This is a genomic window from Lentzea alba (assembly GCF_047445655.1).
In the GTDB taxonomy this organism is placed as follows: domain Bacteria; phylum Actinomycetota; class Actinomycetes; order Mycobacteriales; family Pseudonocardiaceae; genus Lentzea; species Lentzea alba_A.
In genome coordinates, this window is the sequence record NZ_JAJAEG010000001.1 from 345,684 (window position 1) to 402,396 (window position 56,713).

The following is a 56,713-nucleotide window of genomic DNA, read 5'->3' on the forward strand; positions in this document are numbered from 1 at the left end:
CCGCGAGGAAGGCGCCCGCGCACAGCAGGAACATCTGGAGAAAGAACCCGAGCAACGAACGCTCCTAGTCCGAAGTGAAGTCCTCGTCGACGCGCAGATCAGGAACCGCGGCGCGCAGGGCGTCGCTCAGCACGCCCGCGCGTTCCGGGTCCGCGACGCGGGCCGACGCGGTCAGGCGTCCTTTGTGGACGACGCCGGTGAAGTCGGTGACGCCGTGGTCCAGCACGACGCCCAGCAGCGAGGCGGCGTCCGCAGCGGTGACGGGCATCCGTTCGCCGGCGTACGGGGTGATCATGTCGGTGATGCGGTGGGCGGCGGTCACCACGCGCACGGCGTCGACGACCTCCTGGCGCTCATGAGCAGACCCCGCGGTACCGGCCAGCACGATCTCGGACGAGCGCACGGCGAACACCAGGTGCCCGGGCTCAATCTCGCCTGAAGGCCGGAACGCGGTGCCCACCGAGGCGAGCAGCATCGGCACGACAAGAGCGCCGACGAAGACGCGCTGCGGTAACTGCACGCGCCTGGCCTATCCCATTCGGACGCTGCGATTCCACCACCCGCACCCAAACACCCAGGACAACACGCCCGAATTCACCCGTTAGTGGTCACCATGACCGGCACCCCGCCGGACACCAGACGCCAGTCCGAACGGACGAAAGCAGCGGGGTCCAAAACCCCGGCGGACCGAACCCACTCGATCAGCAGCTGGCGGATCTCCTGCTGCTGGTTGTGCAGCACCGGCGCGGAGGCGATGTGCGGGAAGTCGCCGCCACCCGCCTGCCGGTAGTTGTTCACGGCCACCGCGAACTCGAACGAGTCCGGAACCGGCTCGCCGTCGTAGGCCAGCCCCACGATCCGCGACCCGACCGGCTTGGAGATGTCGATGTCGTAGGTCAACGGCGCGGAAAGGCCGTAGGCGATGTCGAAGTTGTAGTCCGGCACGTCCGCCGAGACCTCGGCAGCGGTGAACGGACCCGGACCCGACACCTGCCGGAAGTAGGAAGCCGACTCCTCCAGGAAGTCGCGCAGCTCCGCCCCGGTCATCCGCACGCCCATCAGCGTGTTGTCGAAGATGTAAAGGCCGGCAACGTCCCGAATGGACACTTCGCCGGCCGGAATCGCCGCCGCGCGGTTGAAGGGCGCGCACAACGACACCACCGGCAGCGACGTGGACTTGGACACCTCCAGCGCCTGCACGTGGTTGATGAACCCCAGCGCCGGCGTGTCCTCGAACCGCGACCGCGCGGCCGACATCGCCCCGAGACACGTGCCGATCCGCCCGTTGACGTACGACACGACCTTCGAGTGATCATGCGTCAAAAGCCGCACGATCCGCGGATCCTCCGAAACCGAAGCCGACGACAGCACGGAAGACCGCGAGGAAACCAGCTCCCAGCGCTCCGAGAACCGCAGGTCGAACTCCATCAAAGACAACCGCTTGCCCCAGTACAACGGCTCGGTCAGCAGCACCGGCCGCCCGGTCACCTTGTTCGTCACGATCCGCTGCGGGATCTCCACGTGCGCGTGCCCGACCAGCACGGCGTCGATCCCCGGCACGGTCTCGGCGAGCAGTTCGGCGCAGTTCTCCGGGAACGGCACCTGATCACCCAGCGACGACGACAGATCGGCGCCGGAGTGAGCCGCCACGATCACCAGATCGGACTTCGACCGCACCTCCGGAACCCAGTGCAGCGCGTGCTCCACCAGACCCGGGAACGTCAGCACACCCTCGACGACCGCCCTGTCCCACACCGCGATCCCGGGGTTGGTCAGCCCGAGGATCCCGACGCGCAACGGCGGCCCGCCCGTCCGCCACACCGTCTTGATCACGTACGGCGCGAACGCGGGTAACCCGGTGGCGACGTCCAAAGCGTTCGCGGCCAGCAGCGGGAAGTCCAGCTGCCGCTCGAACGTCCGCAGCACTTCCAGCCCGTAGTTGAACTCGTGGTTGCCCAGCGCCGCCGCCGTGTACCCGATGGCGTTCATCGCTGCCGCCATCGGGTGCACGTGCGTACGCGTCGTGATCGGTTCGACCTTCGCGTAGTAGTAGGCGAGCGGTGTGCCCTGGATCGTGTCGCCCGCGTCGAGCAACAACGTCCGATGCCGCCCCACTTCGTCACGCACCCCGTGGACCAACGTGGAGATCTTCGCGAGCCCGACGTCGTTGTGCGCGAAGTCGTCGAACTCGCGGTCCAGGTAGTAGTCCCAGTTGAAGAGGTTGCCGTGCAGGTCGGTTGTGCCCATCACCGTCAGTGTGAACGTGCGCAGACCGCTCACCTCCGGTTGTGGTCGGGCCTTGAACCCGACCATAACCACTCACACTTGACCAAGCAGCCAGCTACCGGGTCGGAGGTGCTTGGCCCTGTTGGCCGCGCTGACCAGGCTCGACCACGCTGGAAGCCACTGTCTTGCCGTCCTCTGTGGTGGCGATCACGGTCACGGTGTCACCCTGTTCGACACCTTCGGCCACGGTGTCGGCGTCGATCACGTACGTCTTGGTGTAGCCGTCGGTCGACTTCACCTCCAGTGACGTGTCGCTGATCGACGTCACCTCGCCGGTCTGGAACTCGCCGTGCGTCGCCGTGCCGGAGCCGAGGCCCATGCCAGGTCCACGCATGCCGCCACCGTCCTGCGGCCTACCGCCCATCCCGCCAGGGCCGCCCATGGCGCCGGTCTCGGAGTTCGTGCCGCTAGCCGCGTAGATCGCGACTCCACCGGCCGCGGCGATGCCCACGGCGATGGCCACGGCCGCCACTGTCTTCTTCGCGGTCCACGCCGGGCGCGCCGCGGGTTCAGGTGCGCCCCACTCCGGGGGCTGTTGTTCGGTCATGTCAGTCACCGTGGCCGCGCCACCTGTGCCGAACCTGTGCTCCGAGTAGGCCTGAGCTGTGCGGAGCGCTCACAGCTGGTACACAGGATCCGCGTTCACGATGGGAGCCATGCGCGCGATGAAGACCGAACTCCGCAGGCCGGACGGGCAGCCGGTGCGGGTGCTCGTGGTGGACGACGAGTCCAGCCTGGCCGAGCTGATGTCGATGGCGCTGCGGATGGAGAAGTGGGAAGTCCGCACGGCGCTCGACGGTCAGACGGCGGTGCGGACCGCGCGCGAGTTCCGGCCGGACGTGGTGGTGCTCGACGTGATGCTGCCGGACTTCGACGGTTTCGAGGTGCTGCGCCGGATGCGCGCCGACTCCCCCGCGTTGCCGGTGCTGTTCCTGACCGCGAAGGACGCCGTGGAGGACCGCATCGCCGGGCTCACCGCAGGTGGCGACGACTACGTGACCAAGCCGTTCTCGCTGGAAGAGGTCGTGCTGCGGCTGCGCGCACTGCTGCGGCGCACCGGCGTGACCGACGCGGACGCGGGCGCCAGGCTGGTCGTCGGCGACCTGTCGTTGAACGAGGAGACGCGCGAGGTCGAACGCGCCGGCAAGTCGATCGACCTGACGGCGACGGAGTTCGAACTGCTGCGCTATCTCATGAGCAACCCGCGGCGGGTGCTGAGCAAGGCGCAGATCCTCGACCGGGTCTGGAGCTACGACTTCGGCGGCCAGGCGAACATCGTCGAGCTCTACATCTCCTACCTGCGCAAGAAGATCGACGCCGGACGCGCTCCGATGATCCACACGATGCGAGGCGCCGGGTATGTCCTCAAGCCTGCGACCTAGAACCCTGCGGCCCCGGACTCTGCGGGCGAAGCTGGTCTCCGGTCAGATCGCCCTGGTCACCGCGCTGTGCCTGGTGATCGGCGGAGTGGCGGTCCTCGCGCTGCACGCGTTCATGATGGGCAACCTCGACAGCCAGGTCATGAACCTCAAGCCACCGCCGCCCGGTTCGCCCTACAGCTCCCCCGGCATCAACGCGATCATCCAGCGCGACGGCACCATCGACGGCACGATCGAGCTGCCCGGCTGGGACCAGCCGCGTCCGCTCACCGACGAGGAGATCACGGCGCTCGAAGCCGTGCCCGCAGGCCTGCACACCGTCGACCTGGGTGAGACGGGCGAGTTCCGCGTGGTGACCGACCGGATGCGGGTCAAGGGCCTGCCGCTGTCCCTCGTCACGGGCGTGGTGTGGCAGATGGTCTGGATCCTCGCCGGGCTCATCCTCGCTGGTGCGGCGGCCGTCGCACTGGCGGGCCGGGTGATCGTGCGGCGCGCGCTCGTGCCGCTCGACCGGGTCGCCGAGACCGCGACCAGAGTCTCCGAACTGCCGTTGCACGAAGGAGAGGTCGCGCTCGCCGAACGCGTGCCGGACGAGGACACCGACCCGCACACCGAGGTCGGCAAGGTCGGGCTCGCGCTGAACAAGATGCTCGGGCACATCGGCGACGCGCTGAAAGCCAGGCACGACAGCGAAACGCGCGTGCGGCAGTTCGTCGCCGACGCCTCGCACGAGCTGCGCACCCCGCTCGCCGCCATTCGCGGTTACGCCGAACTGACGCGCAGATCGGCCGAGGACGTACCTCCGCAGATCGCGCACGCGATGGGCCGGGTGGAGTCCGAGGCGGTGCGGATGACGTCACTGGTCGAGGACCTGCTCCTGCTCGCCCGCCTCGACGCCGGCAGGCCGTTGGAGCGCAAGGACGTCGACCTCTCCCGGCTGGTGCTGGACGTCGTCGGCGATGCCAGGATCGCGGGCCCCGACCACAGCTGGAAGCTCAGCCTGCCCAGCGATCCCGTGCACGTCACCGGTGACGTGCAACGGCTGCACCAGGTCATCGGCAACCTGCTGTCCAACGCCCGCACGCACACCCCGCCGGGCACCACCGTCACCACCGGCCTGTCCGTCCACAACGGACAGATCGACCTGACCGTCACCGACGACGGACCGGGCATCCCGCAGGGCCTGGAAGTGTTCGAACGGTTCGCGCGCGGAGACTCCTCACGCTCGCGCGCCGCGGGCAGCACCGGCCTGGGCCTGTCGATCGTCGCCGCGGTGGTCGGCGCGCACGACGGCGAGGTGTCCGTCGCAAGCGTGCCCGGCCGCACGACGTTCAAGGTTTCCCTGCACACAGGTCGTTCACAGCGAGAGCACACGGCCGACCCAGGCTAGGCCGCGAGTCTCGTCCGCATGAGACGAGAACGCCTGGCGCTGGCGGTCCTGCTGATCGCGACCGGCGCGCTGTACCTGTGGCGGCTGGGGGACTCGGGCTGGGCCAACGCCTACTACTCCGCCGCCGCCCAGGCCGGCGCGACGAGCTGGAAGGCGTGGTTCTTCGGCTCGTCCGACGCCTCCAACGCGATCACCGTCGACAAGACGCCCGCCTCCCTGTGGGTGATGGGCCTGTCCGCCAGGCTGTTCGGCGTCAACGCCTGGAGCATCCTGGTGCCGCAGGCGTTGATGGGCGTCGGCAGCGTGTGGCTGCTGTACGCGACGGTCCGCCGCTGGTTCTCCCCCGCCGCGGCGCTGATCTCCGGCGCGGTGCTCGCACTGACCCCGGTAGCGGTCCTGATGTTCCGCTTCAACAACCCGGACGCGCTCCTGGTGCTGCTGCTGATCGCGGGCGCCTACTGCGTCACCCGCGCGGTCGAGAACGCCAGTCCGTACTGGCTCGCGCTCGCCGGTGTCGCGGTCGGGTTCGGCTTCCTCACCAAGATGCTGCAGGCCTTCCTGGTGCTGCCCGCGTTCGCGCTGGCCTACCTGATCGCCGCCCCGACGACGATCGGCAAGCGGGTCCTGCACCTGTCCGGCGCGCTGGGAGCCATGATCGTCGCGGGCGGCTGGTGGATCGTCGCCGTCGAACTCACGCCGGACCGGCCGTACATCGGCGGCTCGCAGACGAACAGCGTGCTGGAACTGGCGTTGGGCTACAACGGTCTCGGCCGGCTCACCGGTGACGAGGTCGGCAGCGTCGGCGGCGGCCGCGGCTGGGGCACGCCGGGCTGGAGCCGCCTGCTGAGCTCGGAGATGGGCAGTCAGATCGCCTGGCTGCTGCCCGCCGCGCTGGTGCTCCTGATCGCCGGGTTGTGGCTGACCAAGGGCCGCGCCCGCACCGCGCTCGCGTTGTGGGGCGGCTGGCTCGTCGTGACCGCCGCGGTGTTCAGCTTCATGAACGGGATCATCCACTCCTACTACACCGTGGCGCTGGCACCCGCGATCGCCGCGATCATCGGCATCGCCGCGGCGGAGCTGTGGGAGCGTCGACACGAACCCGCTGCCGCAGCAGTGCTTTCCGGTTCCGTCGCGTTGAGCGCGCTGCAGTGCTACCTGCTGATCAACGCCTTCTCCACGCCCGTCGCGGTGATCGTGCTGATGGCCGGCCTGATCGCGGCCGTCGGCCTGGTCCTGTCGATGCGCTGGGCCATCCCGGTCGCACTTGTCGCCGCGCTGCTCGGCCCCACCACCTACTCCTTCGCCACCGCCGCCACCCCGCACACCGGCGCGATCCCCTCCGCGGGCCCGTCGAGCGGACGGATGGGCATGGGCGGCGGTGGCGGGCTTCTGGGCGCCTCAACTCCGGATGCCGAAGTCGTGACCCTCTTGCAGGACAACGCGAGCGACTACAAGTGGGTCGCCGCGACGATCGGCTCCAACAACGCGGCGGGCCTGCAGCTCGCGAGCGAGCAGCCGGTGATGGCGCTCGGCGGCTTCAACGGCACCGATCCCGCGCCGACCCTGGAGCAGTTCCAGGAGATGGTCCGAAATGGACAGATCCACTACTACGTCGCGGCCGGCCGGATGATGCAGGGGGACACCGGCAGTGACGCCGCCCACGAGATCGCCGAGTGGGTCGCCGAGAACTACACCGCGACCACCGTCGCCGGTACCACCCTCTACCAACTGGACGCGTCATGACCACTCTCGACGTGGTGATCCCGGTCTACAACGAGGAACACGACCTGCCGAGGTGCGTCGACCGGCTGCTCACCGAACTGCCGAAGCTGTTCCCGCACGACTTCCGGATCACCATCGCGGACAACGCGAGCACCGACCACACGTTGCAGATCGCCGAGAACCTGACGCGTGCCCACGAGCTGGTGCGCTGCATCCACCTGCCGCGCAAGGGCCGTGGCGGTGCGTTGAAAGAGGTCTGGTCGGTCTCGGACGCGGAAGTGCTGGCGTACACGGACGTCGACCTCTCGACAGATCTCAGGGCGCTCGCACCGCTGGTCGCGCCGCTGCTGTCCGGGCACTCCGACCTCGCCATCGGCAGCAGACTCGCGCACGGCGCCCGCGTCACCCGCGGCGTCAAGCGCGAGGTGATCTCCCGCTGCTACAACGTGTTGCTGCGCGCCACGCTCCCCACGCACGTCACCGACGCGCAGTGCGGGTTCAAGGCGATCCACACCCGCGCCGCGCACGCGCTGCTGCCTCACGTCGAGGACACCGGCTGGTTCTTCGACACCGAACTGCTGGTGCTCGCCGAACGCGCGGGCCTGCGCATCCACGAGGTCCCCGTCGACTGGGTGGACGACCCGGAATCCAGCGTCGACATCCTCGCCACCGCCCTGGCCGACCTGCGCGGCATCGCGCGGTTGCGCCGCACTCTGCCGACCCTGCCGGTGATCGAACTCGCGAGGGCCGCCGCATGACCGCCACCAACTCCCGCCCGGCCACGCCGGTCATCCAACTCGGAAAGGCCCCGGCATGACCGCCACCCTCGCTCCCGCACCCGCCGCACCGGCGCCGGCCGCAACCCGGAGCACGAAACCGTTCCACCGCATAGCTTTCCTCAGCCTCCTCACTGGGACCGCCGTGCTGTACCTGTGGAACCTCACCGCGACCGGCTACGGCAACGACTTCTACGCGGCCGCGACGCAGGCGGCGTCGCAGAGCTGGAAGGCGTTGCTGTTCGGCTCGCTCGACCCCGGCAACACGATCACGGTCGACAAGCCGCCCGCGTTCCTGTGGGTGAGCGGCCTGTTCGCCAAGGTGTTCGGCTTCTCCAGCTGGACCGTGCTCGCCCCGCAGGCGCTGGAAGGCGTTGCGGCGGTGGCACTTCTGTACGCGACGGTCAAACGCACGTCCGGTCCGGGCGCGGCGCTGTTCGCCGGTGCCGCATTCGCTCTGACGCCGGTGGCGACGCTGATGTTCCGGTTCAACCTGCCGGATGCGTTGCTGGTGCTGCTGATGGTCGCGGCCGCGTACTGCACGGTACGAGCGCTGGAGAAGGCGAGCCCGTGGTGGCTGATGCTCGCGGGAACGGCCATCGGTCTCGCGTTCCTCACCAAGATGTTGCAGGGATTCCTGGTGCTCCCCGCGCTCGCGCTGGCCTACCTGGTCGCCGCGCCGACAGCACCGCTCAAGAGGCTCTTGCACCTGCTCGCGGCCGGGCTCGCCGTGGTCGTCTCGGCCGGGTGGTTCATCGCGCTGGTCGAGCTGTGGCCGGCGGCCAGCCGCCCGTACATCGGCGGTTCCACCAACAACTCGTTGTGGGAGCTGGCGATCGGCTACAACGGCCTGGGCCGCATCTTCGGCAACTCAGGCGGCGGACCCGGTGGCGGCGGCATGAGCGGCAACGGGAACATCGGATTCGGCGGCTCCACCGGCATCGGCCGGTTGTTCGGCGCCAGCATGGGCCCCGAGATCTCCTGGCTGCTTCCGGCCGCGTTGATCGGTCTCGCCGCCGGACTGTGGTTCATGCGGCGGGCGCCGAGAACTGACCGCACCCGTGCGGCGCTGATCCTGTGGGGTGGCTGGACTCTCGTCACCGGCGCGGTGTTCAGCTTCATGAGCGGCATCACGCACCCCTACTACACGGTCGCGCTGGCGCCCTCTATCGCTGCTCTCGTCGGCATTGCCGGACACGGGTTGTGGCGTGGCCGCGCGCACTTCCCGGTGCGGATGGCGTTGACGGCCATGGTCGCGACGACCGGTGTGTGGGGCTTCATCCTGCTCAACCGCACACCGGACTGGACGCCGTGGCTGCGCTGGGTCGTGCTGGTCGTCACCGCGATCGCCGTGCTGGCACTGGTTTTCGGGGTCAACGGCCGCAAGTGGCTGGTGGGTGTGCTCATCGCGGCGGCATTGCTCGGCACCTCCGGCTACGCGTTCGCGACCGCCGCCACCACGCACAGCGGCTCGATCCCGTTGTCCGGTCCGCGTTCGCAACAGGGCGGCGGAATGCGGGAAGGCGGTTCGTCCACCGAGGTCGTGCAGCTGTTGAAGGCCACGGACAACGAATGGGCCGCCGCGACGATCGGTGCGCAGAGCGCGGCGTCGTTGCAGCTGGCGTCCGGCCGGTCGGTGATCGCGATCGGTGGCTGGAACGGCAGCGATCCCGCGCCCACGCTGGAGGAGTTCAAGGCGCTCGTCGCGGACGGCAAGGTGCGCTACTTCGTCGCGGGTGGCGGACGAGGCGGACCCGGCGGCGGCAACAACGAGATCAGCGAGTGGGTCGCGGCGAACTACCAGGCCACGACCGTCGGTGGTCAGACCATCTACGACCTGGATTGATCGTCAGATGCGGCCGGTGTCGGCGGACAGCACGTCCGTCGGCACCGGTCCCGCCACCTCGGTCGGCGTCTCGTCGGCCCACAGCAACGGCAGCAGGTCGGCACCGCGCCGGAACAGCCACGGAACCCCCTTGAGCGCCAACCAGGCGACGTGGTGCCACACCGTCAACTCGCGCCCACCTGAGCACTCCAGGCTGACCTCGCCGACCTCGTGCCCGACCGAGCGCAACTCCGCGGCGAACGCCTGCGCCAGCATCCGGTGCCCGCGCTCGGACGGGTGCAGCCGATCGACCGCCCACGTCTCCAGCTCGTACGCGCCAGGCAGCGTGTGCAGGTCGACGCACCGCACGCCGTGGCGCGCGACGACGACGTCGACCACGCGGTTGTACTCGTCGATGCGGTCCTTCAACACCCGCCGCAACCGGCCCGGCAGCTTGAACACGCGGCCCTGGTCGTGGAACCGCACGGTGACCACGGAGACCCCGGCAGCGGTCAGCTCGCGGCAGATCGTGTCGAGGTCCTCGTGCATCTGCCGCACGGAGAAGTCGGACCGGAGCGTGTCGTTGACACCGGCGATGACGACGGCGGCGCTGGGCTTGTCGCGCAGGGCCTGCGGCAGCTGAAAGCGTCTGACGTCGGCCAGCCGCGCCCCGGAGACGGCGTGGTTGCGGTAGCCGTTGCCCGGGTAGGCGGACGAGAGGATCGGGCCGAAGCCGCGCCAGCCGCCGGGAACGAGGTCGCCGATACCGACCGCTGTCGAGTCACCGAGTAGCACCAGCACGCGACTCAGGATCTGCGTGCCCGGTGATCTCGGAATGACCGTGTGGGAACGGTTCAGCGAAATGCTGGGTAAAGCGGGAGTTCGAGCACCTCAGCGCCGTAGCGGTCGACCAGTGCGCCGATCACCGCGTCGGCGTGCGACGCGACGGTCTTCTCACCCAGGATCAGCGCGTCCGACCGCAGCCGCACCCACCGGCCCGCCAGCACGACGCTGCGCGGTGGTGCGTTGTCGACGCTCGGCATCGGCTTGGACAGCGCCCGCCAGGTCGCGAGCCACACCCACAGCAGCTGCGCTTCGAGCAGACGCGGTAAGAGCACCGTGTCGTCGTCCATCTCCGGCCACACCGACCCGACCTCGGCCCGCCAGGCGGCGACCATGGCCTCGGACATGCCCGGCGGCAGCCCCCACCCGCACCAGCAGGACGGGAACGGCACGCGCAGCGCCGCGGCGTCGAACACGATGTCGCGGACGCAGCCGCCCTCGAAGTCGACGAACCGGACTCCGCGCGAGGTGACCAGGTGGTTGTCCGGGCAGGACGTCGACGGGCTGAACGCACGGCGCCTCGACGTGCTGAACGCTCGTGCGGCGTCGGCGGCGAACTCGGTGGCCTGCGGGGACGTCTCGACGCCCAGCGTGGACCCGAGCAACCCCGGTAACCCGGCGATGGCCGCGTGCACGTCGACCGCGATCGGGTCCTGGCAGCACTGCGCACCGGCTCGGCGCATCAACGCGTCGAAGTCCGCGTCACGGCCGGCCGTCGTGGCGTGCAGGCGTCCCATGGCGTGAGCCCACGAGAGCAGCCCACGTTCTGCAGCGCGCGCGTCCTTGGCGTGCAGCTTCTCGGACAGACGCGGCGCACGGCCCAGGTCTTCGAGCACGACCAGACGTGACGTCACGTCGTGTGCGAACAGCTCTGGCGTAGCGCGCTCCTCGGCGGGCAACGCGGTGAGCAGCTGGTGGCTGACGGCCTCGTGCGCCCACGGGTCGCGGTCCCCGGACCCGGCCGGATAACGCTTCACGACCAGCGTGCGAGGCATCGAGAACGGCGAGGAGGCGACTCTGACCCGGATGACGACGGAACGACCGGTACCCCCGAGAGCCTCGGGGTCCGCGAGGCGCACCTGTGCGCCCAAACGCCTGGTCAGTACCCGCTCGGCCGCTTCGACAGCTTCGGCGATCTCAGGTGAAGTCGTGTCGGGAGGGCCCGCGGTGATCTCCACGCTCATCCCCTCCGACCCTACTCCCCATGTCTCCGAGCCGGACCGACGCTAATCCGGCCAGGCTGCGACTACCACCACTCGTTGATAACGGCTCGCGCTGTTCCCGGAAGTTCCGTTGATCATCCCCTGGACAGTGGACGTGTGGAAACACCATCCGTTGCCCCGCGCCTGCGGATCAACAGAACGAGCGCGGCCGCGACGACAATACCGATCAAGTTGATGCCCAACTGGGCGACAGCGGGACCCACTCTGTCCCACACTCCGAGAATCGCGGCCAGCGCAGCATAACCGGCGGCGGGCACCGTGGTGACCGAGATGAACACACCGACCAGTGCGGCCGACTTCGCGGACGTCATCGACAGCATGCCAGCCGCGCCCGCGAGCAGCGCCACGATCAGTGAGAACGGTCCGAACTGGTAGATGAACTCGGACTCGGTCCCGTGCAGCAGCGACTCGCGGTGCAGCAGACCGAACCACGCACCGAGCCAGGTCAGGGCCGAGGTGATCACGATCGCCAGCGGGAACCCGAGCGCGAGCGCCACGGCGGCGCGCCGCACGAGGTCCCAGCGCTTCGCGACGAGCCCGACGGCGATCGCGGCGAGAGGACCGAACTCGGGCCCCACGACCATCGCACCGACCAGCGTCACCGTCGAGTTCGTCGCGATGCCGACGGCCGCGAGCAGGCACGAGATCGTGAGGAACGCCTGGAAGGTGACGCTCGGCTTGGACTCCTCGCCCGTGCGGGCGATCAGCTCGTCCCAGACGATCGCGTCCGAGCCGTCGCCGGGTGCGTCCTCCTGGGCGCGGTCGGCGGCGTCGGACAGCGAGGTGTCGATCGTTTCGATCGTGATGCCACCGTCGCGGTCGATCCGCAGCCGGCACAGAGCGCCGACGATCTCGTCGACGGACTCACGCGCGACGTCCGCCGTGATGAGGTCGCCTTCGGGGTCGATCGCCGCGCCACGCAGGACCACCAGGTGGGTGGCGCCCGCGTGGTCGCGGAGGATCTCCAGTGCGGCCTCGGTCTGGTCTTCCGGACAGACCACCCGCAGCCGCAGCATTACTGCTTCGGCTCTTGGGGCTTCGCGTCGACGCCGGCTTCCTTGCGCTGCTGGGCGGTGATCGGCGCCGGAGCCGCGGTCAGCGGGTCGTAGCCGCCGCCGCTCTTCGGGAACGCGATGACCTCGCGGATCGAGTCGACGCCCGCGAGCAGCATGACGAGGCGGTCCCAGCCGAGCGCGATGCCGCCGTGGGGCGGGGCGCCGTACTTGAACGCGTCGAGCAGGAAGCCGAACTTCTCCTGCGCCTCCTCAGCCCCGATGCCCATGACGTTGAACGCGCGCTGCTGCACGTCCGCGCGGTGGATACGAATCGAGCCACCGCCGAGCTCGTTGCCGTTGAGGATCACGTCGTAGGCGTAGGCCAGCGCGTTGCCGGGGTCGGTCTCGAAGTTGTCGATCCACTCCGGCGTCGGCGAGGTGAACGCGTGGTGCAGCGCGGTCCAGTTGCCACCGCCGACCGCGACGTCTCCGGCCTCCAGCTTGTCGACCGACTCGAACATCGGGAAGTCGACGACCCACGCGAACGCCCACGCGTTCTCGTCGATCAGGCCGACCCGGTGCGCGATCTCGACGCGGGCCGCACCGAGCAGCGCCCGCGCGTCACGAGCCTCGCCCGCACCGAAGAAGATGCAGTCGCCGGGGTTGGCGTTGACGGCCTTGGCCAGCCCGTCGCGCTCGGCGTCGGTGAGGTTCTTGGCGACCGGCCCGCCCAGCGTGCCGTCCTCCTGCACGAGCACGTACGCGAGGCCCTTGTGACCGCGCTGCTTGGCGAACTCCTGCCACGCGTCGAGCGTGCGACGCGGCTGGGAGGCACCGCCCGGCATGACCACGGCACCGACGTACGGCGCCTGGAACACGCGGAACGTCGTGTCCTTGAAGTACTCGGTGAGCTCGGTGAGCTCCAGCTCGAAGCGCAGGTCCGGCTTGTCCGAGCCGTACTTCGACATCGCCTCGGCGTAGGAGATGCGACGGAACGGCAGCGGCAGCTCGACGTCCTTCGTCTCCTTCCAGATGGCGGCGAGCAGCTTCTCGGTCAGCGCGATGACGTCGTCCTGCTCGACGAAGCTCATCTCGATGTCGAGCTGGGTGAACTCCGGCTGCCGGTCGGCGCGGAAGTCCTCGTCCCGGTAGCAGCGCGCGATCTGGTAGTAGCGCTCCAGGCCACCGACCATCAGCAGCTGCTTGAACAGCTGCGGCGACTGCGGCAACGCATACCAGGAGCCCGGCCTGAGTCGCGCCGGCACCAGGAAGTCACGCGCGCCCTCGGGCGTGGAACGGGTCAGGGTCGGCGTCTCGATCTCGACGAACTTCTCGCCGTGGAGCACCTCTCGCGCGATCCGGCTGACCTCGCTGCGCAGCCGGATGGCCTTGGCCGGGCCTTCCCGGCGAAGGTCGAGGTAGCGGTGCTTGAGGCGAGCCTCCTCGCCCGGCTCGGTGTCGCTCTCGACCTGGAACGGCAGCGGCGCGGCCTCGTTGAGGACCTCGAGGTCGCTCACGTAGACCTCGATCGCACCGGTGGCCAGCTCGGGGTTCTCACTGCCGTCGGGCCGCTTGCTCACGTCGCCGGTGACCTTGATGACGTACTCGCTGCGCAGCCGGTGCGCGCGCTCGGCCATCTCGCCTTCGCGGAACACGACCTGGGCAACACCGGACGCATCGCGGAGGTCGATGAAGATGACACCGCCGTGATCCCGCCGGCGAGCGACCCACCCGGTGAGGGTGACGGACTGCCCGGCGTGCTCGGCCCGGAGTGATCCGGCCTCGTGCGTGCGCAACACGGTGGTGGCTCCTTGTAGACGAAGTCAGCTTTGCCGTCAAGGCTAGCTGGAGCCGCCTCCCGATTTTCACGCAGGGCTTTTGTGAGCGGAAGTGATCACTGTTGGCTAGCGTGGTCGCGTGCGACTTCCGGTGGCCATCTTCGGCACGCTCGTGATGTTCGTCGTGGCCGTCGGCGTGCTGTTCTTCGGCGTTCTCGGCTTCACGCCCGTGCAGACGTGCTCCGGCGCGTGCTTCGCACCGTTCATGATGGCCACCGTCGGCACCATCGTGATCGGACTGTCCGCAACGTTCGCGACCTGGTTCCGCGCGCTTCGAGAGCCACGCGCCTACGTGCCGTACATCGGAGCCGGGCTCATGGTCGTCCTGTACCTGGTGGCGCTGTCAGTCGCGGAACGCGTCCTTTGACCTCGCCCACGCCTCATGCCAGCCGGCATCGACCTGCTCGGCGTCCCCGTAATAGGCGATCCGCGTGACCAGGTCCACCACCGCCGCCCGTGACGTGGGGTCCAGCGCGGGCATCACCTCGGCCAGGAACGGCAACACCGCGGTGGCCGCCGGGCACACGAACCCGCCCTCCTCGTAGATGGTCAGGTCGAGGTCGGTGATCGCCCGCGCCACGACCTCAGGATCGTTGGACAGCAAGGCCCTCAGGTGGCCCGGCGTGTCCAGCGCGGGGCCATACGCGTGGTCGACCGTGTGCCACGCGACGTCGTCCAGACCCTCCAGCACAGGCCTCACCCCAGCTCCAGCAGCACCGACGTGGCCAGTGTCGACACCCGCTGCCCCAACGAGGTCACGGCGTGGTCGTACACCGCCTCGGCGACGAGGTCCCGGTACTCCCGGGCCCGCGCGACCCCGACCAGCCACACCGCGAAGGCCCGCAGCCGGACGTCCGGGTCGGTCGCCCACACCGGCACGAACGGCACGACCAGGCCGACGTCCGTGGTGTCGCGTTCGAAGAGCCTGCGCAGGTAGTCGAGCGCCTCCGTCCGCCACGGCAGCACGTCCACCAGTGCCAGCACGAGGTCCATGCCCTCGAAGTCCTTGGGCCGCACCAGCCAGAGCACGTGCTCCAGCACCTCGTCGTAGCCCATCTCGAACGACCCCGTCGCCAGGAACAGCCCCAGGTCGCCCGTCAGGCCGCGCAGGATCACGCCGGCGTCCGGGCTGGTCGCCGCGGACACGAGCAATTGCGCCTGGGGTTCGTGGTCCGGCACCTCCAGCTCCCGCAGCCACGAGACCGCGGCCTCGTCACCCCGGCCGGCGAACTCCGTCGCGACGAGCACGAGGCACAACCGCGTGGCCGGATCGGTCTCCAGCTCCCAGCGTCGCGTCAGGACGGGCAGCACCGGCGCGCTGTCCCCGCGCCCCTGCCCGAGCACGAACAACGCACCCCTCCGCACCGTCGCCGAGCCGTGGTCGAGCAGGGCGAGCAAGGCCGGTTTCGCGGCTTCCCAGGCGGGTGGCCAGCTCGGGTGGACGCCGTCGGAGCGGCTGCCACCGGCTGCCGCGATGCTGCCGCACACCTCGTCGAGCAGCCACTCGCGGCCGGGAGTGTTGTCGTGGGCGACCAGGTCCAGCAGGAACGGCCAGGCCGCCGCGGTCGCCTCGCTGACGTCGAACTCGTTGCCGCACAGGTGACCCACCAGCTCCTGGTGCGGCTCGACAGACGTCCGAGCCTGCTTCAGCAACCTGGGGAGGTCGTCGGCGTACCCGTTGTGACTGCGCAACAGGTACCAGTCGATGCCCTTCAAACCCTCCACCATGGACCCAACAATAGAAAAGGCCGCGACCGAAGCCGCGGCCTTCCCTCAGAACATCATCACGCGGTGGGCGCGAAGTACAGCAGGCGGTTGGGCGAACCCGACCCCGGGTTGGTCACCTTCGACGGCGTCGACTGCGCGATCAGGTACGAAGCAACCTGAGCCGGCGTGGCCGCACGGTTGACCGACAGGTACCGAGCCACAGCGCCGGCAACGTGCGGAGTGGCCATCGACGTGCCCGAGATGGTGCTCGTGGCCGAGTCGGAGGTGTTCCACGCCGACGTGATGTCACGCCCAGGCGCGAAGATGTCCAGCACCGAGCCGTAGTTCGAGAACGACGAGCGGGCATCCGTGCGGTCGGTGGAGCCCACCGTGATCGCCTCGGTCACGCGCGCCGGGGAGAACCCGGACGCGTTGGCGTTGGAGTTGCCGGCCGCGACCGCGAAGGTCACGCCCTTGGCCACGGCGTTGCGGACGGCCGTGTCGAGGGTGGCGTTGGCGCCGCCGCCGAGCGACAGGTTCGCCACCGCCGGCTTGACCGCGTTGGCGGCCACCCAGTCGATGCCCGCCGCGACACCGGCGAGGGTGCCGGAGCCGTTGTTGTCGAGCACGCGGACGGCGACGATCTTCGCGGCCTTCGCGACGCCGTACTGCGAGCCCGCGATGGTGCCGGCGACGTGCGTGCCGTGGCCGTTGCCGTCCTGGGCAACGTTGTCGTTGTCCACGAAGTCACGGCCGTTGGAAGCGCGACCACCGAACGTGGAGTGGCTGATGCGCACACCGGTGTCGACCACGTACGCGGTCACGCCGGCGCCCGCCGCGGCGTCGCGGTAGGTGTACTTCTGGTCCAGCGGCAGGTTGCGCTGGTCGATGCGGTCGAGACCCCACGAGGGCGGGTTCGTCTGCGTGGCCTGCGTGTGCACGACCTGGTCCGCCTCGACGAACTCGACGGACGGGTCCGCGGCCAGTCGCTTGGCCTGCTTCTCGGTCAGCTTCACGTTGAAGCCGCCGAAGCTGGCGTAGTCGCGCTCCACCTTCGCGCCGAAACGCGAAGCCAGGGTGTGGGAGTTCGACTTGCCTTCCTTCAGCTTCACGATGAAGCTGCCGGCGATCTTCTCGGGCGAACCGAGCGACAGGACCTCGCCCTCGGCAGCAGTTGCCGAGGGAACCATCAGAACCGACATGGCGAGGGTCGCCGCGCCGGCACCGGCCAGGAACCGGATCTTTCGCGTCATGGTGCATTCCGTTCTTTGCAGGGGAACGAACACTTTCGACGCTATGGAGAGATCCGGTTCCTGCCAAGACCGTCCTAAGGATTAGGACGCCGTTCGATTGCCGGGCAATTCACCATTCACAGAGATGGTGGCCAGTAAAGGATACGAGTGACGGGTGGCGTCCCCGGAGTGCCCGTGGTAACCAGCGCGCGCTCCACCTGCGCGGGCGTGGCAGCGTTGTTGAAGTGCAGATATCGGGCGGCGACACCGGCCGCGTGCGGTGCGGCCATCGAAGAACCGCTCAACGTCTGAACAGCTGTGTCGGATGCGTTCCAGGCCGACGGAATGCTCACTCCCGGCGCCCAGATGTCCACCAGCGGACCGAAGTTCGACGACGACGACTTCGCGTCGGTCTGCGTCAGCGCACCCACGCAGATGGCTTGAGAAACCCGCTGTGGCGAGGAGTTCGACGGGTCGGTGTTGCTGCCACCGGCCGCGACCGTGTACGAGACACCGGAAGCGATCGAACGCCGCACAGCGTCGTCCAGCGCCGCGGAAGCACTGCCACCCAACGACATGTTCGCCACCGCGGGCTTCACGGCGTTGCGCGTCACCCAGTCCACACCTGCGATGACGCCGGAGATCGTGCCGGAGCCGGACCCGTTCAGCACCCGAACACCCCACACGGTCGCCTGCTTGGCGACACCGTGCTTGGTCCCGGCCGCGATGCCGGCCACGTGCGTGCCGTGACCGTTGTCGTCCTGCGCAACACCATCGTTGTCAACGGTGTCCCAGCCGTTGCGGGCCCGGCCACCGAAGTCCGTGTGCGTCACCCGGAGACCGGTGTCGATCACGTAGATGTTCACGCCGCGACCGGTGCTGGTGTAGGAGTACTTCTGGTCCAGCGGAAGCGCGCGCTGGTCGATCCGGTCCAGCCCCCACGGCGGGTTGAGCTGCATGGCGTTGGCGTGCACGATCCCGTCTCGCTCCACAAGGGACACTGACGGGTCGGCCTTCAGCGAACGCACCTGCGCGGCCGTCAGCCGCGCGCTGAAACCGTTGAAAACACTGGTGTACCGGTGCTCGACCGCGCCACCGAAGCTGGACACAGCTCCGTCACGCAGCACGACGATGTAGGACGAGGTGGCCGCGGACGCCGGGGCGACCACGACCGCTGCCGCCAGGGCGGCGACTGCCAGCAGGGCTCTCACGTGCGGACTTCCTTTCGTCTGCAGGGAAAACGGCCCCGGTTCACAGGGAACCGGGGCCGCACATCAGGGGAAATCAGCTGGTCGTCGGCCAGTACAGGAGCCTGGTCGTCGTGTTGGCGCCGGGGTTCGTCACCTTGCCGTTGGTGGCGTTGTTGGTGATCGCGGTCGCCACCTGCGCGGGCGTGACGTTCGCACCACCCTGCAGGAACCGAGCGGCCACGCCGGCGACGTGCGGCGCCGCCATCGAGGTGCCCGAGATGGTGTTGACCGCGGTGTCACTCGTCGCCCACGCGGACGTGATGCCCGTGCCCGGCGCGAAGACGTCGACGACCGGCCCGAAGTTCGAGAACGTGGAACGCCGGTCGGTGCGGTCGGTCGAACCCACGGTCAACGCCGACGCCACGCGCGCGGGCGAAGTGTTGGCAGCGTTGGTGTTCGAGTTGCCCGCCGCGACCGCGAACGTCACACCGCGCGTGATCGCGCCCTGCACGGCCTGGTCGAGCGAGGTGTTGGCGCCGCCGCCGAGCGACATGTTCGCGACAGCCGGCTTGACGTGGTTGGCCGCCACCCAGTTGACGCCCGCGATGACACCGGCGGTCGTGCCGGAGCCCTGGTTGTTCAGCACGCGGACGGCGTGGATGGTCGCTTCCTTCGCGACACCGTGCAGCGTGCCGGCGACCGTGCCCGCGACGTGCGTGCCGTGGCCGTGGCCGTCCTGCGCGACGTTGTCGTTGTCCACGAAGTCACGGCCGTTGCGCGCCCGGCCACCGAAGTCGCGGTGCGTGATGCGGACACCGGTGTCGATGATGTAGGCGTTCACGCCCCGGCCGGTGGTGTTGTACGTGTAGCGGTTGTCCAGCGGCAGGTTGCGCTGGTCGATGCGGTCGATGCCCCACGACGGCGGGTTGACCTGCGTCGCCTGGATGCTCATGACCTGGTCGCGCTCCACGTACTCGACCGAGGAGTCTGCGGCCAGTCTGCGCGCCTGAGCGTCGCTCATCTTGACCGAGAAGCCCTTGAACGCCGCGTCGTACACGTAGCCGATCTGGCCGCCGAAGCGCGAACCGAGCGTCTGCGCGCTCGCCGTCACGCGGTCGTCCTTCAGCTTGACGATGAAGCTGCCCGCGATGTTCTCGCCAGGAGAGGTGCGGATCTCACCGACTGCCGCGGTCGCGGGAGCGGCGAACGCGGCCACCATGACCGCCGATCCCAGCAGGGTTGCTGTCTTGCGCATTGCGTTGTCCTGTTCGTCGCAGGGGTGATCAGGAACCCAATCGAGACTATTGGCGGCGTAATAGACCCGAGATCTGAACTTGCCGAGTTTCCAACGGCCGCAAAACCGCCGATCGGCTGTACCGCGTTCCCTTTGCTGCCGATAGCCTCTCGACCTTGACCCCGTGAAACGGAGGGGTGGATGCTGACGATTTACCCACCGCGCGAGGAGCTCGCCGATCTCTTGGTGACGGGTCCGTTCGCGGACGCGTTGCGGGTCGCGATCCAGGTGCGGGGTCTCAGTCTGGAACGGCTGCAGCACCGGCTGCGCGTGCGCGGTGCGCCGATCAGCGTGACCGCGCTGAGCTACTGGCAGTCGGGCAGACGCAGACCCGAGCGCCCCGAGTCGCTGATGGCGCTAGCCCACCTGGAGGACGTGCTCGGGCTACCCGAGACAGCGCTCTCAAGACTGCTCGGCCCACCACGCCCGCGCGGACGTTCACGCAGGCGGGAGCTGTCGGCACGGGCGCCGTGGGACGGTTCCGGGCTGGCGCTGACCGCCCAGCACGACAGGGTGGACGTCGCGGCCTGCGGCGGGGTGCGCGGGGTCCGGTCGCGCCAGGTCATGAAGGCGACGTCGTCCAACGTGGACCGCTGGATCCTGTGCCACGAGACGGGTTCCAGCCAAGGGAATGCGGCGCTGCCCGCGCTCACCGCGCTGCGGTGCTGCCGGGTCGGCCGGATCGCCCGCGAGCGAACCAACGGCGTGCTCGTCGCGGAGCTGTTGTTCGACGAACCGATCTCTCCCGGCGACTCGATTGCGATCGAGTACGAATTGATCTATCCACATCCGACGGTCGAGCACACGCATTTCCGCCGGTTCGCCGAACGGGTGCACGACTACGTGCTGGAGATCAAATTCCCGCCGGACTCCCCGCCCGCTTCGTGCGAGCAATTCGCGTCCGGTCCGGCGGGCACGGAAATGTTCGGCGGCGCCCGCCCGGCCCCGGTGGACACCTGGGGCTACGCGCACGCCGCCGCACTCGACTTCGGGCCGGGCCTCTACGGGATGCGCTGGACGGTCGCGGCGAACGCCTCGGGGTCGTCCACCCAGGGGAAGTGACCGGCACCGGGCTGCACCACGAGCTCCGCGCGCAGGAAGTGCTCCACGTACTCCTGCGCGCGCTTGGGCGGTAGCGCCACGTCGTACTCGCCGGCGATGAAAAGTGTTGGCACGTCGAGAGTTTTGAGCGCCGCGCGGGTGGCCTCGGGGTCCAGAGAACCCTCGGCGTAGAACTCCTGGGCGGCCTCGCCGTTGCGCGGGTGGTCGTCGAGGGCACGTGCAGCGTCGTCCCAGCGGCCGTGGAAGAACGGGCTGATCTTCGCGAACGCCTCGGGCGTCACGTTGCCCGCCCAGATCTCCTCGAACCCCTTGATCGCCTCGGCGTACCAGGGCTCGCCGCTGCGCTGCAACGCGATGTCTTTGCGATCTTCGTCGGTGACGTCGATGCCGACGACGCGCGGGCTGGGTGCGACGAGCACGAGTTCCTTGACGTGCTGCGGGTATCGCGTCGCGTACAGGATCGCGAGGGTGCCGCCCGCGGAGTGGCCGAGCAGCCTGATCTTGTCCAGGCCGAGGTGCTGCCGGAACGCCTCGACGTCGTCGACCTGGCGGTCTGCGCGGTAGGTCTCCTTCGGCGCGGCCTCGGAGTCGCCGGTGCCGCGCAGGTCGAGCCTGATGACGTTGTCGTCGAGCGGCAGGCCGGCGATGTACGACGACGCCTGCATCGGGCCGCCGGGCAGGCAGATCAACGGATCGGCGCCGGCCGCGCCGTGGTAGGCGAGACCGACGCCGTCGAAAGTCTTGAAGGTCCCCATGCGGGGCAGTCTGTCAGTACGACCTCGGCAGTTTCAGGCTGTTTTGCGCGACGAAGTTGAGGACCATCTCCCTGCTGACAGGTGCGATCCGGGACAAACGGGACATGCCCAGCATCGACGCCAGCCCGAACTCGGCTGTCAGCCCGTTGCCGCCGTGCGTCTGAATCGCCTGGTCAACGGCTGCGGCGATGGCCTCGCCCGCCGCGTACTTGGCCATGTTCGCGGCCTCGCCGGCGTCCTTGTCGCGGCCCGAGTCGTACAGCGCGGCCGCCTTCTGCGTCATCAGCCTCGCGAGCTCGATCTCGATGTGGATCTTCGCCAGCGGATGCGCGAGGCCCTGGTGCGAGCCGATCGGGTTCTCCCAGACCTTGCGCTGCTGGGCGTACGTGACGGCCTTGCTGATCGCGAGCCGGGCCGAGCCGGTCGCCATGCTGGCGCCCATGATCCGTTCGGGGTTGAGGCCGGCGAAGACCTGCTGCAGCCCCTGGTCCGGCGAGCCCACCACGGCGTCCGACGGCAGCCTGACGTCGTCGAAGAACAGCGTGAACTGCTTCTCCGGCGCCACCAGGTCCATCTCGATCTGGTGCCAGGTGAAGCCCTCGGCGTTCGTGGGCACGACGACGAGCACCGGCCCGGTCTTCTGGATCGCGACGACGAGCACCGCGTCGACCTCGTCGATGCCCGAGATGAACGTCTTGGCGCCCTTGAGGATCCAGTCGTCGCCGTCGCGGCGGACGTGCGTCTTGAGCTGGTGCGAGTTGGATCCAGCGTCAGGTTCGGTGATCGCGAACGCCATCTTCAGCGTGCCGTCCGCGAAACCGGGCAGCCACTTGGACTTCTGCTCCTCCGTGCCGAACCGCGCGATCACCGTGGCGCAGATCGCCGGCGACACGACCATGAGCAACAACGGACATCCCGCCGCTGCCAGCTCCTCGCACACCGCCGCGAGGTCACCGATGCCGCCACCACCGCCGCCGTACTCCTCGGGCACGGCCACGCCGAGGTAGCCGAGCTTGCCGGCTTCCTCCCACAGCTCGGTGGCCTTCTCCCCTGACTTGGCCTTGGCGAGGAAGTACTCGTTGCCGTACTTGGCACCCAGCTCGGCAACGGCCTTCCGCAGCGCGATCCGCTCTTCGGACTCGACGAAGCTCATGATTCCTCCACCACCGCCAGAACGTCGCCGGCGTTGACCTGCTGTGCTTGCTGGACAAGGAGTTCGGTGACCGTGCCGGCGTTGTTCGCGAGCACGCGGTGTTCCATCTTCATGGCCTCCAGCACCAGGAGCTCGGCGCCGGCCTCGACCTGGTCGCCCTGCTGGACGCTGACCCGGACGACCGTGCCGGGCATCGGGGCTACCGTCGCACCCGGTGCCAGCTTCGTTTCCGGTTCGGGGAAGCGCGGCACTGTTCTCAGGGTGACCGATCCACGCGGTGAGTCGACCTCGACCAGATCGCCGTAGGTGCTGACGTGGAACGGGGTGTGGACACCATCCAGGTCGAGCGTGACGACGTTCTCCTTGGCCTGCTTCGGGTCGTACTCGACCTCGACGAGTTCTTCATCGTGCAGGAACTTCGCCCTCGGCTGCTGCGAGCGGATGTTCCGCCAGCCGAGCGGCAGGTGCCCGATCTTCCTGGTGGCCGCCTGAGCGAGCGCGGCGGCGAGCGCAAACGGTTGCGGGTCAACGGTTCGGGTGAAGTCGTGCTCGCTCAGGAACCCGGTGTGCGTGTCGCCGTCGAGGAAGGCGTCGTTCTCCAGGATGTCCACGAGCAGCCGGCGGTTCGTGACCAGGCCGTGGATCCGCGCGTTGCTGAGCGCCGTCGCGAGCTTGCGGGCGGCGGCACGGCGGGTCGGCGCGTACGCGATCACCTTGGCCAGCATCGGGTCGTAGTGGACCGAGATCTCCGACCCGTCCTCGACGCCGCTGTCCAGCCGGACGTCGCCGGGGACGTGGAACCGGTGCAGCGTGCCGCTGGCGGGGCGCCAGTCGTGGTCGGGGTCCTCGGCGTACAGCCGGACCTCGATGGCGTGACCGCGCGGTTCTGGAGTTTCTGCTGGTAGCGCGACACCTTCCGCGATCCGCAGCTGCCACTCGACCAGGTCGACCCCGTGCACGAGCTCGGTGACCGGGTGCTCGACCTGCAGCCGCGTGTTGACCTCCAGGAAGTGGAAGTCCTCGCCCTTCAGCATGAACTCGACGGTGCCCGCGCCGACGTACCCGATCGACTCGGCCGCTGCGGTGGCCGCCACGAACAGGCGATTGCGCACGTCGTCGGTGACCGCCGGGCTGGGCGACTCCTCGACGATCTTCTGGTGCCTCCGCTGGATCGAGCACTCGCGTTCGCCGAGCGCCCACACCGTGCCGTGCGTGTCCGCGAGGATCTGCACCTCGACGTGCCTGGCGTGCTCCAGCAACGGCTCGCAGAACACCGTCGGGTCGCCGAACGCGGACTCGGCTTCCCTGCGCGCGCTGGCCAGGGCGTCCGCGAACTCGTTGTGGTTGCGCACGATCCGCATGCCGCGTCCGCCACCACCGGCCGACGCCTTGATCAGCACGGGGAACTCGGTGACCGTCTCCGGGTCGAGTTCGGGCAACGTCGGCACGCCCGCGGCCGCCATCCGCTTCTTCGCGGCGACCTTCGAGCCCATGGCCTCGATCGAGTCGGGTTCCGGGCCGACCCAGGTCAGGCCCGCTGCCTGGACCTTCCTGGCGAAGTCGGCGTTCTCACTCAGGAATCCGTAGCCGGGGTGAACTGCGTCCGCGCCTGCCTTCTTCGCCGCTTCGACGATCAGGTCGGCGCGGAGATAGGTGTCCGTCGGTGACGCGCCCGGCAGGTTGACCGCGAGGTCGGCCTCCCTGACGTGCGGGGCGTCGGCGTCCGGGTCGGAGAACACCGCGACCGTGCGGATTCCGAGCGCGTCGCACGTGCGGATGATCCGGCGGGCGATCTCGCCGCGGTTCGCGATGAGGAGTGTCTTGATCATCTGGTCACATCCGGAAGATGCCGAAGCCGTCGGCACCCTTGATCGGTCCGCTGTGGACAGCGGAAAGGCAGATGGCGAGCACGGTCCTGGTGTCGCGAGGGTCGATCACGCCGTCGTCGTAGAGCTTCCCGGACAGGAACGGAGCCAGCGACTGCTCCTCGATCTGCGCCTCGACCATCTTGCGCATGGCGGCGTCGTTGTCCTCGTTGTACTCCTGGCCCTTCGCCGCGGCGGCCTGCCGCCCGACGATCGACAGCACGCCGGCGAGCTGCGCGGGCCCCATCACGGCCGACTTGGCGTTCGGCCAGGTGAACAGGAACCGCGGGTCGTACGCCCGGCCGCACATCCCGTAGTTGCCCGCGCCGTAGCTCGCACCCATCGTGATCGTCAGGTGCGGTACCCGGCTGTTGGACACCGCGTTGATCATCATCGAGCCGTGCTTGACGATGCCGCCCTGCTCGTACTGCGCGCCGACCATGTAGCCCGTGGTGTTCTGCAGGAAGACCAACGGGGTGTCGCTCTGGTTCGCGAGCTGGATGAACTGCGTGGCCTTCTGCGACTCCTCGCTGAACAGCACGCCTCTGGCGTTCGCGAGGATGCCTACCGGATACCCGTGGATCCGCGCCCACCCCGTGACAAGGCTGTTGCCGTACAACGGTTTGAACTCGTCGAACTTCGACCCGTCGACGAGCCTCGCGATGACGTCCCGCGGGTCGAACGGCACCCGCTGGTCCTCGGACACGATGTCCAGGATGCTCTCGGCGTCGAACTTCGGCTCTTCCACTCGGCTTGGTTCGGGTCCTTGCTTCTTCCAGTTGAGCCGCGCGACGACCCTTCTGGCGAGCCTGATCGCGTCGGTTTCGTCCTCCGCCACGAAGTCCGCGAGCCCGGAGGTGGCGCCGTGCATGGTCGCGCCGCCCAGTGACTCGTCGTCCGCGTCCTCACCGGTCGCCATCTTGACCAGCGGCGGACCACCCAGGAACACCTTCGAGCGTTCCTTGATCATGATCACGTAATCCGACATGCCCGGCACGTACGCGCCACCGGCCGTCGCGTTGCCGAACACCGCCGTGATCGTCGGGATGCCCGCGGCACTCAGTCTGGTGAGGTCCCGGAACGCCCTGCCACCCGGGATGAAGATCTCGCTCTGCGTCGGCAGGTCCGCACCGCCCGACTCGACCAGGCTGATCAGCGGCAGCCGGTTCTGCAACGCGATGTCGTTGGCCCTGAGGGACTTCCTGAGCGTGTACGGGTTGCTGGCGCCACCGCGCACCGTCGGGTCGTTCGCGACGATCACGCACTCGACACCTTCGACCCGCCCGATGCCCGTGACAACGCTGGCGCCCACCGGGAAGTCCGTGCCCCACGCGACGAGCGGCGACAGCTCCAGAAACGGGCTGTCCTCGTCGATGAGCAGTTCGACCCGTTCACGCGCAAGGAGCTTCCCGCGCTTGTGGTGCCGCTCGACGTACTTCGGCCCACCTCCCGCGAGCGCTTTGGCGTGCTCGGCGTCCAGCTCGGCGATCTTCGCGAGCAGCGCCTCCCTGTTGCCCATCAGGCGAACCCCAATCGTCGTGCCGCGAGCTCGGTCATCACTTCACTCGCCCCGCCCCCGATGCCGAGGATGCGGGCGTCCCGGTAGTGACGCTCCACTTCGGACTCCCGCATGTATCCCATGCCGCCGTGCAACTGCACCGCCGCGTCCACCACTTCACTGCACGCCTGCACAGCCGCGTTCTTGGCAAAACACACTTCCGTGACGCAGTCCTCGCCCCGGTTGATCCTGGCCGCGACTTCCCGCGTGTACGTGCGTGCCAGGTCGATCTTCTGCGCCATCTCCGCAAGCTTGTGGCTGACCACCTGGTTCTTGATGAGCGCCTTGCCGAACGTCTCTCGGTTGCGCGTCCACTCGACGGTGAGGTCGAGCGCCCGCTGCGCCGTCGCGTACGCCTCGACCGCCATCGTGACGCGCTCGACCTGGAACTGCTGCATGATCAGCGCGAACCCCTGGTTCTCCTCGCCCACCAGGTTCTTCGCCGGCACCCGCACGTTGTCGAAGTGCAGCTCGGCGGTGTCTGAGCAGTGCCAGCCCATCTTGTCGAGCTTCTTCTTGGTGAACCCGTCCTCGATGACGAGCAGCGAGATGCCCTTGTAGCCGGGTTGGCCGGTCCTGACGGCGGTCGTGACGAAGTCCGCCCGGTAGCCCGAGGTGATGAACGTCTTCTCGCCGTTGACGACGTAGTGATCGCCATCTTTGACGGCCGTGGTCCGGATCGCCGCGACGTCCGATCCGGCGCCGGGCTCGGTGACCGCGAGGCTGCCGATCTTCTCGCCCCTGATGGCAGGCTTCGCGAACCTTTCGATCAGGTCCTGGTTGCCGGTCTGCCAGATGTGCGGGATCGCGATGCCGAGCGTGAACAGCGCGGCCATCAGCCCCGACGACCCTCCACTTTGGATGATCTCCTCGGTCATCACGACCGAGTCGATCAGGTCGCCGTGCTCGAAGCCGATACCGAGCAGGTCTGTCTTCGCCGCCTTCTGGTGCAGCTCGCGCGGAACCTCGCCCTGCCGCTCCCACTCGCTGAGGTGCGGCACGATCTCGTTGCGCGTGAAATCCCGGACGAGCTGCCTGAGCTCTTTCCGCTCGTACAGATCCTTCGTGATCACAGGAGCTCCTCCGGGATCTCGACTTCCCTGCTGCGCAACCACTCGCCCAGCGCCTTGGCCTGCGGGTCGAACCGCGTGCTGCTGGCCACGCCCTCTCCGAGGAGCCCGTGCAGCACGAAGTTGAGCGCCTTGAGGTTCTTCAGCTCGTACCTGGTGACTTCTTGCGCTTCCGGCAGCAGTTCCTTGAGCTTCTCGGTCGTCAGGAATCCGTTGAGCCACTCGTAGGCCTCGTCGCTCCTGACCCACACCCCGAGGTTCGCGTCCCCGCCCTTGTCGCCGCTGCGCGCGCCGACGATCGTTCCCAGCGGCTTCTTCACAGCAACACCGCCTTCGCACTGACCTCGTCGCGTTTCACGTACGCCGCCTTGTACACCCCGAACGGCGTCCCGTCACTCGGCGGCGCCGTGACGTGAAACCCGGGATAGCTACCCAGCGCCAGCTCGATCGCGGCACGGCTGAACCCCTTGGCGCGCTTGGGATCCTCGCTCTTGATCGTCACGTGCAGCAGCGCGCTGGCCTGCTCCTCGGTGTCCGCGTCTTCCCGATCGGTTCTGGCGAGGGTCCAGGTGAGCCCTTCGTCCCCGATCGCTTCGTGCAGCTGCCGCTTGATGAGGTCGGCCTTGGCCTCGACGTCGAGTCCGGTGAGGACGAACGTAGTGGCGTTCCTGAACCCGCCCAACGTGTTCAGACACACCTTGAGCGTGTCCGGCGGCGGACTCCCCTTGGTCTGGGAGATCCTGACGCCTCTTTCGTGCTCCTCAAGCCTGATCGTGTCGAAGTGCGTCGTGACGTCCGGCCCCAGGTACTCCGGCGCCCCGATCTCGTAGAGCAGCTGCGCCGTAACGGTGTCCGTGGTGACGGCCCCACCGGTGTTCTCGTGCTTGGTGATCAGGCACGACCCGTCCTCGTCGATCTCCGCGATCGGAAACCCGGGCCTCGTCGCGTCGATCTCGGTGAAGAACGAGTAGTTCCCGCCCGTCGCCTGCGTCCCGCACTCCAGCACGTGCCCCGCAACCGTCGCCCCAGCAAGCCGGTCCCAGTCATCGCGCGCCCAGCCGAAGTGCGCCGCGGCCGGCCCGACGACAAGGCTCGCATCCGTGACCCGCCCGGTCACCACAACCTGCGCACCCTGGTTCAGGCACTCCGCGATCTCCCACGCGCCCAGGTAGGCGTTGGCGGTCAACGCTTCCGGGAACCGCGCCTTCAGATCGTCACCGGTCACGTACCCGACCTTGGCGTCGAGCTTGCGCGCCAGGCCCTCCGGGTTGAGCCCTCCGGCGTTGACAACGATCTTGACGCCCTTGTCGAGCGCCAGCGCCAGACAGTCCTCCATCTGCCGCAGGAACGTCTTGGCGTACCCCAGGCTGGAGTCCTTCATCCGATCCCGGCCCAGGATCAACATGGTCAGCTCGGCGAGGTAGTCACCGGTCAGAACGTCGAGCTCGCCACCTTCCAGCTGCTCGCGCATCGCGGACAACCGATCGCCGTAGAACCCGGACGCGTTCCCGATCCTGATCACCGGCCACCCCCGGGAGGCCCCGCAAAGGCTTGCGCGATCGGCACCCACTGCTCCGCGACCTCACCCACGGCCTCGACCGCCAGCTCCTTGCGATTCCGCCGCTGCGTGACCAGCCACGCGAAGTCCAACGCAGGCCCGGAAACCTGGTTCTCCGCGCCCTCCGGCCCCCACGTCCACGACTCCCCGCCAGGCCCGGTCAGCTCGACCCGCACCTCGACCTCAGGCACCGCCAACCCGTTGAGCAGGAACGCGAACCCCATCGCCCGCACCCCGATGTGACAAACGTGCCGAATCCGCGCGGAAGGCTCCCTCACCACCCCGAGCGCGTCGAAAACGTCCTGCCCGTGCGCCCACGTCTCCATGATCCGCGCGGTGACCATCGACGCCGGGCTCATCGGCGGCCCGAACCAGACGATCTTCCCGGAAGCCTGCGCCAGGTGCCCGTGCAACGCCGCCCGGCTCTCCCGCCACAACTCCAGCAGCCCCGGCAACGCCGCCGCCTCGGCCGCGGTCCGGTCGACGATGTCGCCGGCCAACGGCTGCGCCTTGAACGCCTCGGGATCGGTGATGGCGAGGATCGCCGCCTTGTCCGTCCACATGAGATGGCCGATCTGGTGCCCGATCGTCCACCCCTCGGCAGGCGTGGGCAGCGACCAGTCCGGCGCACCGGCCACCAGCTCGTCGAGCTCCCGCGACTCGGCTTCGAGGTCGGCCAGCAGTTCCGTGATCACAGCTGCTCCTCCAGCATCCTCGCCCAGTAGCGCACGACGTGCGCCCGGCGCTTGGCGTCATCGGCGAGCTGGTTGGCGAGCGCCAGCCCGCGCACAAGATCCAGGGTTGCCTGCACGGCGTCCTTCACACCGGGCTTGGTGTCGTCGACGTCCAGCAACTCCAACGCCAGCCCGTACACCTCCCGCCCCAGCCGCGCCTGCAGCTCCAGCACCTGCTCGCGCAACTCCGGGTCCGTCCGCGCGGCCACCCACAGTTCCAGGGCCGCGGTGAACAGGTCGCTCGCGTGGAAGTCCGCGATCAGCTCCACCACGGCGTGCGTGCTCTTGTCCGCGATCTGCGCGCGCCGCTTGAGCACCTCGACACTCTCGGCACCCACGTGCTCAACGGCCGCGGCCACCAACTCGCCACGCGTCCGGAAGTGGTGCAGCTGGGCGCCGCGGGACACACCCGCGCGCTCGGCCACCTCGGTCGTGGTGGTGCCGGACCAGCCGCGCTCCACCAGGCACTCGACGGTCGCCTCCATCAGCTTCCGCTTGGTCTCGCGGGTGCGGTCGGCCTGGCGCTGCCTCGTTTCCACGGGTCCGAGTGTTCCGGCCCACAAACAAACAGTCAAGCCTGCTTGTAAGTACCCTCGAGCCTCGGCCTGTGGTTCTTCCTCGGCATCCCGCTCGCGGTGCCCTGTTCATCGGCGGAGTCGCGCTGCGCGCAGCCACCGTCGACGGGACGACCGCATCGAGGGCGTGGCTCAGAAAGCGGCGACGTTCATCTCGGTGAACAGCTCGTGAGCCGCCGCGAGGTGCACCGCCGCGGCCTCCAAGCCCTGCAGCCGGGCGACGATGTCGGCAAGCAGCCGCAACGAGCGAGCCTCACCGATCCGGTGACTGGTGGCCCGGTGCACGTCCAACGCCTGGTGCACCAGATCGAGCGCCACCTCATCGTTGCCGAGATCGTGGTGAACACGGGCCAGCGCGTGCAGAACCCGCCCGCGGCGCAGCGTGAGACCAGCCGACACCACCAGCCGAAGGGCGTGCTCGCACAGCTCCAGCGCGCGCACCAGGTCACCCGCGGCGCGGTGCGCGTTGCCCAGACCGAGCAGTGCGGACACCTCGGCCCGTTGGTAGCCGATCTGGCGTGCCGCTAGCAGCGCGTTGGTGTGGTGGGTGATCGCATCGGCGGTGCACCCCTTGCGCAGCGAGGTCGTGCCCAGCGTGTTGTGCGCCTCGGCGACCAGCCGGGGATGACCGGTCTCCAGCGCCAGCCAGAGTGCGTCCTGTGCGTACGTCGCCGCGGCGTCGTGGTCGCCTTCGTCCAGGTGCAGGCGGGCGAGGCCGTCCAGCAGTTCGACCTCGGCCTGCCGGGACACCGCCTGCCCCAACAGGAGCCGCGCCTGCGAGAACTGTGCGCGGGCGTCGGCGATGCGGCCCATCTCCCAGTACGCGGAGGCGAGGTTGACCCGGATGGTGGCCTGCGCCGCGTGGTCCGGGACGGCCAACGCGCGCTCGTAGTAGCGGATGGCTTCGGGCAGCCGGCCCTGGTCCTGCCACGCGATGGCCAGGTTGTTCAGGGTGGCCGCCTCGACGGCACGGATGCCGTGCTCCTGTGCGATGCGCAGTGCTTGCTCGTAGTGCTCGACAGCGCGCGGGTAGTCGCTGAGGCCCGCGTACAGAGTGCCGAGGCTGTGGCACACAGAGGCCTCCGCGGGCAGATCACCGGCCTTCCGCGCGGCGGCGAGCCCGGACGTCGCGCAGGCACGCCATTCCGTTCCGTCGGTGTGGATCCAGAAGTAGCCGCGCAGGGCGTCGGTCAGCTGCCAGGCCGGGGGCAGTGGTCCGTGATCGGCGGCGTGCCTCACCGCGGCGACGAGGTTGGCGCGCTCGGCGTCGAGCCAGGCCAGCGCCGCACGAGGGCTGTCGAACGAGGTCGTGCCGCGCGGGCCGTCCAACCGGGTCATCTCCGGGTAGAGCAGGTCGGCCGCGTTGTGCGCGACGCCGAGGTACCAGGTCAGCAAGCGGTCCACGAGCGCGTCATCGGCCTCGGCCCGCGAGGCGGCGTAGAGCCGGAGCAGGTCGTGCAGCTGGTAGCGACCAGGAGCGTGCGCGAAGACGAGGTGGCTCGCGGCCAGCGCGCGCAACGTCGCCGCGGCTTCCGCCGGGTCGATGCCTGCCATCACGGCGATCGCGTCGGGGGTGACGTCCGGGCCCGGCACGAGGCCGCACAGCCGGAACACCCGCTGCGCCTCGGGCGTGAGCGCGGCGTAGGACAGGTCGAACGCGGTGCAGACCGCGACCTCGTCGTTGTCCACCGCCAGCGCGGCGAACCTGCCCGCGCGCAGCCGCCGCACCTGGTCGGTGATCGAGCCGCACGCCTCGCCCGCGATGTTCGCCGCCGCGATCCGCAACGCCAGCGGCAGGAACGCGCACAGCTCGACCAGTTCCCGCGTCGCCCCGGGCTCGGCCTCGACCGCCTCGGCACCGAGCACGTCGACCAGCAACGCCCGCGCCTCCCCGGCGGTGAAGACGTCCAGGCCCACCTTCCTGGCGCCGTGGGTCACGGCCAGGCCGCGCAGCTCGTCGCGGCTGGTCACCAGCACCGCACACCCCGGTGTGGCCGGCAGCAGCTCCCGCACGTGATCGGCGTGGGCCACGTTGTCCAGCACGACCAGGACCCGCCGGTCCGACAGCATCGAGCGGAACAACGCCAGCTGCGCGTCCGCGTCCAGCGGGATCCGCTCGGAGGGCATGCCCAGCGTGCGCAGGAACAGGGTCAGCGCCTGCTCGGTGCCGACCGGCGGACGGGTGGCGTAGCCGCGCAGGTCGACGAACAGCCGGCCGTCGGGGAACTCGTCCCGCAGCCGGTGCGCCAGGTGCACCGCGAGCGCCGTCTTCCCCACACCCGGCGGGCCGACCAGGGTGACGATCGGCATCCCGGCACAGGTCAGCTCCGCGGCGAGCCGGTCGAGCACGGCGGTCCGGCCGGAGAAGTCGCGCAGGTCAGGTGGAAGCAGCACCCAGGACCGCGGCGGCGCGGCCTCGAGCACGCCCAGGTAGCTCTCCTGGAGGTCGACACCGGGATCAACTCCGAGCTCGTCGGTGAGCAGCCGCCGGACGCGGTGGTAGGTCTCGATCGCCTCACCCGTCCGGCCCGACCGGTGCAGGGCGCGGATCAGCAACGCCCACAGGCGTTCCCGGAGCGGATGTGTCGCGGTCAGGGTGCGCAGCTCGGAGATGACCTCGCCGGTGCGATCCTGGTCGAGGTCGAGCTCGATCCGGCGTTCGAGTGCCGTGAGGTGACGCTCGGCCAGCGCGGGCACGACCCGGCTCGCCAGCGGTTCGACGTCGACGTCGGCCAGCGGGAGACCGCGCCACAGCCCGAGGGCTCTGCTCAACAGGCGGTGCTCGTCGGCGGGGTCGGCCGCGACGCGGGCCTGTTCCAGCAGACCGTCGAAGACCTCCAGGTCCAGGGCGCCCGGTGCGAGCTCGAGCCGGTACCCGTCGCGGGTGGTGCGGATGAGCTCGGCCGTCAACGCCTGGCGCAGGCGCAGCACGTACACGTTCACCGTGCGGCGCGGGTTGACCGGGGCCGCGCCCGGCCACAGGATGCCGGTCAGCTCGCTGGTCGAGACGTTCTCGTTGCACCGCAACAGCAACACCGCCAGCACGGCCCTCAGCTTGCCCGCGCCGACCGGCACCGGCGTGCCGTCGAGCACGGCCTCGAGCGGCCCCAGCACCCTGAACTCGTACCCCACCCGCGCGCCCCCTCGCTCCCGAGGGGATTGTCGCGCGGATGTGACGAGCAGGGTGCCGGGGCTCCGTTCGGACTACAACCCCAGAATTCCGGCGATCCTCGGGACCAGCGTCCCCTCGACACCGTTCGTGTCGTGCTGATCCACTCCGGCCGCCAGTGGCGAGACCATCGAGTACGAGTGCCCGTAGGTGCCGACGCCGATCATGTTCGCGGCCACGTTCCACCCCGACTCGTTGTCCCCGCCCCGCTTGAGCACGTCGTGCGCGGGCACGTAGCAGTCGATGTGGTTGGCGTAAGCCATGATCCACAACGGCTGCAGCGGGTTCTTCACCACCCACTTGGCCTTGGTGCCGACGTGGTAGCCGCTGAGCACCTCGTGCGCCATCGTGAGGATGGTCAGGCCACCGAGATCGATCTTCTGGATGGTCATCGGCATTCTCGCCGACGCGGTGCGGTCGTCGAGCTCGGCGATCATCTTCCTGGCGTGCCGCACCCCGGCCTGCTCCACGCCGCCGGGCGCGTTCTGGTTGACCCGGTCCACGTAGCGCTGCCGCAGCGCGGCCCGCTCACCGGGATCGTCCAGGTTGACCGCGAGGGGCAGCGGCACCACGTCGAGGTTCGTGACGATCGGGCCGTAGATCGGGAAGAACGCGGCGTTGCGGACGGTCGCGACGATGGCGTTGGTCAGTCGCAGCGCGGCCCACGCGGTGTCGGTCTGCACGGGGTTGATGTCGCCCGCCGCGCCCTGGAAGAACACGGTCGGCACACCCAGCCGCTTCTCCACCTCGTCGACCGCGTAGCCGCAGTAGTCCGAGTCCGTGTTGTTGCCCATGTAGGGGCTGCAGACCGGGTGGCAGGTGTGCCCGACCAGCACCGCGAACAGGTTGCGGTTGGCGTCGGTGCGGCGTGCCACCAGGACGGGGACCTCGCGAGGCGTGTAGGCCAGCCCGACGCGGTTGCGGCCGATCTCCGCGAACCCCTCGGCGTACCCGAGGGTCACCTCGGTCAGGCCCGTCTGGTGGGCGCGGACCGCCGTCGCCACCACCTCGTTGACGAACGTCCTGGTGTAGGCCTCCGTGACCGTCGCCGCGTCCGCAGACCCCAGGAGCACCAGCGGATCCGGCTTCGCGCCGACCATCGGACCGGCGTGGGTGTGGCTTTGCGCGAGCACGAAGTTCCTCGCCGCGTCGACCACCCCCTCGTCCCGCAGCCGGTCGAGGATGTCGTCGTAGACCGGCTTCGGGATGCTGATCACGTCGACCTGCACCAGCACGATCCGCTGTCCCTGCGGGGACACGATGATCACGCAGCGGATCTTGAGCGGGTTCGCGGGCTCACCGGTGAACCGCCGGTCCGTGCCCCAGCCGTAGCCACCCATCGGGGTGTCGCGCGGCACCGGCAGCGGGTCGTCCCGCAGCGCCATCCGGAACTTTCCTGGCAACGGCATCGCTCAGCCCACCCTCAACTCGTCGGGGAACGTCTCCGAATGCGGCCAGTTCCCTCCAGGGCCGTCCTGCCAGCGGCGCAGCATCAAGCCGTCGAAGTTGCGCCCGAAGGCGGACAGCGTGCCGTCCGGACCGACGATCCCGGACGGTTCGCCGGTCACCACCGGCGCCAGCTTGGCCCAGTTCGACCACCCCGTGCCCCACGCGGGCTGAGACCGGTGCAGCAGCCAGTTGTCCTGCTCCGCACCGGCGCGTTTCGCGAAGAACGCCATGCCACCGGTGGGGCCGACGACGACCGAGGGCCTGCCGAGGATCCGGTGCTCGGTCCACTCGTCCCAGCTCTCCCGCCAGGGACCGCCTGCGCCGAGCTGCCAGGTGAACGTGATCCCGCCGGGGGACTCCGCGAACACCGTGATCGCCCCGGTCGGGCCGACCACCGCCGTCGGGTCGCCGATCGCGGCGTTGTTCCCGGGAACAGCCCCCCACCCGTCGCGAGGTAGCCACTCGTTGTCACCGGCGAAGCGCTGCCAGCGGTGCACGATCCCCACCCCGGACGCGGCGCGGGCGAACACCGCCATGGCACCGCTGGGGCCGACGACAGCCCACGGCCGTCCCCTGGTCCCGCCGGGGAACGCCATCGGGCCGGACCAGCCGCCACCCACGCCGTTCTGCCACCAGTGGACGATTCCCCCACCGGTGGACTGTCCGAACACCGACATCCCGTTGTCGGTGTTGAGCAACGGGAACGGTTCCTCGACCAGACTGCCGCCGAGGTTGGTCCACGACCACGTGGGGCTGCCCGCCACCGGCTGCCAGCCGTGCAGCAGCGAGCTGTTCTGCTTCGTCGTCGCGAACACCGACATCGCGCCGTTGTGGTTCGCCAGCGCGATCGGCCTGGTCTTGAGCTCGACGTTGCTCAGCTCCACCCAGCCCGACCAGCCGCCGCCCTGCTGCCAGCGGTGGTAGATCCGGCCCATCGGCCCGATCCCGAACACCACCATCCCGCGGCCCGTCTCCACCACGGCGGGATAGCCGTGGGAGAACGTCGCCAGCGCGGGCCACGCCCCCGGCGCCGCACTCGCGACCGGAAGCCTCCCCAACCCGCCCAGCGCCACGGCCCCGCCCGCCACGAGGGCACCCCTCAGCACCGTGCGCCTGCTGAAGCCCTGACTACTCATCAGCCTTTCTCCCCTCAACCATGACCGGCACTCTCTCCCAGCCCGGCTTCAACTCGGTGTCATCGCTGCTAGCGTTCGCGACGATGGGTATCGTCGATCAACTCAGGGCCGCCGGCTGCGTGTTCGCCGAGGACGAGGCCGCCCTGCTCGAAGACGCCGCGACCTCCCCCGAACACCTCGAAGAGATGGTCGCTCAGCGCGTCGAAGGCCTGCCGCTGGAGCACGTCGTCGGCTGGGCCGAGTTCTGCGGGCAGCGGATCGTGGTCACGAAGGGCGTGTTCGTGCCCCGTCACCGCACCGAACTGCTGGTCGACCTCGCCACCGAACTCAAACCGGAGATCGTCGTCGACCTGTGCTGCGGATCCGGAGCCATCGGAGCCGTGCTGCAAAGCCGCCTGCCCAAAGCCACCGTCTACGCCGCCGACATCGACCCCGTGGCCGTGGCGTGCGCGCGTAAGAACCTCACGAACGTGTTCGAAGGCGACCTGTTCGATGCGTTGCCCACGAACATAAGGGGCCGCATCGACGTCGTGGTGGCCAACGTTCCGTACGTGCCGACCGACGACATCCAGTTCATGCCGCCCGAAGCACGCGACTTCGAGGCACGCGTCGCCCTCGACGGCGGCACGGACGGGCTCGAGATCCTGCGCCAGGTCGCCCGGCAGGCAGCGACGTGGCTGCGACCCGGCGGCCACCTGATGAGCGAGACCAGCGCCCGCCAGGCGCCTTCGGCACTCGGCGTCCTCACCTCTGCCGGACTCAACGCCAGGCTCGTGACCAGCGAAGACGCGACCGCGGTCGTCGGCACGCTGTCAGCCTGATCACTGCACTCGACAAAGACCTCGACGAAGCGCGCCCAACTCCGTACAATGTACGGTATGTCGTACGACGAGGTCATGCAGTGGTTCACGCGCTGGGATGAGCTGGCGGTCAAGGGTGACGTCGAGCAGATGGCCGACATGGCGCTGTTCCCGATCAACACGGTCACGGACGGATCGGCGACGTCGTGGGACCGGGAGCGCTTCATCAAGGAGATGGGCGCACAACTGGGCGGCGGCGAGGTGAAGATGGAGTCGACGAGGACGCCGCACTTCATCAACGACAACCTGGTCTTCGTGATCACCGACGGCACGATCAACGGGTTCACCGTCCGCTACGGCGACCTGCTGGTGAAGGTCGGCGGCGAGTGGAAGTTCCAGACGATGGTCCAGGGCGGCTGGGCGGAGTGAGCCGGAACTGGTCCCGGGGTGGCAGCCAGAAGCTGACAGCCCCGGGACCAGGAGGACCACTGGCCACAAGACCCAAAACACGATGTCGGCGCTCACGAGCGCTGAGAAGATGACCGCATGATCGCGATGCAGTACGAGATCACGCTGCCCACGGACTACGACATGGAGATCATCCGCGAACGGGTCCGCACCCGCGGCCACGCGCTGGACGACTTCAAGGGACTGGGCTTCAAGGCATATCTGGTCCGCGACACCCAGTACGCGCCGTTCTACGTCTGGAACACGACGGCCGGCATGGCCGAGTTCCTGTACCGCGGCGGCGGCTTCCAGAACATCCTCGCCAGCTTCGGCAGGCCGACAGTCCTGCACTGGCCCGGAGTGGCGTTTCTACGCGGTGACGCAACGAAGGCGAACTACGCGACACGACAGATCACCAGGCTCGCGCCCGAGGCGAACCCGATCGAAGTCGTCCAAGAAGCGGAACTGGAGAAGAAGCCCGGCCTGCACTCAGCGGCCCTGGGCGTTGATCCGCGCACGTGGGAAGTCGTGCGTTTCGAACTGTGGGAGGAACACCCCGGGGAAGAGGGTGTCTACGAAGTCCTCCACTTCAGCGAGCCGGAGCTCGAAAACATCACAGCAGGGTGAGCTGCTCCTGGTCCACCCGAGGAGCCGGCACACCCACCGGCAAGCTGCCGTCGGGCCACACGCCGTCGTCGTCGCCGGGCACACCGGTGACAGCGTCGGTAGAACGCCCACGCGGCACCAACCCGTGCTTCTCGATCAACGGTACGACCCGCGCCGTCAGTCGAGCCCGGTACCGCTTGTCCACATAGGACCCAGAACCGTACAGATACCGATACGTCTCAACGAGATCGGGATGCTCGCGACGAAGCCAAGCCGCGAACCACTCCCGAGCCCCTGGCCGCAGGTGCAACGGCAGCACCGTCACCCCGGTCGCTCCAGCGGCAGCGATCTGCTCCAGCAGGAAGTCCAGCTGCTCAACGGAATCCGTCAGCTCGGGCAGCACGGGCGCCACGAACACCCCGCAGGGCAAGCCGGCCTCCCGAACCTTCCGCACCAGATCCAACCGAGCAGCGGGCGTAGGAGTACCGGGCTCCAAGGACTTGTGCAGATCCCGGTCCATCAACGCCAGCGACACCGCGATCCCCACCGGCACGACCTCGGCCGCCGCACTCAACAACGGCAGATCACGGGCCAGCAGCGTGCCCTTCGTCAGGATCGAGAACGGCGTGCGGGAGGCGGTCAGGGCCTCGATGATCCCTGGCATCAAGGCGTACCGCCCCTCCGCCCGCTGGTAGGGATCGGTGTTCGTGCCCAGCGCGACGTGCTCCTGCTTCCACCGAGCAGAACGCAGCTGACGCGACAACACCTCCCCCGCGTTGACCTTGACGATCAGCTGGCTGTCGAAGTCGCGACCGGTGTCGAGGTCCAAATAGGAATGAGTCTTGCGGGCGAAGCAGTTGTGCGACACCACACCGTTCGCGATGAAGTCACCCGTGCCGGTCGTGATGTCGTACAGCGGCACCTCGGCAAGAGCCTCGACGGACACCACACCCAACGGTTGCTGCGACTTGATCGCCACGCCGTCGATGTCGCGCTTGCGCGTGATCGCCGGGTCGACGGTGTGGAAGAACCGCAGGTTCTCCCGCAGCCCACCACGCAGACGCACGACCCGCACGCCACGACGACGCTTGAGTTCCTCGATCGCGAAGTCGAAGTGGAAGTGCTTCAGCGCAAGGACAATCGCCTCCACAACAGTCGCGTTGCGCGTCGACATGCGCAGGATGCTGCGCGAGCAGGTCCCGAGGTAGTCGAACGCGCCGGCCAGGAATCCCTTGAGCCAGTCCGGGTTCGGGGCTATCTGCCAGTGCGCGAGCTCGCGCACTTGGTGCAGAAATCCCTCGCCTTCTCGCACACCGAAGTAGTCGAGATACTCCTGGGTGCGGTCCATGGCCTCTATGTCGGCCAAGGGGATCCGGAACTCGTTCTCGTCGTCGACCATGCCGCGCAGGTAGCCGCGGCGGTAGTCGTCGGTCACGGTCGGCTGCTCGACGAAAGCCCCCGTGCCCATCAGCTTGTTGCCGGTCGTGAGGTGCGGGCGGCGGCCCGTGCCGGCGGTCTCGCCGGTCACGTGCTTCCAGCCGCGGTCGGTCAGGAAGCGGTGATCACCGGACGCGACCACCGAGGTGCCGTCCTCCAACGTCAGCCGGTACGCGAGCTTCCGCGTTTCCCAGTGCGCGAGAACGGTCGTGAGCTTGTAGCGCCGGTAGTTGCCGACGAGCTCTGTGCCGTAGATCTCGTCGCCGACCCGCAACGACGACAGCGGCTTGGTGCGGCCGTCGCCCATCAGGATCGGTGTGTCGCCGGCCAGGCAGTAGGTGCAGGCGTGTGAGCAGCCCCGATACGGGTTCACGGTCCACGAGAAGGGCAGCGATGATCCTGGAACCCCGTTGAGCACGGATTTGGCGCGGACCTCGTGGAACACCACGTCCGCGAACTCAGGAGTTCGTACGCTGCGCACCAGTCCCGGTAGCCCCGGTAGTGCCTGCTGCGGCTCTGCCTCGAGTTTCTGTCCGTCCCATCGCACACCTCGATTCGAACACATGTTCGAACAGCGGTCAAGGAGCGCACGTGTCACCCATTGAGGTAGCAGGCTTCATCACCGGCGCACTCTGCGTGTGGCTCGTCGCCCGGCAAAACCCCTGGAACTGGCCCATCGGCATCGCCAACAACATCGCGTTCCTCGTGCTGTTCTGGGGCAGCGGGCTGTACGCGGACTCAGGGCTGCAGGTCGTCTACATCGGGCTCGCCCTCTACGGCTGGTGGGCGTGGCTGCGCGGCGGCGACCAGCACACGGCCCTCAGCGTGACCCGCACGACGCAGCAGCAGTGGATCTGGCTCGCGGTCGCCGGGGTGCTCGGAACCGGGCTCCTGCACTGGGTTCTCGTGACGTTCACCGAGTCGAACGTGCCGTTCTGGGACGCCATCACGACGGTGTTGTCGCTGCTCGCGACGTGGGGGCAGGCGCGCAAGAAGGTCGAGTGCTGGTGGCTGTGGATCGCCGCGGACGTGATCTACGTGCCGCTCTACGCGTACAAGGAGCTATATCTGACAGCAGTGTTGTACGTGGGGTTCATGGTGCTCTGTGTGATCGGGCTGCGTTCGTGGACGCGGGACGTGGTGCGCGTATGAAGGAGTTCGAACACGCCCTGGTGCTCGGCAAGTTCTACCCACCGCACAACGGGCATCACCACCTGATCGAGACGGCGGCATCCAGAAGCGAACGCACGACCGTCACCGTGCTCGCGGCGTCAGCGGAAACCATCCCGCTCGAACATCGCGTGCGGTGGCTCACCGAGACCCACCCCGACCCGAGCATCCGGATCATCGGCGACCTCGACGACCACCCGATGGACTTCGAGTCCGACGAGATCTGGAACCTGCACGTCGAACTGACGCGCGCAGTGCTCGCCCGGCGCGCGATCGCGGACGGCGACCCGTCGAAGGCTCCGGTCGACGTCGTGTTCTCCAGCGAGAAGTACGGCGAGGAGCTGGCGCAGCGGCTTGGCGCGCAACACGTGCTCGTCGACCTGGACCGCCTCACGCACCCCGTGTCCGGAACGGCGGTCAGGACCGACCCGCTGGCGAACTGGCACCACCTCGCCCCCGCGACGCAACGAGGCCTCGGCAGGAAAGTCGTGGTCGTCGGAGCTGAGAGCACCGGCACGACAACACTGTCCAAACAGCTCGCCGAGCACTTCGACGCGCCGTGGATCCCCGAGTACGGCCGCGAGCACACCGAACACAAACTGCGCGCCGCGCGGGCGTTCGACACCGAGGCCACCGTGGACAGTCTGGTGTGGACGCTGGGCGACTTCGAAGACGTTGCCCGCGAACAGGAGCGGCGGATCCACGCCGAGACCGCGCCACTGGTCGTCGCGGACAACGACGCGTTCGCCGCGACCGTCTGGGGCGAGCGCTACCTCGGTTTCCGGCCAAACGTCTTCCGCGGCACCGAACCGCACCTCTACCTGCTGACCGACCACGTGGGCGTGCCGTTCGAACAGGACGGCTGGCGCGACGGCGAGCACCTGCGGGAGTGGATGACCGGCCTGTTCGAACAGGAGCTGGCGGCGCGTGGTGTGCCGTGGCTGAAGCTGACCGAGGACCGGTTCGCGACGGCCGTCACGGAGATCGAACGGCTGATGAGGCAGGATGTCACGCGTGGGTCACGGACACGGGCATAGCCACGCGCAGGAGGCAGAACCCGCGTCGCAGCGCGTGCGCACGTTGCTGATGTGGCTGTTGGTGCCATTGGCGCTGGCCACGATCGTCGGTGCGGCGCTGCTCTACCCGTTCGGGCACGAGCAGAAGACCGGCGCCGAGGTCGGGCTGCACCAGCAGCCGGTCAACGCCGTCGTCACCGGCGTGCAGGAGAACTGCGGCGAGAAGTGCATCGCGGTGACCGTGCGGATGTCGGACGGCGCCGCGAGCGGCCAGAGCATCACGATCCCGAGCGTGCACGGCCCGGGAGCACCGCACTTCGACGTCGGCGACGAGGTCGTGCTGTCCTATTCGGGCAGTCAGCCGCAGGCCGCCGAGTCGTACCAGATCGTCGACTTCCAACGCGGCTGGTCGCTGGTCGTCCTGGCCGTGCTCTTCGCGGCGGCCGTGTTGCTGCTCGGCCGGTGGCAGGGGCTCGCGGCGCTCGGCGCGTTGCTGCTGAGCTTCGTGGTGCTGGTGCTGTTCATCATGCCGTCGATCCTCGCGGGCGAGAACCCGCTGATGGTGGCGGTGGTCGGCGCCGGGCTGATCATGTTCGTGGTCCTCTACCTGACCCACGGCATCTCAGCCAGAACGTCGACGGCCGTGCTCGGCACGTTGGTCAGCCTCGCGCTGATCGGGGTGCTGGGCGCGCTGTTCTCGGCGGCCTCGTCGCTGACGGGCCTGGACGAGGACACGATCAACCTCGTCACGGTGCTCGGCACGGACATCGACACGCGCGGGCTGCTGCTCGCGGGCACGCTCATCGGCGCGTTGGGTGTGCTCGACGACGTGACGGTCACACAGACCAGCGCGGTGTGGGAGCTGCGGCGCGCGAACGACAAGCTGACGTGGCGCGAGCTCTTCGCGGCCGGGTCGCGGATCGGGCGCGACCACATGTCGTCCGTCGTGAACACGCTCGTGATGGCCTACGCCGGCGCGGCGCTGCCGTTGCTGCTGGCGATCTCGCTGGCCGGGCGGTCGATGGGCGAGATCCTGACCGCGCAGCAGATCGCGCAGGAGATCGTGCGGACGCTGGTCGGCAGCATCGGCCTGGTGGCGGCGATCCCCGTGACCACCGCGCTGGCCGCGCTGGTGGCCGTGCGCCAAGAGGTCGCCCCAGCCGTTCCGGAACCTTCCGTGCCCTCAGAGCCCGAAAAACCTGCCCGAAAGCCTGCTGCCAAGCCTGCCGCCAAAGAGCCTGCTGCGCAGCGGCGGAACCGGATCGAGGGCGACCTCTTCATCGGCTACGACCCCGACAAGGGGCCGTGGGAGCGACCTACCGAGCGAGCAGCACGAAGAGCAGCGCCAGCGCGCCAGGCACCACCTGCACGAAGAAGATCTTCCGGCTCGCCGTGAACGTGCCGTAGATGCCGGCGACGATCACGAACACGGTGAAGAGCACACTGGCACCGAAGTCCTGGCGGATCAGCGCGTAGATGAGGCCGGCGGCGAGGAAGCCGTTGTAGAGGCCCTGGTTCGCGGCGAGGGACTTCGACGCCTCCGCGAACTCCGGGGTGATCCCGAACGCCTTCTGACCGCGCGGTGTCGTCCAGAGGAACATCTCCAGCACCACGATGTAGATGTGGATCAACGCCACCAGGGCGATCAGGATGTTGGCGATAACCTGCACTTAGGTCCTCCTCTGGAGCGACGCACACCCCAAGAAGCGATGAGTACTGAGAGAATAGAGCAGTGGGAAGACAGCGGCCCGACACCGAGACGATCACCGAGTCGATCGACTCCGGCGTTGCCGAACTGATCCCCGACATCGGTGGTCGTCGCTCGTGGACGTTGCGGGTCAACGGAACCCCACAGTCGCATGTGGACCTGGACGATCCGTCGTACCTGGAGTTCGAGTACGTCCGCCGCCTCGGTCACATCGTCGATCTCACCGCACCCTCGCGTGTGCTCCACCTCGGTGGTGGCGCTCTCACGCTAGCGCGTTACGTGGCCGAACTGCTCCCCCGCGCGTCTCAGCAGGTGGCCGAGATCGACGCTGGGTTGATCGCGTTCGTTCGCCGCGAACTACCTCCACCCCCGCGAGTGAAGATCACCACAGGCGACGCACGCGCTGTGCTCGCGCGCTCCCGGCCGGGCTCGTTCGACCTGATCGTCACGGACTGCTTCGCCGGTGCCCGCACGCCCGCCCACCTGACGTCGGTCGAGTACGTGCGGCAGGCGTCGGCGGCGCTGGTCGAGGACGGGGTCTACGCGGCGAACATCGGCGACGGCAACGGGCTGCAGTTCGCACGGGCGCAGTGCGCGACCGTGCGCGCGGTGTTCGAGCATGTGTGCGTGCTCGCCGAACCAGGCGTGTTCCGCGGGCGGAGGTTCGGGAACTTCGTGATCTTCGGGTCGCACACCGGGTTGCCGATGCAGCAACTGATGCGCGCCACGGCCGGAGATCCGTTCCCTGGGCGGGTCGAACACGGCACGGGCCTGACGAAGTTCATCGGCGGTACACCGGTCACGACCGATGAGACGGCGACTCTCTCGCCCGCGCCTCCTGCCGGCCTCTGGGGCACCTGACCGCCGGCGCACGCCACCGCTGGCCTCCCCGACACCTGACCCGCTAGCCTTCAGAACAGAAACATCGGACCTCCGCCGCCTCCGTGTCGAGCTTCAGGAGGACGTCGGTGCGCATCATCGCGGTATTTGTTCTGCTGTTGAGCGGGATAGTCGTCACACCGGCCCAGGCGCTGGACAACGGCCTGGCCCGCACACCTCCGATGGGTTTCAACAACTGGAACGCGGTCCGCTGCGACGTGAACCAGGCGTTCATGCGCAAGATCGCGGACTTCCTGCACACCCGCAAGATCGACGGCCGCACGCTCCAGCAGCGCGGCTACAACTACGTCAACATCGACGACTGCTGGGCGCTCCCCCAACGCGCCCAGGACGGCAACCTCGTGGTGGACCGCGCGAAGTTCCCCGACGGCATCGACGGCATGGCGAACTACGTGCACGCGCAGGGCCTCAAGCTCGGCATCTACGCCGACTCGGGCTCCAGGACGTGCGACAAGAAGGGCTTCCCGGGCTCGTTCGGCTTCGAGAAGATCGACGCTCTCCAGTGGGCGCGCTGGAAGGTCGACCTGATGAAGTACGACAACTGCAACCAGCCCGCCGACGACAACTACGAGCGCACCGTCGCCCGCTACACCGCGATGGGCGAAGCGCTCCTGGCGGCCGAACGCGAGACCGGCCAGAAGATCCTCTACAGCCTGTGCCAGAAGGGCGACCGGGGCATCTCGCCGTTCCCGTGGTCACCGCAGATCGGCAACATCTGGCGCACCACCACCGACATCCGCCCGCAGTGGCCGCGGATCAAGATGATCATCGGTAAGAACATCCCGCTGCACAAGTGGGCCAAGCCCGGCGCGTTCAACGACCCGGACATGCTGGAGATCGGCAACGGCGAGCTCACCCAGACCGAGGAGCAGACGCAGATGTCGATGTGGTCGATCATGGCCGCGCCGCTGCTCATCGGCACCGACCTGACCAAGGCGTCCGAGGAGGACCTCAAGATCCTCGCCAACGACGACGCGATCGCGGTCAACCAGGACCCGCTGGGCAAGCAGGGCGAGCAGGTGTCGAACAAGGGCGGACTGCGGGTGCTGTCCAAGCCGCTGGCCAACGGCGACACGGCGATCGCGCTCTACAACGAGACCGACAGCGCCGCGACGATCTCCACCAACGCAAGGGAAGCCGGGATGCTGAGCATCGCGCGGTACGAGGTCAAGGACCTCTGGTCGAAGAAGGTCACCTACAGCTCAGGCACGATCAGCGCGAAGGTTCCCGCTCACGGCACGGCGTTCTTCCGCGTCAAGCAGGTCGGCTGACCGCAGCGCACGCCCGGCGGCCTCGCCGACCGCCGGGCGGCGCATCGCGTGGTCGAGCGCCAGCAGGCTCCTCAGCTCACCGTCCAGGCCCAGGTCCGCGGCCCAGGTCAGTTCCACCGGCTCCGCCAGCGTCGGCGCGCCGTCTCGCGTGAGCCGCAACGCCATCAGCAACGTGCACGCGTCCAGTTCGTCGTTCGTGCCGTTCAACGCGATCCGTGCTTCCTCACGGAGCGTGGGCGACACACGACCGACGAGCTCGATCTGCGCGTCGCGGATCTCCACCACTCGCCGGAACAGCCGCAGTTCGAGCGACGAGAACAGCACGCGTGGAGGCCGTTCGAGCACGACAGACGGAACGGCGCCGGTGAGCTCCGCCCAAAGCCGGCCGAGGCGGTGGTAGGTGCGGTACCGGACGAGATATTCGCGCCACCGGTGAAGGACCCGCACGAGCCCGCCGAGGCCCGCCAGCACCAGAGCGAGGTACAGCAGCAGGTACGTCAGCGTGTTGTACATGGGAACGTGGGCCGACCACCTGAACCCGAATGTGTGCGCGACGACGTTCCAGGTGTTCCACGCGCTGAAGACGAGGCCTGTCACGGAACTCGACAACAGCAGCAGCAACGCCGTCCGCAGCGCCCCCGGCCGCACGGACCGCCACTGCGGGAACAGGATCGCGAACATGACGCACATCGCGATCGCCAGACACGCGCTGTGCGTCAGCTTGTACGCCAGGACCGCAGGATCCCGCACGTCCCACGTCAGGAGACCCTCTTGTGCACGTGGCATGGCGAAGAAGAACGCGGTCATGCACGCCATCAAGCTCAGGAAAACAGCCCGCGCACCACGCACGACCACCCGCCGGGCCCCAGCCAGCGCGACCTCCAGCGGGAGAACGACTCCGAGCAGTCCGAACAGGTCGGCGAACAGGCGCCACAGCTCAGGGACACCGAGCGCCGCGTCGACGGCGAACCGGGCCCTCTCCAGCACCACCGTCTCGGACAGGGCGAAGCACACGAACACCAAGGTGATCACGCGGTGGTGCCCGGACTTCCGCCACGAGAGCAGGCGCAGCAGCGTCACCAGCCACAGCACGGCCAGCACGATCTTCGGCACGAACGACCACGACTCGCTCACCGCACGGCACGGATCTTCTCGACGACAACAGGCACCAGGCCCAACGCGAAACCGGCGAGCAGACCCGCGAGGAAGAGCCGCCGCTGGCCGGCGGCCTCGGCGTTGATGTTCACGTAGTTCCCGGTGACGCGGAGCATCTTGGGCGCGGTCCACCAGGTCGTGCTGTCGGTCAGGTCGGCGCGGTCGGCCTCGCCCGGCGCCGGGTGCAGCAGGTCGGTCTTCCACTCGGACCGGTCGAGCTCCAGCTGAACCGTCATCGCCTCCTCCTCGAGCGGTTCAGGCTGCCGGCAGTCCGGCGGGTCGAGTTCGGCGCATTGCACCACGCCGTGGAACAGCGGAGTCCGCAACACCACCCGCGCGTTGTCACGGACCGCGAAGGGCCAGAGCGGCCGAAGAAGAACCTCGATCTGCATGGACCACCGCGAAGTGGTGCCGTCTTCGTGCACGAACGCCGGCTTGGGCGTCACGTGCAGAACCACGTGGTCGGACTTGTCCGGACGCTGGAAGGGACCGTCGACGGTGATCCGTGCACCGTCCTTTTCCCAGGTGAACGCGCGAACCGCGGAGAGGTCCGGCACCCGCGCCCCACCTTCGAGCGCCAGGATCAGGTCGAACGGGACAGGCTCGTACTCGACGAACTCGAAGGACAGGTGGATGGTGCTGGGGTCGAGCCCCAGCACCGGGTCCGGCTCGTCGAAGGTCGGCGCGCGGTGGTCCAGGTGGTACTCGTGCACCTTGCCCAGGGAGATGCGCTGCCGGAGCTCGACTCCCTGCGGCACGACCACCCCGATGGCGGACCCGACCTGGTTGTCCTCGGTGGGTTTGGGCAGCCGCGGACTCCCCGGCACCCCGTCCAGGTAGAACTGGTAGGCCGCTCCGAGACCGCCGACGAACAGCGCGACCAGCAACAGGAGCGACGTCGACCGCACCAGCCGCGCCGGACGCGGCAGTGCCCGCTCACGCCGAACAGGAGGCCTGAGGCGCAACCGGGCGTTGCTGCGAAACGGAGCCAACTCAGTCCAGCGACGTCACGAACTTCGACACGGCGTCCGGATGGAGCTTCTGCGCCATCCGCCCACCCGGCGCCAACGACCCGAGCCGGTACAACGGCCGTTCCGCCGCCGACAGCCCTCGCGCCTCAGCCCGCAGCTGCGCCACGAGCAGCTCCGAGAACACCAGCCCAGGCGTGTCACCACGGCCCGCCAGCGTGTCCGCCAGGCGGCGCAGCTGGTAGATGCCCAGCTCACGGCCGCCGGTGCCCGCGTACATCGACAGGGCCACGTTGATGGCCTTCTTGTCGCCGCGCACGAACAGGCCGACCGTGCGGGCGCCGCGCAGGTCCGTGACCAGCAGGTCCAGGGCGTCGGCCGAGGACAGGTCGACCTTGCGGGTGCCGAACGCGCGGACGTGGACCGTCGAGCCCTCCAGCCACACCGTGCGGCGGGCCTCGGACAGCGCCAGCAGCACGACCGGGAGGGAGATGATCAGGAACGTGATCACGCCCGCCCAGCGGCCGCCGATGAAACCGATGACGGCGCCGAACGCCAGCGCCACCATCAGGCCGCCGATCGCGACCATGCGGGCGCGCTTGCGGACCGTCGCCTTGTCCAGCAGGTCCAGGACGAGCTTGTCGCTCTTGTCGCTCTTGTCGTCGGAGCTCACGAGGTCTCTCGCACCGCCTCAGCACCCAGTGCTTCCCGGACCGCCCCGACCACGTCGGCCAGCGCCACGGACACCTGGTCACCGGTGGCCAGCGTCTTCACGCCGATCACCCCGGCCTCCAGGTCCCGCTCACCCAGCACCAGCGCCAACGCCGCACCGGACTTGTCCGCCGCCTTGAAACCCGCCTTCATCGACTTGCCGCCGTAGACCAGATCGGTCCGGACGCCGGCCGCACGCAGCTCGCCGGCGATCGCCACCAGCCTGGCCCGAGCGGCCTCGCCCAGCGGCACGCCGATCACGTCGACCCGGCTGAACGACGGCAGCACGCCCTCGGCCTGCGCCGCCAGCAGCGCGCGGTCCACGCCGAGACCGAAACCGACGCCGGACAGCTCCTGGCCGCCCAGCTGCGCCATCAGGCCGTCGTACCGGCCACCACCACCGATGCCCGACTGCGCGCCCAGCCCGTCGTGGACGAACTCGAACGTCGTCTTCGTGTAGTAGTCGAGCCCGCGGACCATGCGCGGATTCTCGACGAACTTCACGCCCAGCTCGGTCAAGTACCCCTTGACCAGCTCGTAGTGCTCACGGCACGCGTCGCACAGGTGATCCACCATCAGCGGCGCGTCGGCGACCATCGCCCGCACCTCGGGCCGCTTGTCGTCGAGCACGCGCAGCGGGTTCAGCTCGGCACGCTGACGGGTCGCCTCGTCCAGCGGCAGCTTCGAGAGGAACTCCTGCAGCAACGAGCGGTACGCCGGCCGGCAGTTCGAGTCACCCAGCGAGGTGAGCTCCAGGCGGTACCCGGTCAGGCCCAGCGCACGGAACCCGGCGTCGCCGACCGCGATGACCTCGGCGTCGAGCGCCGGGTCGTCCACGCCGATCGCCTCGATGCCGACCTGGTGGAACTGCCGGTACCGGCCGGCCTGCGGCGCCTCGGCGCGGAAGAACTGGCCCGCGTAGAAGAGCTTCACCGGCAACGCGCCGCGGTCGAGGCTGTGCTCGATCACGGCCCGCATCACGCCCGCGGTGCCCTCGGGCCGCAGCGTGATGGAGCGGTCACCGCGGTCGAGGAAGGTGTACATCTCCTTCGACACGACGTCGGTCGACTCGCCGACGCCGCGCGCGAACAGCGCGGTGTCCTCGAAGACCGGCAGCTCGACGTAGCCGTAGCCCGCGAGCTCGGCGGCACGGGTCAGGGTTGACCGAACGTGCACGAAAGCGGCGGACGTCGGCGGGATGTAGTCAGGAACGCCTTTGGGTGCGGAAAACACGTTTCTCAGAGTCCTCGGTGCGGGGAGGCCGGAGCGTCCTGCAGCTGAACCAGGTAGGGGTTCGTCGCACGCTCGCGGCCAATGGTCGTCGTCGGGCCGTGGCCGGGCAGCACCACCGTGTCGTCGGGCAAGGTCAAGACCTTGTTCTGCAGAGACGACAACATGCGCGAGTGGTCACCGCCAGGCAGGTCGGTGCGTCCGATGGAACCGGCGAAGAGCGTGTCACCCGAGATCACCAGGCGACCCCCTTCCTGCACGCCGGAGCGGAACATCACCGACCCGCCGGTATGGCCCGGCGTGTGGTCGACGGTGATCTTCAGCCCCGCCAGGTCGAGATCCACGCCGTCCTTCAACTCCAGGACCTCGGAAGGCTCGCGCATCTCCAGGTTGCCGCCGAAGAACGCGGCGGACTCCCGGCTGATGCCCTTCAACGGGTCCGCGAGCATCTCGACGTCGTCGGGGTGGATGTACGCGGGGATGTCGTTGCCGTCGCACACGGGCGTGACGGAGAACGTGTGGTCGAAGTGCCCGTGCGTGAGCAGCACGGCGACGGGCGCGAGCCGGTGCTTGCGCAACGCCTGCTCGATCGGCTCGACCGCGTCCTGACCGGGATCGATGATCACGCAGGGCTCACCCTCACCGGCTGCCAGGACGAAGCAGTTCGCCTGCAGCGCACCGGTCGGGAACCCGATCACGAGCACGAAAATGACCTCCCTAATCAACCACAGCCTAACCACCACACAAAGCTCATATGCCCAGGCCCTAGACTCCCCGTCCGTCCGCCCTTTTCGCATGAGTCCCTGGGGAGGGAGCACGTGCCCACCAACGAGCAGCGACGCGCGGCAGCCAAGCGCAAGCTTGAGCGTCAGATGGTCTACCGCCAGGAGCGGGCCAAGAAGCGTCGCATCATCGCCGTCGTCTCGACGGTCGTCGTTGTTGCGCTCGTCGGAGGTGGCGTGTGGTGGCTCGCGACCCACGACTTCGGCAACGGTGATGCAGCCGCGTCGGAGACTCCCCAGCAGGAGTCGGTGGACAAGGCCGAGAACATCCCCACGGCGATGCACCAGATTCCGAAGCGCCCGACCGCGCTGCCGGAAAAGGTGAATTGTGAATACACGAAGGGCCAGGAGCCGGCGGCCAAGGAGAACACGCCGCCCGCGAACGGCGAGCAGCCCGCCACCGGCACCGTCGGCGTCACGCTCGGCACCTCGATCGGCGACCTGAAGTTCAACCTCGACAAGTCGCTCGCGCCGTGCACCGTGAACAACTTCGTGAACCTGGCGAAGCAGAAGTACTTCGACAACACGACCTGCCACCGCCTCGTGGTGACCGGCATCCAGGTCCTGCAGTGCGGCGACCCCGGCGGCAACGGCATGGGCGGCCCCGGCTACTCGTTCAAGGACGAGGTCTACCCGGAGCTGACCTACGGCCGCGGCGTCCTCGCCATGGCGAACTCGGGCCCGGACACGAACGGCTCGCAGTTCTTCATCGTCTACGGCGACGGCGCGAACCTGCAGCCGAAGTACACGATCTTCGGCACGGTCGACGAGGAGTCGCTGAAGAAGATCGACGAGGTCGCGAAGACCGGCACGATCTCCCAGGCGCCCGGCCAGGGTGACGGCAAGCCGAAGACCCCGGTCGACATCAAGTCGGCAGCGGTCGCGAACTAACGCTCGACCTGCAGAAACGGCCCCGGAAGCACACGCTTCCGGGGCCGTTTCGCGGTGCGGATCAGGCCGGCACGAGGTCCCACAGCTGGTTGTTGGCTCCCGTGAACGTCTGCTGCACGATCGCCGCCCCGTTGCCACTCCCCTGCACCGCCAGCGCGAGGCCGGAGTGCGCGAACAGCATCCGCCAGCCCGACGTCGAGTTGCCCCGCAGCCGCACGGTCTGGTTGATCAGGCCGGTGCGCGTGAACTGGGTGAGCTGCGTGCCGCTGGTCTGGCTGGAGCTCGGCACGTCCCACGCCTTGCCGGAGTGCGACGCGATGAACTCCCAGCCCTGCGCGTTGCACGTGACCTGCCAGCGCTGGTTCGCGGAACCGGTGTGCGCCCAGCCGATGAGCGTCGCCCCGTTCGCGGTGGAGGCGTTGTTCACGGCCATTTCGAGGTTCGTGCCGCGGTTGCGGACGTTGAAGAAGCTGTCCATGACCGGCCAGTCCACGCCCGGCTCCTGCTCGGGCAGCGGAATGGCGCGGTCACCGATCCAGGTGGCGTTGGCCAGGTACTGCTTGAACATCATGTCGTCGTAGAAGCCACCGGACGGCGGGCAGTTGTTCGGCGGGTTCGGGCAGATGTCGACGTCGTGGATCGCGAACTGGTGGAAGATGTCGCGCTTGTTGTCCTCGTCCGCCTGGGAGAGGTTCGCGGACTCGTCACGAATGGTGTAGTCGCGGTAGTAGACGACGGTCGGCGAACCGGCGATGTCCAGCAGCGCGGTCTTCAGCAGCCGGGCGGCGGCCACGTGGTCGCGGTGGAAGTACAGGCCCTCCAGGTTCAGCGACGGCGTGTTCTGGTTCTGCAGGTCGGCTGACGGGTCCGTGGTCCGGATGATGTCGGGCTGGAAGTCCGCGATCACGGCGCGCAGGAAGTTGATCAGCTTGGTCCGGTCGGTCGTCTGGGCGCCGGTGTTGTCGAGCGGCCGGCCGGTGATCGACTGGTTGAACTTGTAGCAGTTCCACAAGCGACTCAAGGGCGCGGTTCCGTTGTCCGGCAACCGGTTCTCCACAATGGACACCTTGTCCCCCAGTGTCCACAGGTCCGCCCCGAGGTTCCCCGCACCGTACGCGTACGAGCGCCAGTCGTTCACGTCCAGACCGGCGGCACCCGCGTAGGCGTTGCGCACGCCGAACTCGCGCGCCTCCATGTAGGTCGGAAACGTGTGGTAATCGGACGCGACGAGGAACACCGTCCGGACGGTGTTGCCGCTCTGGATGTCGTCGATCAGATCCGGGCTCAGGAACAGCAGGTCATCGTCGTGGTGGGCCACCACGTTCAACACTCGGGCCATCGTCTTATCCCCCTTGCTGGCTAACGCTGGACTCTCAATGCATGTCAGCCATCCGCCTGCCAGCATTACGCGTTGTGCTCATATTTGACCGAGGATGTTGACTTTTCACTCGGTCGGAGGACAAACGTCATCCAGTCGATAACCTCTGTGTAGCGATCCGATAAACCGGCGCAACCCCACCCCGAACACGCAGGAGCCCCCGGCCTGGAGAGGCCGGGGGCTCCTGCATCTTCCCCGTGAGGAGAAGATTTCACACCGCGCTGTCGTCTCGCTGACGCGGACCTTTTAGGACGCCAGGACGCTAGGACGCCGACGTCACGCGGTAGACGTCGTAGACGCCCTCCACGCTCCGGACGGCCTTCAGGACATGGCCGAGGTGCTTCGGATCGCCCATCTCGAACGAGAACCGCGACACCGCCACCCGGTCGCGCGACGTCGTCACCGACGCCGACAGGATGTTCACGCGCTCGTCGGCCAGCACCTTCGTGACGTCCGAGAGCAACCGGTGCCGATCAAGAGCCTCGACCTGGATCGCGACCAGGAACACCGATGACGCCGACGGCGCCCACTCGACGTCGAGCAGACGTTCCGGCGACTTCAGCAGCTCGTCCGCGTTCGTGCAGTCGGTGCGGTGCACGGAGACACCGCCGCCTCGGGTCACGAAGCCCAGGATGTCGTCGCCCGGCACCGGGGTGCAGCAGCGGGCGAGCTTCACCCACACGTCGCCCGCGTCCTTGACGATCACGCCCGCGTCGCCGGTGGGGCGGCGCCGGGTGACCGTGGACGGGGTGGCGCGGTCGGCCAGTTCCTCCTCGGCGTGATCCACACCGCCGAGCTGCGCGACCAGCCGTTGCACGACGTGGCGGGCCGAGGTGTGACCCTCGCCGACCGCCGCGTACAGCGCGCTCATGTCCGGGTAGTGCAGTTCCTTGGCCAGGGCCTGCATCGAGTCGACCGAGACGAGGCGCTGGATCGGAAGCCCGACGCGGCGGACCTCCTTGGTGATCGCGTCCTTGCCCTGCTCGATCGCCTCTTCCTTGCGCTCCTTGGCGAACCACTGCTTGATCTTCGCCTTGGCGCGTGGCGACGCGACGAAGCTCAACCAGTCGCGGGACGGACCCGCACCCTCCGCCTTGGAGGTGAAGATCTCGACGACCTCGCCGTTCTCCAGCTTGCGTTCGAGAGCGACGAGACGACCGTTCACGCGGGCGCCGATGCAACGGTGCCCGACCTCGGTGTGGACGGAGTAGGCGAAGTCGACCGGCGTGGAGCCCGTCGGCAACGTCTCCACGTCGCCCTTCGGCGTGAACACGAAGATCTCGCGCGCGGCGAGGTCCCAGCGCAGGCCCTCCAGGAACTCACCGGGGTCCGCGGCTTCCCGCTGCCAGTCGAGGAGCTGGCGCATCCACGCCATCTCGTCGATCTCGACGGACTTGCCGTTGTGCGTGCCCTTGGTCTCCTTGTAGCGCCAGTGCGCCGCGATGCCGTACTCGGCCCTCTGGTGCATCTCCTGCGTGCGGATCTGCACTTCAAGAGGCTTGCCGTCGGGACCGATCACGGTCGTGTGCAGCGACTGGTACACGCCGAACCGCGGCTGCGCGATGTAGTCCTTGAACCGCCCCGGCATCGGCTGCCAGGCCGCGTGGACCACACCCATGGCCGCGTAGCAGTCGCGCACCTCGTCGACGAGGATCCGCACGCCCACCAGGTCGTGGATGTCGTCGAAGTCGCGACCGCGGACGATCATCTTCTGGTTGATCGAGTAGTAGTGCTTCGGCCGGCCCTCGACCTTCGCGACGATCCGCGCGGCCTCCAGCTGGCCGTTCAGCTCCTCGACGACGGTCCGCAGGTACGTGTCGCGGGACGGCGCCCGCTTCGCGACCAGCCGCACGATCTCGTCGTACTTCTTGGGCTGCAGGATCGCGAACGCGAGGTCCTCCAGCTCCCACTTGACGGTCGCCATGCCCAGGCGGTGGGCCAGCGGCGCCAGCACTTCGAGCGTTTCACGGGCCTTGCGGGCCTGCTTCTCCGGAGGCAGGAACCGCATGGTGCGCATGTTGTGCAGCCGGTCGGCGAGCTTGATGACCAGGACCCGCGGGTCCTTCGCCATCGCGATGACCATCTTGCGGATGGTCTCCGCCTCGGCCGCTGCCCCCAGCTTGACCTTGTCGAGCTTCGTGACGCCGTCGACCAGCCGGGCGACTTCCTCACCGAAGTCTTCCTTCAGCTGGTTGAGCGAGTAGTCGGTGTCTTCCACGGTGTCGTGCAGCAGCGCGGCCACCAGCGTCGTGGTGTCCATGCCCAGCTCGGCGAGGATCGTCGCCACGGCGAGCGGGTGGGTGATGTACGGGTCGCCGGACTTGCGGCGCTGCGGGCGGTGCTTCTCCTCGGCAACGTCATATGCGTGCTGCAGAAGCGCCAGATCGGCCTTGGGATGGAGGTCGTAGTGCGCTGCGGCGAGAGGTTCGAGGACCTGCTTCACCGGGGCCGCACGTTGGGCGGTGATGCGCCGCGCGAGGCGGGCGCGCACACGCCGGGTAGCCGACGGTTGAACAACCGTCGCAGCGGGTTCGGTGTCTTGACTCAACCCCACGCTCCTCGGGTCTCGCGAGTACCGAGGATAACGCGTTTACGCTGACGAAACTTCCGTTGGCGCGCTGAGCGGCGCAGCTCACACGGTGAACGCCATCCGAACTTCCGCTGAGCCGATCAGGCGACGCTCACCACGAACGCCCGCCAGGCCTGAATCGAGAAGACCAGGGCGTCACCGTCGGTGGCCTTCGAGTCACGCACGAGAGCGTCCTGGGCGAGCGACACCTCAACGCAGGCGCTGTCGGTCTGGCCTTGGCTGCGGGTGCTCTTACGCCAGCTTCGCTCGGGGAGCATCGAGGTCCTTTCGAGGTCCGCTGACGTAGGTCGCCAGCAGGCTCCTCGATTGTCCCTCATCCAATGCGACGGCATCCAACCACTTAAAGAACTCCCGGCTCTGCGCGATGGCCGCACCATCATGTGCGAACACCTTGGCGAGGTCCGTCTCGCTGTAAGCCACCGGGATCAGCTTCTCGAAGTGGAACAACATGCGAGGCGAATACCTGATCGGGCCGTTGCCCGCCGCCATCGGCACGATGCGCACGATGTGGGTGTGGAAGAGCAGCCGCAGGTACTGCTCCTCCATGACTCGGTCATCGCCCACTCGAAGCTGCAGAGCGAGTTCATGGACGTAGAACGTGCACTCCGGGCGGTTGTGACGCCTCAGGATCGCCTGACGATCCGTGCGCACCTGAATGGCCTTCTCGATCTCGTCCTGGTTGGTGTTTCCCGCCTCGACGAACAGCCCTCGCGCGTACTCCGGGGTCTGGATGAGGCCAGGAATCGTGTGCACGTCATAGGTCGTGATCTTCTTCGCCTGCGCCTCAGCCTTGGCGAGCGTGCGCAGGTTGTCCGGCACGAGCACGACGTACGGGTCGAAGGCGAAGCGGTAGCGCTCGCGGAACCGTTCGAAGTAGTTCGCGTCCCGCCCGCACGTCATCAGGTACTGCACGAGGTCGATCTCGCTCGCACGCGCCTTGCCCATCTCGATGTTCGATACCTTGCTGGGGTCCCACCCGAGTTGTTCCGCGAACGAGGCACCGGTCAACGTCGTGAACTTCTCGCGCAGGCGCCGCAACTCGTCGCCGAGATCCCTGCTGTAGGCCGTGGAGGTGATCGCAGTCATGCGACCGACGTTAGGGATTGACCCTGCTCCACGAAGCTGCTCGTTCGGGTGAAAACGGGACTGCGGACGCTGCTGTGGTGCGCGCTGCTGAACGCCGTCTGGCTGGGCACCATGGCGTATCTGGCGCTGGACGACGCCACGAACTTCGACCTGCGCGCACTGTCCGGCACCGCCGTCGCCTGGGTCCTCGCCACGGCTGTGAGCCGGCTTCTGTTCCGAGGCGCGCCCTCGGCACAATGGTGGCAACTGGCCGTGTGGACGTTCCTCGTGTCGATCGTCGCTCTGGTCTTCGTCACGATCAGCGCCGCCTTCGTGGCGCCACCACCGTCCACGTGAGAAATCCGGAGCAATGCACACATCTAGGCCCTACTGGCAGTGCCTTGCGTTCGCGGGCATCTGGTACGCGGCGATCGTCCTGATCAACCTGCCCGACAACGCGGTCCGCACGTCGTACCTCGGCGTGGTGCCGTGGGTCGGCGCCTCGATCGCGTTGTGGAAGGTCGCGCACGGCGGGATGAAGGCGTGGCGGCTGATCCTGCTGGGCCTGCCGATCTTCTACTTCCTGTGGGCGTTGACGGTCGTCGTCGCCTACCGTTTCGTCGTTCCGGTCACAGGCTGAGCACGGTTTGTAGCGCCCACCTGCCCTTTCCTGACATGCTTGGTCACTCGCTGTTAGCTGTCTGGGGGGACAACATGGACCAAATCCTGCCGTCGGCACCACCGCCGCCGCTGCCACCGCCGCCCGTCAAGCGAGGCACGCCCTTCCTGCACTGCGCGGCGGGC

The 56,713-nt window shown here is 68.4% G+C and carries 53 protein-coding genes and 1 pseudogene (2 of these 54 only partly in view); 19 read left to right on the forward strand and 35 right to left on the reverse strand.

What is annotated here, in order from left to right:
• From LFM09_RS01630 to LFM09_RS01645, 4 genes are all read right to left on the reverse strand, one after another.
• Positions 1–55, reverse strand: partial view of a hypothetical protein gene (locus tag LFM09_RS01630; protein ID WP_414094400.1) — the 5' portion only. The gene continues 245 nt to the left of window position 1, outside the view; only the first 55 of its 300 coding nucleotides appear in the window; the start codon lies at positions 53–55; its stop codon lies off the left edge, out of view.
• Positions 56–64: 9 nt separating this feature from the next.
• On the reverse strand, positions 65–520 hold the full coding sequence (locus tag LFM09_RS01635) for a hypothetical protein (RefSeq protein WP_414094401.1): 456 nt from the start codon (positions 518–520) through the stop codon (positions 65–67).
• A gap of 74 nt (positions 521–594) precedes the next feature.
• The gene (locus tag LFM09_RS01640; RefSeq protein WP_414094402.1) at positions 595–2,247 is read right to left on the reverse strand and encodes a bifunctional metallophosphatase/5'-nucleotidase; all 1,653 of its coding nucleotides are present in this window, start codon (positions 2,245–2,247) and stop codon (positions 595–597) included.
• Positions 2,248–2,341: 94 nt separating this feature from the next.
• Positions 2,342–2,833, reverse strand: a complete 492-nt coding sequence (locus LFM09_RS01645) for a hypothetical protein (RefSeq protein ID WP_414094403.1) — start codon at positions 2,831–2,833, stop codon at positions 2,342–2,344.
• Positions 2,834–2,942: 109 nt separating this feature from the next.
• Between LFM09_RS01645 and LFM09_RS01650 the strand changes: the two genes are divergently transcribed.
• The 5 genes from LFM09_RS01650 to LFM09_RS01670 are packed head-to-tail and all read left to right on the forward strand — an operon-like array spanning position 2,943 to position 9,399.
• Entirely contained in the window at positions 2,943–3,668 is a 726-nt protein-coding gene (locus LFM09_RS01650; RefSeq protein WP_414094404.1) for a response regulator transcription factor, read from the forward strand.
• The gene (locus LFM09_RS01655; RefSeq protein WP_414094405.1) at positions 3,646–5,055 is read left to right on the forward strand and encodes a sensor histidine kinase; all 1,410 of its coding nucleotides are present in this window, start codon (positions 3,646–3,648) and stop codon (positions 5,053–5,055) included. Before LFM09_RS01650 ends, LFM09_RS01655 begins: the two co-directional genes overlap by 23 nt.
• Positions 5,056–5,073: 18 nt before the next feature.
• A complete protein-coding gene (locus LFM09_RS01660) occupies positions 5,074–6,798 on the forward strand; it encodes an ArnT family glycosyltransferase (RefSeq protein WP_414094406.1) in 1,725 nt (574 codons plus the stop codon).
• Complete coding sequence (locus tag LFM09_RS01665; RefSeq protein WP_414094407.1) at positions 6,795–7,535, forward strand: dolichyl-phosphate beta-glucosyltransferase; 741 nt, start codon at positions 6,795–6,797, stop codon at positions 7,533–7,535. The genes LFM09_RS01660 and LFM09_RS01665 overlap by 4 nt, the downstream gene beginning before the upstream one ends.
• Positions 7,536–7,590: 55 nt before the next feature.
• A complete protein-coding gene (locus LFM09_RS01670; RefSeq protein ID WP_414094408.1) occupies positions 7,591–9,399 on the forward strand; it encodes a glycosyltransferase family 39 protein in 1,809 nt (602 codons plus the stop codon).
• A 3-nt stretch (positions 9,400–9,402) separates the two neighbouring features.
• Here the strand turns inward: LFM09_RS01670 and LFM09_RS01675 are convergent, their stop codons facing one another.
• The 4 genes from LFM09_RS01675 to aspS all read right to left on the reverse strand — a co-directional run bounded on the left by LFM09_RS01675 (position 9,403) and on the right by aspS (position 14,238).
• Positions 9,403–10,179 carry an SGNH/GDSL hydrolase family protein gene (locus tag LFM09_RS01675; RefSeq protein WP_414094409.1) on the reverse strand — a complete coding sequence of 259 codons (777 nt, stop codon included), beginning with the start codon at positions 10,177–10,179 and terminating at the stop codon, positions 9,403–9,405.
• 53 nt (positions 10,180–10,232) lie between these two features.
• Positions 10,233–11,405: a hypothetical protein gene (locus LFM09_RS01680; protein ID WP_414094410.1), complete on the reverse strand. Its 1,173-nt coding sequence runs from the start codon at positions 11,403–11,405 to the stop codon at positions 10,233–10,235.
• A 113-nt stretch (positions 11,406–11,518) separates the two neighbouring features.
• Positions 11,519–12,460 carry a DUF389 domain-containing protein gene (locus LFM09_RS01685; protein WP_414094411.1) on the reverse strand — a complete coding sequence of 314 codons (942 nt, stop codon included), beginning with the start codon at positions 12,458–12,460 and terminating at the stop codon, positions 11,519–11,521.
• The gene (gene aspS / locus LFM09_RS01690) at positions 12,460–14,238 is read right to left on the reverse strand and encodes an aspartate--tRNA ligase (protein ID WP_414094412.1); all 1,779 of its coding nucleotides are present in this window, start codon (positions 14,236–14,238) and stop codon (positions 12,460–12,462) included. The genes LFM09_RS01685 and aspS overlap by 1 nt, the downstream gene beginning before the upstream one ends.
• Positions 14,239–14,356: 118 nt before the next feature.
• On the opposite strand from aspS, the gene LFM09_RS01695 reads away from it, so the two are divergent.
• The gene (locus tag LFM09_RS01695) at positions 14,357–14,644 is read left to right on the forward strand and encodes a hypothetical protein (RefSeq protein WP_414094413.1); all 288 of its coding nucleotides are present in this window, start codon (positions 14,357–14,359) and stop codon (positions 14,642–14,644) included.
• Here LFM09_RS01695 and LFM09_RS01700 read toward each other — a convergent pair.
• From LFM09_RS01700 to LFM09_RS01720, 5 genes are all read right to left on the reverse strand, one after another.
• Positions 14,621–14,968 (reverse strand): hypothetical protein, encoded by a 348-nt coding sequence (locus LFM09_RS01700; RefSeq protein WP_414094414.1) that lies wholly within the window; start codon positions 14,966–14,968, stop codon positions 14,621–14,623. The two genes, LFM09_RS01695 and LFM09_RS01700, sit on opposite strands and share 24 nt — an antisense overlap.
• Positions 14,969–14,973: 5 nt before the next feature.
• Positions 14,974–16,005: a hypothetical protein gene (locus LFM09_RS01705; RefSeq protein ID WP_414094415.1), complete on the reverse strand. Its 1,032-nt coding sequence runs from the start codon at positions 16,003–16,005 to the stop codon at positions 14,974–14,976.
• A 56-nt stretch (positions 16,006–16,061) separates the two neighbouring features.
• A complete protein-coding gene (locus tag LFM09_RS01710) occupies positions 16,062–17,237 on the reverse strand; it encodes a S8 family peptidase (protein ID WP_414094416.1) in 1,176 nt (391 codons plus the stop codon).
• Positions 17,238–17,353: 116 nt separating this feature from the next.
• The gene (locus LFM09_RS01715) at positions 17,354–18,427 is read right to left on the reverse strand and encodes a S8 family peptidase (RefSeq protein WP_414094417.1); all 1,074 of its coding nucleotides are present in this window, start codon (positions 18,425–18,427) and stop codon (positions 17,354–17,356) included.
• Between the two features lie 73 nt (positions 18,428–18,500).
• Positions 18,501–19,661, reverse strand: a complete 1,161-nt coding sequence (locus LFM09_RS01720; protein WP_414094418.1) for a S8 family peptidase — start codon at positions 19,659–19,661, stop codon at positions 18,501–18,503.
• Between the two features lie 180 nt (positions 19,662–19,841).
• Between LFM09_RS01720 and LFM09_RS01725 the strand changes: the two genes are divergently transcribed.
• Complete coding sequence (locus LFM09_RS01725; protein ID WP_414094419.1) at positions 19,842–20,762, forward strand: hypothetical protein; 921 nt, start codon at positions 19,842–19,844, stop codon at positions 20,760–20,762.
• Here LFM09_RS01725 and LFM09_RS01730 read toward each other — a convergent pair.
• From LFM09_RS01730 to LFM09_RS01780, 11 genes and pseudogenes are all read right to left on the reverse strand, one after another.
• Entirely contained in the window at positions 20,702–21,517 is an 816-nt protein-coding gene (locus tag LFM09_RS01730) for an alpha/beta fold hydrolase (RefSeq protein WP_414094420.1), read from the reverse strand. The genes LFM09_RS01725 and LFM09_RS01730 overlap by 61 nt on opposite strands.
• Positions 21,518–21,530: 13 nt before the next feature.
• Complete coding sequence (locus LFM09_RS01735) at positions 21,531–22,670, reverse strand: acyl-CoA dehydrogenase family protein (RefSeq protein ID WP_414094421.1); 1,140 nt, start codon at positions 22,668–22,670, stop codon at positions 21,531–21,533.
• Positions 22,667–24,499, reverse strand: a complete 1,833-nt coding sequence (locus LFM09_RS01740; protein ID WP_414094422.1) for a biotin carboxylase N-terminal domain-containing protein — start codon at positions 24,497–24,499, stop codon at positions 22,667–22,669. Before LFM09_RS01740 ends, LFM09_RS01735 begins: the two co-directional genes overlap by 4 nt.
• A 4-nt stretch (positions 24,500–24,503) precedes the next feature.
• Positions 24,504–26,054, reverse strand: a complete 1,551-nt coding sequence (locus LFM09_RS01745; protein WP_414094423.1) for an acyl-CoA carboxylase subunit beta — start codon at positions 26,052–26,054, stop codon at positions 24,504–24,506.
• On the reverse strand, positions 26,054–27,166 hold the full coding sequence (locus tag LFM09_RS01750) for an acyl-CoA dehydrogenase family protein (RefSeq protein ID WP_414094424.1): 1,113 nt from the start codon (positions 27,164–27,166) through the stop codon (positions 26,054–26,056). The genes LFM09_RS01745 and LFM09_RS01750 overlap by 1 nt, the downstream gene beginning before the upstream one ends.
• Positions 27,163–28,634, reverse strand: a pseudogene (locus tag LFM09_RS01755) (acyclic terpene utilization AtuA family protein). The gene LFM09_RS01750 and the pseudogene LFM09_RS01755 overlap by 4 nt, the downstream one beginning before the upstream one ends.
• A 47-nt stretch (positions 28,635–28,681) precedes the next feature.
• Positions 28,682–29,416 (reverse strand): TIGR03084 family metal-binding protein, encoded by a 735-nt coding sequence (locus LFM09_RS01760; protein WP_414094425.1) that lies wholly within the window; start codon positions 29,414–29,416, stop codon positions 28,682–28,684.
• Positions 29,413–29,940 (reverse strand): TetR/AcrR family transcriptional regulator, encoded by a 528-nt coding sequence (locus LFM09_RS01765; protein ID WP_414094669.1) that lies wholly within the window; start codon positions 29,938–29,940, stop codon positions 29,413–29,415. Before LFM09_RS01765 ends, LFM09_RS01760 begins: the two co-directional genes overlap by 4 nt.
• A 222-nt stretch (positions 29,941–30,162) precedes the next feature.
• Entirely contained in the window at positions 30,163–33,162 is a 3,000-nt protein-coding gene (locus LFM09_RS01770; RefSeq protein ID WP_414094426.1) for a BTAD domain-containing putative transcriptional regulator, read from the reverse strand.
• 72 nt (positions 33,163–33,234) lie between these two features.
• Positions 33,235–34,608, reverse strand: coding sequence for a hypothetical protein (locus tag LFM09_RS01775; protein ID WP_414094427.1), 1,374 nt, complete (start codon positions 34,606–34,608; stop codon positions 33,235–33,237).
• Positions 34,609–34,611: 3 nt separating this feature from the next.
• On the reverse strand, positions 34,612–35,784 hold the full coding sequence (locus tag LFM09_RS01780; RefSeq protein WP_414094428.1) for a hypothetical protein: 1,173 nt from the start codon (positions 35,782–35,784) through the stop codon (positions 34,612–34,614).
• A gap of 83 nt (positions 35,785–35,867) precedes the next feature.
• On the opposite strand from LFM09_RS01780, the gene LFM09_RS01785 reads away from it, so the two are divergent.
• The 3 genes from LFM09_RS01785 to LFM09_RS01795 all read left to right on the forward strand — a co-directional run bounded on the left by LFM09_RS01785 (position 35,868) and on the right by LFM09_RS01795 (position 37,658).
• Positions 35,868–36,605, forward strand: coding sequence for a putative protein N(5)-glutamine methyltransferase (locus LFM09_RS01785; protein ID WP_414094429.1), 738 nt, complete (start codon positions 35,868–35,870; stop codon positions 36,603–36,605).
• Between the two features lie 57 nt (positions 36,606–36,662).
• Positions 36,663–37,013, forward strand: coding sequence for a nuclear transport factor 2 family protein (locus LFM09_RS01790; protein ID WP_414094430.1), 351 nt, complete (start codon positions 36,663–36,665; stop codon positions 37,011–37,013).
• A gap of 117 nt (positions 37,014–37,130) precedes the next feature.
• Entirely contained in the window at positions 37,131–37,658 is a 528-nt protein-coding gene (locus LFM09_RS01795) for a DUF4865 family protein (protein ID WP_414094431.1), read from the forward strand.
• On the opposite strand, the gene LFM09_RS01800 is transcribed toward LFM09_RS01795, so the two are convergent.
• Complete coding sequence (locus LFM09_RS01800) at positions 37,645–39,639, reverse strand: intein-containing Rv2578c family radical SAM protein (RefSeq protein ID WP_414094432.1); 1,995 nt, start codon at positions 39,637–39,639, stop codon at positions 37,645–37,647. The two genes, LFM09_RS01795 and LFM09_RS01800, sit on opposite strands and share 14 nt — an antisense overlap.
• 26 nt (positions 39,640–39,665) lie before the next feature.
• Between LFM09_RS01800 and pnuC the strand changes: the two genes are divergently transcribed.
• Genes pnuC through LFM09_RS01815 form a run of 3 tightly spaced genes read left to right on the forward strand, consistent with a single transcriptional unit; the run spans position 39,666 to position 42,656 of the window.
• Positions 39,666–40,226 carry a nicotinamide riboside transporter PnuC gene (gene pnuC / locus LFM09_RS01805; protein ID WP_414094433.1) on the forward strand — a complete coding sequence of 187 codons (561 nt, stop codon included), beginning with the start codon at positions 39,666–39,668 and terminating at the stop codon, positions 40,224–40,226.
• Positions 40,223–41,281 (forward strand): AAA family ATPase, encoded by a 1,059-nt coding sequence (locus tag LFM09_RS01810; protein ID WP_414094434.1) that lies wholly within the window; start codon positions 40,223–40,225, stop codon positions 41,279–41,281. Before pnuC ends, LFM09_RS01810 begins: the two co-directional genes overlap by 4 nt.
• Positions 41,259–42,656, forward strand: coding sequence for a YibE/F family protein (locus LFM09_RS01815; protein ID WP_414094435.1), 1,398 nt, complete (start codon positions 41,259–41,261; stop codon positions 42,654–42,656). The genes LFM09_RS01810 and LFM09_RS01815 overlap by 23 nt, the downstream gene beginning before the upstream one ends.
• Here the strand turns inward: LFM09_RS01815 and LFM09_RS01820 are convergent.
• A complete protein-coding gene (locus tag LFM09_RS01820) occupies positions 42,577–42,930 on the reverse strand; it encodes a DUF1304 domain-containing protein (protein WP_414094436.1) in 354 nt (117 codons plus the stop codon). The two genes, LFM09_RS01815 and LFM09_RS01820, sit on opposite strands and share 80 nt — an antisense overlap.
• A gap of 62 nt (positions 42,931–42,992) precedes the next feature.
• Here LFM09_RS01820 and LFM09_RS01825 point away from each other — a divergent pair, with 62 nt between their 5' ends.
• Complete coding sequence (locus LFM09_RS01825) at positions 42,993–43,829, forward strand: spermidine synthase (RefSeq protein ID WP_414094437.1); 837 nt, start codon at positions 42,993–42,995, stop codon at positions 43,827–43,829.
• A gap of 107 nt (positions 43,830–43,936) precedes the next feature.
• Positions 43,937–45,139, forward strand: a complete 1,203-nt coding sequence (locus tag LFM09_RS01830) for a glycoside hydrolase family 27 protein (protein ID WP_414094438.1) — start codon at positions 43,937–43,939, stop codon at positions 45,137–45,139.
• Here the strand turns inward: LFM09_RS01830 and LFM09_RS01835 are convergent.
• From LFM09_RS01835 to LFM09_RS01855, 5 genes are read right to left on the reverse strand one after another with little or no spacing between them, the layout of a single operon-like run.
• Complete coding sequence (locus tag LFM09_RS01835; RefSeq protein ID WP_414094439.1) at positions 45,071–46,273, reverse strand: MAB_1171c family putative transporter; 1,203 nt, start codon at positions 46,271–46,273, stop codon at positions 45,071–45,073. The two genes, LFM09_RS01830 and LFM09_RS01835, sit on opposite strands and share 69 nt — an antisense overlap.
• Positions 46,270–47,286, reverse strand: a complete 1,017-nt coding sequence (locus LFM09_RS01840; RefSeq protein WP_414094440.1) for a hypothetical protein — start codon at positions 47,284–47,286, stop codon at positions 46,270–46,272. Before LFM09_RS01840 ends, LFM09_RS01835 begins: the two co-directional genes overlap by 4 nt.
• A gap of 1 nt (position 47,287) precedes the next feature.
• On the reverse strand, positions 47,288–47,935 hold the full coding sequence (locus LFM09_RS01845; RefSeq protein ID WP_414094441.1) for a hypothetical protein: 648 nt from the start codon (positions 47,933–47,935) through the stop codon (positions 47,288–47,290).
• A complete protein-coding gene (gene hisS, locus LFM09_RS01850) occupies positions 47,932–49,215 on the reverse strand; it encodes a histidine--tRNA ligase (RefSeq protein ID WP_414094670.1) in 1,284 nt (427 codons plus the stop codon). The genes LFM09_RS01845 and hisS overlap by 4 nt, the downstream gene beginning before the upstream one ends.
• Positions 49,212–49,907: an MBL fold metallo-hydrolase gene (locus tag LFM09_RS01855; protein ID WP_414094442.1), complete on the reverse strand. Its 696-nt coding sequence runs from the start codon at positions 49,905–49,907 to the stop codon at positions 49,212–49,214. The genes hisS and LFM09_RS01855 overlap by 4 nt, the downstream gene beginning before the upstream one ends.
• A gap of 114 nt (positions 49,908–50,021) precedes the next feature.
• On the opposite strand from LFM09_RS01855, the gene LFM09_RS01860 reads away from it, so the two are divergent.
• Complete coding sequence (locus LFM09_RS01860) at positions 50,022–50,876, forward strand: peptidylprolyl isomerase (protein WP_414094443.1); 855 nt, start codon at positions 50,022–50,024, stop codon at positions 50,874–50,876.
• A 61-nt stretch (positions 50,877–50,937) separates the two neighbouring features.
• Here the strand turns inward: LFM09_RS01860 and LFM09_RS01865 are convergent, their stop codons facing one another.
• From LFM09_RS01865 to LFM09_RS01880, 4 genes are all read right to left on the reverse strand, one after another.
• Positions 50,938–52,215 (reverse strand): RICIN domain-containing protein, encoded by a 1,278-nt coding sequence (locus LFM09_RS01865; RefSeq protein WP_414094444.1) that lies wholly within the window; start codon positions 52,213–52,215, stop codon positions 50,938–50,940.
• A 301-nt stretch (positions 52,216–52,516) separates the two neighbouring features.
• Positions 52,517–54,802, reverse strand: a complete 2,286-nt coding sequence (locus tag LFM09_RS01870) for a RelA/SpoT family protein (RefSeq protein ID WP_414094445.1) — start codon at positions 54,800–54,802, stop codon at positions 52,517–52,519.
• Positions 54,803–54,924: 122 nt separating this feature from the next.
• The gene (locus LFM09_RS01875; RefSeq protein WP_414094446.1) at positions 54,925–55,101 is read right to left on the reverse strand and encodes a DUF397 domain-containing protein; all 177 of its coding nucleotides are present in this window, start codon (positions 55,099–55,101) and stop codon (positions 54,925–54,927) included.
• Entirely contained in the window at positions 55,076–55,930 is an 855-nt protein-coding gene (locus tag LFM09_RS01880; RefSeq protein WP_414094447.1) for a helix-turn-helix domain-containing protein, read from the reverse strand. The genes LFM09_RS01875 and LFM09_RS01880 overlap by 26 nt, the downstream gene beginning before the upstream one ends.
• Positions 55,931–55,978: 48 nt before the next feature.
• Here LFM09_RS01880 and LFM09_RS01885 point away from each other — a divergent pair, with 48 nt between their 5' ends.
• From LFM09_RS01885 to LFM09_RS01895, 3 genes are all read left to right on the forward strand, one after another.
• Positions 55,979–56,266 carry a hypothetical protein gene (locus LFM09_RS01885; RefSeq protein ID WP_414094448.1) on the forward strand — a complete coding sequence of 96 codons (288 nt, stop codon included), beginning with the start codon at positions 55,979–55,981 and terminating at the stop codon, positions 56,264–56,266.
• A 13-nt stretch (positions 56,267–56,279) separates the two neighbouring features.
• Positions 56,280–56,549, forward strand: a complete 270-nt coding sequence (locus LFM09_RS01890) for a hypothetical protein (protein ID WP_414094449.1) — start codon at positions 56,280–56,282, stop codon at positions 56,547–56,549.
• A gap of 74 nt (positions 56,550–56,623) precedes the next feature.
• Positions 56,624–56,713 carry the start of a hypothetical protein gene (locus LFM09_RS01895; protein ID WP_414094450.1) on the forward strand. 270 nt of this gene lie beyond the right edge of the window, so 90 of the gene's 360 nt are visible here — the first part of the coding sequence; the start codon lies at positions 56,624–56,626; its stop codon lies beyond the right edge, outside the window.

What these genes read in the sequence shown, in the direction of transcription:
- LFM09_RS01640 (WP_414094402.1), bottom strand. Translation starts at nt 2,247, where the DNA reads ATGGGCACAACCGACCTGCACGGCAACCTCTTCAACTGGGACTACTAC.
- LFM09_RS01645 (WP_414094403.1), bottom strand. Translation starts at nt 2,833, where the DNA reads ATGACCGAACAACAGCCCCCGGAGTGGGGCGCACCTGAACCCGCGGCG.
- LFM09_RS01650 (WP_414094404.1), top strand. Translation starts at nt 2,943, where the DNA reads ATGCGCGCGATGAAGACCGAACTCCGCAGGCCGGACGGGCAGCCGGTG.
- LFM09_RS01655 (WP_414094405.1), top strand. Translation starts at nt 3,646, where the DNA reads ATGTCCTCAAGCCTGCGACCTAGAACCCTGCGGCCCCGGACTCTGCGG.
- LFM09_RS01660 (WP_414094406.1), top strand. Translation starts at nt 5,074, where the DNA reads ATGAGACGAGAACGCCTGGCGCTGGCGGTCCTGCTGATCGCGACCGGC.
- LFM09_RS01665 (WP_414094407.1), top strand. Translation starts at nt 6,795, where the DNA reads ATGACCACTCTCGACGTGGTGATCCCGGTCTACAACGAGGAACACGAC.
- LFM09_RS01670 (WP_414094408.1), top strand. Translation starts at nt 7,591, where the DNA reads ATGACCGCCACCCTCGCTCCCGCACCCGCCGCACCGGCGCCGGCCGCA.
- LFM09_RS01680 (WP_414094410.1), bottom strand. Translation starts at nt 11,405, where the DNA reads ATGAGCGTGGAGATCACCGCGGGCCCTCCCGACACGACTTCACCTGAG.
- LFM09_RS01685 (WP_414094411.1), bottom strand. Translation starts at nt 12,460, where the DNA reads ATGCTGCGGCTGCGGGTGGTCTGTCCGGAAGACCAGACCGAGGCCGCA.
- LFM09_RS01705 (WP_414094415.1), bottom strand. Translation starts at nt 16,005, where the DNA reads ATGGTGGAGGGTTTGAAGGGCATCGACTGGTACCTGTTGCGCAGTCAC.
- LFM09_RS01710 (WP_414094416.1), bottom strand. Translation starts at nt 17,237, where the DNA reads ATGACGCGAAAGATCCGGTTCCTGGCCGGTGCCGGCGCGGCGACCCTC.
- LFM09_RS01720 (WP_414094418.1), bottom strand. Translation starts at nt 19,661, where the DNA reads ATGCGCAAGACAGCAACCCTGCTGGGATCGGCGGTCATGGTGGCCGCG.
- LFM09_RS01725 (WP_414094419.1), top strand. Translation starts at nt 19,842, where the DNA reads ATGCTGACGATTTACCCACCGCGCGAGGAGCTCGCCGATCTCTTGGTG.
- LFM09_RS01730 (WP_414094420.1), bottom strand. Translation starts at nt 21,517, where the DNA reads ATGGGGACCTTCAAGACTTTCGACGGCGTCGGTCTCGCCTACCACGGC.
- LFM09_RS01735 (WP_414094421.1), bottom strand. Translation starts at nt 22,670, where the DNA reads ATGAGCTTCGTCGAGTCCGAAGAGCGGATCGCGCTGCGGAAGGCCGTT.
- LFM09_RS01740 (WP_414094422.1), bottom strand. Translation starts at nt 24,499, where the DNA reads ATGATCAAGACACTCCTCATCGCGAACCGCGGCGAGATCGCCCGCCGG.
- LFM09_RS01745 (WP_414094423.1), bottom strand. Translation starts at nt 26,054, where the DNA reads ATGGGCAACAGGGAGGCGCTGCTCGCGAAGATCGCCGAGCTGGACGCC.
- LFM09_RS01765 (WP_414094669.1), bottom strand. Translation starts at nt 29,940, where the DNA reads ATGGAGGCGACCGTCGAGTGCCTGGTGGAGCGCGGCTGGTCCGGCACC.
- LFM09_RS01775 (WP_414094427.1), bottom strand. Translation starts at nt 34,608, where the DNA reads ATGCCGTTGCCAGGAAAGTTCCGGATGGCGCTGCGGGACGACCCGCTG.
- LFM09_RS01780 (WP_414094428.1), bottom strand. Translation starts at nt 35,784, where the DNA reads ATGAGTAGTCAGGGCTTCAGCAGGCGCACGGTGCTGAGGGGTGCCCTC.
- LFM09_RS01785 (WP_414094429.1), top strand. Translation starts at nt 35,868, where the DNA reads ATGGGTATCGTCGATCAACTCAGGGCCGCCGGCTGCGTGTTCGCCGAG.
- LFM09_RS01790 (WP_414094430.1), top strand. Translation starts at nt 36,663, where the DNA reads ATGTCGTACGACGAGGTCATGCAGTGGTTCACGCGCTGGGATGAGCTG.
- LFM09_RS01795 (WP_414094431.1), top strand. Translation starts at nt 37,131, where the DNA reads ATGATCGCGATGCAGTACGAGATCACGCTGCCCACGGACTACGACATG.
- LFM09_RS01800 (WP_414094432.1), bottom strand. Translation starts at nt 39,639, where the DNA reads ATGTGTTCGAATCGAGGTGTGCGATGGGACGGACAGAAACTCGAGGCA.
- LFM09_RS01810 (WP_414094434.1), top strand. Translation starts at nt 40,223, where the DNA reads ATGAAGGAGTTCGAACACGCCCTGGTGCTCGGCAAGTTCTACCCACCG.
- LFM09_RS01865 (WP_414094444.1), bottom strand. Translation starts at nt 52,215, where the DNA reads ATGGCCCGAGTGTTGAACGTGGTGGCCCACCACGACGATGACCTGCTG.
- LFM09_RS01875 (WP_414094446.1), bottom strand. Translation starts at nt 55,101, where the DNA reads ATGCTCCCCGAGCGAAGCTGGCGTAAGAGCACCCGCAGCCAAGGCCAG.
- LFM09_RS01880 (WP_414094447.1), bottom strand. Translation starts at nt 55,930, where the DNA reads ATGACTGCGATCACCTCCACGGCCTACAGCAGGGATCTCGGCGACGAG.
- LFM09_RS01890 (WP_414094449.1), top strand. Translation starts at nt 56,280, where the DNA reads ATGCACACATCTAGGCCCTACTGGCAGTGCCTTGCGTTCGCGGGCATC.